This window comes from Pseudoduganella violacea (assembly GCF_014191875.1).
GTDB classification, from domain to species: Bacteria; Pseudomonadota; Gammaproteobacteria; order Burkholderiales; family Burkholderiaceae_D; genus Rugamonas; species Rugamonas violacea_A.
Genome location: NZ_JACHXD010000006.1, coordinates 1 through 53,688 on the forward strand (window position 1 = coordinate 1; position 53,688 = coordinate 53,688).

Annotated in this window: 60 protein-coding genes and 1 pseudogene (1 of these 61 only partly in view); 20 read left to right on the forward strand and 41 right to left on the reverse strand. The window is 63.2% G+C overall.

Annotation, left to right across the window (positions count from 1 at the left end; translation table 11 throughout):
• Positions 1 to 2 precede the first annotated feature (2 nt).
• The 9 genes from FHS03_RS11900 to FHS03_RS11940 all read right to left on the reverse strand — a co-directional run bounded on the left by FHS03_RS11900 (position 3) and on the right by FHS03_RS11940 (position 6,030).
• Positions 3 to 527, reverse strand: a complete 525-nt coding sequence (locus FHS03_RS11900) for a penicillin-insensitive murein endopeptidase (protein ID WP_183441199.1) — start codon at positions 525 to 527, stop codon at positions 3 to 5.
• A 459-nt stretch (positions 528 to 986) separates the two neighbouring features.
• Positions 987 to 1,406: a type II toxin-antitoxin system HicB family antitoxin gene (locus tag FHS03_RS11905; RefSeq protein ID WP_183441200.1), complete on the reverse strand. Its 420-nt coding sequence runs from the start codon at positions 1,404 to 1,406 to the stop codon at positions 987 to 989.
• A 47-nt stretch (positions 1,407 to 1,453) separates the two neighbouring features.
• A complete protein-coding gene (locus FHS03_RS11910; protein WP_183441201.1) occupies positions 1,454 to 1,630 on the reverse strand; it encodes a type II toxin-antitoxin system HicA family toxin in 177 nt (58 codons plus the stop codon).
• A gap of 89 nt (positions 1,631 to 1,719) precedes the next feature.
• Positions 1,720 to 1,920, reverse strand: coding sequence for a DUF3079 domain-containing protein (locus tag FHS03_RS11915; RefSeq protein ID WP_183441202.1), 201 nt, complete (start codon positions 1,918 to 1,920; stop codon positions 1,720 to 1,722).
• A gap of 240 nt (positions 1,921 to 2,160) precedes the next feature.
• Positions 2,161 to 2,940, reverse strand: a complete 780-nt coding sequence (locus FHS03_RS11920; RefSeq protein WP_183441203.1) for a trypsin-like serine peptidase — start codon at positions 2,938 to 2,940, stop codon at positions 2,161 to 2,163.
• Positions 2,941 to 2,961: 21 nt separating this feature from the next.
• Positions 2,962 to 3,309 carry a hypothetical protein gene (locus FHS03_RS11925; protein WP_183441204.1) on the reverse strand — a complete coding sequence of 116 codons (348 nt, stop codon included), beginning with the start codon at positions 3,307 to 3,309 and terminating at the stop codon, positions 2,962 to 2,964.
• Between the two features lie 127 nt (positions 3,310 to 3,436).
• A complete protein-coding gene (locus tag FHS03_RS11930) occupies positions 3,437 to 4,306 on the reverse strand; it encodes an AraC family transcriptional regulator (RefSeq protein WP_183441205.1) in 870 nt (289 codons plus the stop codon).
• A 16-nt stretch (positions 4,307 to 4,322) separates the two neighbouring features.
• Complete coding sequence (locus FHS03_RS11935) at positions 4,323 to 5,330, reverse strand: NAD(P)H-quinone oxidoreductase (RefSeq protein ID WP_183441206.1); 1,008 nt, start codon at positions 5,328 to 5,330, stop codon at positions 4,323 to 4,325.
• Between the two features lie 13 nt (positions 5,331 to 5,343).
• The gene (locus tag FHS03_RS11940; protein WP_183441207.1) at positions 5,344 to 6,030 is read right to left on the reverse strand and encodes a type 1 glutamine amidotransferase domain-containing protein; all 687 of its coding nucleotides are present in this window, start codon (positions 6,028 to 6,030) and stop codon (positions 5,344 to 5,346) included.
• A 214-nt stretch (positions 6,031 to 6,244) separates the two neighbouring features.
• On the opposite strand from FHS03_RS11940, the gene FHS03_RS11945 reads away from it, so the two are divergent.
• Both FHS03_RS11945 and FHS03_RS11950 read left to right on the forward strand, forming a co-directional pair.
• The gene (locus FHS03_RS11945; protein WP_183441208.1) at positions 6,245 to 7,078 is read left to right on the forward strand and encodes a transporter substrate-binding domain-containing protein; all 834 of its coding nucleotides are present in this window, start codon (positions 6,245 to 6,247) and stop codon (positions 7,076 to 7,078) included.
• Positions 7,079 to 7,171: 93 nt separating this feature from the next.
• A complete protein-coding gene (locus FHS03_RS11950) occupies positions 7,172 to 7,591 on the forward strand; it encodes a DUF4019 domain-containing protein (protein WP_183441209.1) in 420 nt (139 codons plus the stop codon).
• A gap of 1 nt (position 7,592) precedes the next feature.
• Here FHS03_RS11950 and FHS03_RS11955 read toward each other — a convergent pair whose 3' ends face one another.
• The 7 genes from FHS03_RS11955 to FHS03_RS11985 form a co-directional block, all read right to left on the reverse strand.
• The gene (locus tag FHS03_RS11955; protein ID WP_050409099.1) at positions 7,593 to 7,925 is read right to left on the reverse strand and encodes an SMR family transporter; all 333 of its coding nucleotides are present in this window, start codon (positions 7,923 to 7,925) and stop codon (positions 7,593 to 7,595) included.
• A 2-nt stretch (positions 7,926 to 7,927) separates the two neighbouring features.
• Entirely contained in the window at positions 7,928 to 9,172 is a 1,245-nt protein-coding gene (locus FHS03_RS11960; protein WP_183441210.1) for a PQQ-dependent sugar dehydrogenase, read from the reverse strand.
• A gap of 62 nt (positions 9,173 to 9,234) precedes the next feature.
• Positions 9,235 to 9,681 (reverse strand): hypothetical protein, encoded by a 447-nt coding sequence (locus FHS03_RS11965; RefSeq protein WP_183441211.1) that lies wholly within the window; start codon positions 9,679 to 9,681, stop codon positions 9,235 to 9,237.
• Positions 9,682 to 9,731: 50 nt separating this feature from the next.
• Positions 9,732 to 11,075 (reverse strand): esterase/lipase family protein, encoded by a 1,344-nt coding sequence (locus FHS03_RS11970; RefSeq protein WP_183441212.1) that lies wholly within the window; start codon positions 11,073 to 11,075, stop codon positions 9,732 to 9,734.
• 154 nt (positions 11,076 to 11,229) lie between these two features.
• Positions 11,230 to 12,027 carry an alpha/beta fold hydrolase gene (locus FHS03_RS11975; RefSeq protein WP_183441213.1) on the reverse strand — a complete coding sequence of 266 codons (798 nt, stop codon included), beginning with the start codon at positions 12,025 to 12,027 and terminating at the stop codon, positions 11,230 to 11,232.
• Between the two features lie 57 nt (positions 12,028 to 12,084).
• Positions 12,085 to 13,128 carry a DUF418 domain-containing protein gene (locus tag FHS03_RS11980; RefSeq protein ID WP_221208127.1) on the reverse strand — a complete coding sequence of 348 codons (1,044 nt, stop codon included), beginning with the start codon at positions 13,126 to 13,128 and terminating at the stop codon, positions 12,085 to 12,087.
• Positions 13,125 to 13,703, reverse strand: a complete 579-nt coding sequence (locus tag FHS03_RS11985; RefSeq protein ID WP_183441214.1) for a TetR/AcrR family transcriptional regulator — start codon at positions 13,701 to 13,703, stop codon at positions 13,125 to 13,127. Before FHS03_RS11985 ends, FHS03_RS11980 begins: the two co-directional genes overlap by 4 nt.
• 209 nt (positions 13,704 to 13,912) lie before the next feature.
• Here FHS03_RS11985 and FHS03_RS11990 point away from each other — a divergent pair, with 209 nt between their 5' ends.
• Positions 13,913 to 14,251 (forward strand): hypothetical protein, encoded by a 339-nt coding sequence (locus FHS03_RS11990; RefSeq protein WP_183441215.1) that lies wholly within the window; start codon positions 13,913 to 13,915, stop codon positions 14,249 to 14,251.
• A gap of 4 nt (positions 14,252 to 14,255) precedes the next feature.
• Here the strand turns inward: FHS03_RS11990 and gluQRS are convergent, their stop codons facing one another.
• Positions 14,256 to 15,194 (reverse strand): tRNA glutamyl-Q(34) synthetase GluQRS, encoded by a 939-nt coding sequence (gluQRS, locus tag FHS03_RS11995; RefSeq protein WP_183441216.1) that lies wholly within the window; start codon positions 15,192 to 15,194, stop codon positions 14,256 to 14,258.
• Positions 15,195 to 15,358: 164 nt separating this feature from the next.
• Here gluQRS and FHS03_RS12000 point away from each other — a divergent pair, with 164 nt between their 5' ends.
• Entirely contained in the window at positions 15,359 to 16,990 is a 1,632-nt protein-coding gene (locus FHS03_RS12000) for a M28 family peptidase (RefSeq protein ID WP_183441217.1), read from the forward strand.
• Between the two features lie 66 nt (positions 16,991 to 17,056).
• Here FHS03_RS12000 and FHS03_RS12005 read toward each other — a convergent pair whose 3' ends face one another.
• The 6 genes from FHS03_RS12005 to FHS03_RS12030 all read right to left on the reverse strand — a co-directional run bounded on the left by FHS03_RS12005 (position 17,057) and on the right by FHS03_RS12030 (position 22,725).
• Positions 17,057 to 17,755, reverse strand: a complete 699-nt coding sequence (locus tag FHS03_RS12005; protein WP_183441218.1) for a cyclic di-GMP-binding domain-containing protein, MshE-related — start codon at positions 17,753 to 17,755, stop codon at positions 17,057 to 17,059.
• Complete coding sequence (locus tag FHS03_RS12010; protein WP_183441219.1) at positions 17,752 to 18,693, reverse strand: AraC family transcriptional regulator; 942 nt, start codon at positions 18,691 to 18,693, stop codon at positions 17,752 to 17,754. The genes FHS03_RS12005 and FHS03_RS12010 overlap by 4 nt, the downstream gene beginning before the upstream one ends.
• A gap of 14 nt (positions 18,694 to 18,707) precedes the next feature.
• Complete coding sequence (locus tag FHS03_RS12015; RefSeq protein ID WP_183441220.1) at positions 18,708 to 19,244, reverse strand: DUF2059 domain-containing protein; 537 nt, start codon at positions 19,242 to 19,244, stop codon at positions 18,708 to 18,710.
• 12 nt (positions 19,245 to 19,256) lie between these two features.
• A complete protein-coding gene (locus tag FHS03_RS12020) occupies positions 19,257 to 20,858 on the reverse strand; it encodes an OmpP1/FadL family transporter (protein ID WP_183441221.1) in 1,602 nt (533 codons plus the stop codon).
• 15 nt (positions 20,859 to 20,873) lie between these two features.
• Complete coding sequence (locus FHS03_RS12025) at positions 20,874 to 21,884, reverse strand: transporter (RefSeq protein WP_183441222.1); 1,011 nt, start codon at positions 21,882 to 21,884, stop codon at positions 20,874 to 20,876.
• Between the two features lie 73 nt (positions 21,885 to 21,957).
• Entirely contained in the window at positions 21,958 to 22,725 is a 768-nt protein-coding gene (locus tag FHS03_RS12030) for a C39 family peptidase (RefSeq protein WP_183441223.1), read from the reverse strand.
• A 483-nt stretch (positions 22,726 to 23,208) separates the two neighbouring features.
• Here FHS03_RS12030 and FHS03_RS12035 point away from each other — a divergent pair, with 483 nt between their 5' ends.
• From FHS03_RS12035 to FHS03_RS12050, 4 genes are read left to right on the forward strand one after another with little or no spacing between them, the layout of a single operon-like run.
• Positions 23,209 to 23,721 carry a DUF6160 family protein gene (locus FHS03_RS12035; protein ID WP_183441224.1) on the forward strand — a complete coding sequence of 171 codons (513 nt, stop codon included), beginning with the start codon at positions 23,209 to 23,211 and terminating at the stop codon, positions 23,719 to 23,721.
• A gap of 46 nt (positions 23,722 to 23,767) precedes the next feature.
• Positions 23,768 to 24,559, forward strand: a complete 792-nt coding sequence (locus tag FHS03_RS12040) for a hypothetical protein (protein ID WP_183441225.1) — start codon at positions 23,768 to 23,770, stop codon at positions 24,557 to 24,559.
• The gene (locus tag FHS03_RS12045; RefSeq protein ID WP_229426183.1) at positions 24,559 to 25,641 is read left to right on the forward strand and encodes a hypothetical protein; all 1,083 of its coding nucleotides are present in this window, start codon (positions 24,559 to 24,561) and stop codon (positions 25,639 to 25,641) included. The genes FHS03_RS12040 and FHS03_RS12045 overlap by 1 nt, the downstream gene beginning before the upstream one ends.
• A complete protein-coding gene (locus tag FHS03_RS12050) occupies positions 25,638 to 26,123 on the forward strand; it encodes a hypothetical protein (protein WP_229426184.1) in 486 nt (161 codons plus the stop codon). Before FHS03_RS12045 ends, FHS03_RS12050 begins: the two co-directional genes overlap by 4 nt.
• A gap of 142 nt (positions 26,124 to 26,265) precedes the next feature.
• On the opposite strand, the gene FHS03_RS12055 is transcribed toward FHS03_RS12050, so the two are convergent.
• A complete protein-coding gene (locus tag FHS03_RS12055) occupies positions 26,266 to 27,438 on the reverse strand; it encodes an MFS transporter (protein ID WP_176349596.1) in 1,173 nt (390 codons plus the stop codon).
• A 59-nt stretch (positions 27,439 to 27,497) separates the two neighbouring features.
• Entirely contained in the window at positions 27,498 to 28,490 is a 993-nt protein-coding gene (locus tag FHS03_RS12060; RefSeq protein ID WP_183441226.1) for an LLM class flavin-dependent oxidoreductase, read from the reverse strand.
• Between the two features lie 146 nt (positions 28,491 to 28,636).
• Here FHS03_RS12060 and FHS03_RS12065 point away from each other — a divergent pair, with 146 nt between their 5' ends.
• The 4 genes from FHS03_RS12065 (at position 28,637) to FHS03_RS12080 (ending at position 32,364) form a co-directional block, all read left to right on the forward strand.
• Positions 28,637 to 29,374, forward strand: coding sequence for a substrate-binding periplasmic protein (locus FHS03_RS12065; RefSeq protein ID WP_183441227.1), 738 nt, complete (start codon positions 28,637 to 28,639; stop codon positions 29,372 to 29,374).
• 11 nt (positions 29,375 to 29,385) lie between these two features.
• Entirely contained in the window at positions 29,386 to 30,882 is a 1,497-nt protein-coding gene (locus FHS03_RS12070; protein WP_183441228.1) for a dipeptidase, read from the forward strand.
• A 221-nt stretch (positions 30,883 to 31,103) separates the two neighbouring features.
• Positions 31,104 to 31,973 carry a TraB/GumN family protein gene (locus tag FHS03_RS12075; RefSeq protein ID WP_183441229.1) on the forward strand — a complete coding sequence of 290 codons (870 nt, stop codon included), beginning with the start codon at positions 31,104 to 31,106 and terminating at the stop codon, positions 31,971 to 31,973.
• Positions 31,974 to 32,064: 91 nt separating this feature from the next.
• A complete protein-coding gene (locus FHS03_RS12080) occupies positions 32,065 to 32,364 on the forward strand; it encodes a hypothetical protein (RefSeq protein ID WP_183441230.1) in 300 nt (99 codons plus the stop codon).
• Here the strand turns inward: FHS03_RS12080 and FHS03_RS12085 are convergent.
• Entirely contained in the window at positions 32,361 to 33,119 is a 759-nt protein-coding gene (locus FHS03_RS12085; RefSeq protein ID WP_183441231.1) for an AAA family ATPase, read from the reverse strand. The two genes, FHS03_RS12080 and FHS03_RS12085, sit on opposite strands and share 4 nt — an antisense overlap.
• Positions 33,120 to 33,488: a VanZ family protein gene (locus FHS03_RS12090; protein ID WP_229426185.1), complete on the reverse strand. Its 369-nt coding sequence runs from the start codon at positions 33,486 to 33,488 to the stop codon at positions 33,120 to 33,122.
• A 327-nt stretch (positions 33,489 to 33,815) separates the two neighbouring features.
• Between FHS03_RS12090 and FHS03_RS12095 the strand changes: the two genes are divergently transcribed.
• Together FHS03_RS12095 and FHS03_RS12100 are read left to right on the forward strand one after the other, a co-directional pair.
• The gene (locus FHS03_RS12095; RefSeq protein ID WP_183441233.1) at positions 33,816 to 34,070 is read left to right on the forward strand and encodes a type II toxin-antitoxin system prevent-host-death family antitoxin; all 255 of its coding nucleotides are present in this window, start codon (positions 33,816 to 33,818) and stop codon (positions 34,068 to 34,070) included.
• A pseudogene (locus FHS03_RS12100) lies at positions 34,067 to 34,479 on the forward strand (type II toxin-antitoxin system VapC family toxin). The gene FHS03_RS12095 and the pseudogene FHS03_RS12100 overlap by 4 nt, the downstream one beginning before the upstream one ends.
• A gap of 134 nt (positions 34,480 to 34,613) precedes the next feature.
• On the opposite strand, the gene FHS03_RS12105 reads toward FHS03_RS12100, so the two are convergent.
• Genes FHS03_RS12105 through FHS03_RS12120 form a run of 4 tightly spaced genes read right to left on the reverse strand, consistent with a single transcriptional unit; the run spans position 34,614 to position 37,383 of the window.
• A complete protein-coding gene (locus FHS03_RS12105; RefSeq protein ID WP_183441234.1) occupies positions 34,614 to 35,378 on the reverse strand; it encodes an SDR family NAD(P)-dependent oxidoreductase in 765 nt (254 codons plus the stop codon).
• Positions 35,379 to 35,419: 41 nt separating this feature from the next.
• A complete protein-coding gene (locus tag FHS03_RS12110; protein WP_183441235.1) occupies positions 35,420 to 35,944 on the reverse strand; it encodes a TPM domain-containing protein in 525 nt (174 codons plus the stop codon).
• Entirely contained in the window at positions 35,944 to 36,768 is an 825-nt protein-coding gene (locus FHS03_RS12115; protein WP_183441236.1) for a TPM domain-containing protein, read from the reverse strand. Before FHS03_RS12115 ends, FHS03_RS12110 begins: the two co-directional genes overlap by 1 nt.
• A gap of 12 nt (positions 36,769 to 36,780) precedes the next feature.
• Complete coding sequence (locus FHS03_RS12120) at positions 36,781 to 37,383, reverse strand: LemA family protein (protein ID WP_183441237.1); 603 nt, start codon at positions 37,381 to 37,383, stop codon at positions 36,781 to 36,783.
• 107 nt (positions 37,384 to 37,490) lie between these two features.
• On the opposite strand from FHS03_RS12120, the gene pyrF reads away from it, so the two are divergent.
• On the forward strand, positions 37,491 to 38,309 hold the full coding sequence (gene pyrF, locus FHS03_RS12125; protein WP_183441238.1) for an orotidine-5'-phosphate decarboxylase: 819 nt from the start codon (positions 37,491 to 37,493) through the stop codon (positions 38,307 to 38,309).
• A gap of 151 nt (positions 38,310 to 38,460) precedes the next feature.
• On the opposite strand, the gene sbcB is transcribed toward pyrF, so the two are convergent.
• Positions 38,461 to 39,906 carry an exodeoxyribonuclease I gene (gene sbcB, locus FHS03_RS12130; protein ID WP_183441239.1) on the reverse strand — a complete coding sequence of 482 codons (1,446 nt, stop codon included), beginning with the start codon at positions 39,904 to 39,906 and terminating at the stop codon, positions 38,461 to 38,463.
• A gap of 50 nt (positions 39,907 to 39,956) precedes the next feature.
• Here sbcB and FHS03_RS12135 point away from each other — a divergent pair, with 50 nt between their 5' ends.
• A complete protein-coding gene (locus FHS03_RS12135; RefSeq protein WP_371871658.1) occupies positions 39,957 to 40,583 on the forward strand; it encodes a DUF5610 domain-containing protein in 627 nt (208 codons plus the stop codon).
• A gap of 4 nt (positions 40,584 to 40,587) precedes the next feature.
• Here the strand turns inward: FHS03_RS12135 and FHS03_RS12140 are convergent, their stop codons facing one another.
• Positions 40,588 to 41,562, reverse strand: coding sequence for a GGDEF domain-containing protein (locus FHS03_RS12140; RefSeq protein WP_183441240.1), 975 nt, complete (start codon positions 41,560 to 41,562; stop codon positions 40,588 to 40,590).
• A 98-nt stretch (positions 41,563 to 41,660) separates the two neighbouring features.
• Here FHS03_RS12140 and FHS03_RS12145 point away from each other — a divergent pair, with 98 nt between their 5' ends.
• On the forward strand, positions 41,661 to 42,437 hold the full coding sequence (locus FHS03_RS12145; protein ID WP_183441241.1) for a helical backbone metal receptor: 777 nt from the start codon (positions 41,661 to 41,663) through the stop codon (positions 42,435 to 42,437).
• A gap of 77 nt (positions 42,438 to 42,514) precedes the next feature.
• On the opposite strand, the gene FHS03_RS12150 is transcribed toward FHS03_RS12145, so the two are convergent.
• From FHS03_RS12150 to FHS03_RS12165, 4 genes are all read right to left on the reverse strand, one after another.
• Complete coding sequence (locus tag FHS03_RS12150) at positions 42,515 to 42,865, reverse strand: HPF/RaiA family ribosome-associated protein (RefSeq protein ID WP_183441242.1); 351 nt, start codon at positions 42,863 to 42,865, stop codon at positions 42,515 to 42,517.
• Positions 42,866 to 42,956: 91 nt separating this feature from the next.
• On the reverse strand, positions 42,957 to 43,616 hold the full coding sequence (locus tag FHS03_RS12155; protein WP_183441243.1) for a DUF1345 domain-containing protein: 660 nt from the start codon (positions 43,614 to 43,616) through the stop codon (positions 42,957 to 42,959).
• Positions 43,617 to 43,628: 12 nt separating this feature from the next.
• Positions 43,629 to 44,864, reverse strand: coding sequence for an MFS transporter (locus tag FHS03_RS12160; RefSeq protein WP_183441244.1), 1,236 nt, complete (start codon positions 44,862 to 44,864; stop codon positions 43,629 to 43,631).
• Positions 44,865 to 44,967: 103 nt separating this feature from the next.
• The gene (locus tag FHS03_RS12165; RefSeq protein WP_183441245.1) at positions 44,968 to 45,993 is read right to left on the reverse strand and encodes a CDP-6-deoxy-delta-3,4-glucoseen reductase; all 1,026 of its coding nucleotides are present in this window, start codon (positions 45,991 to 45,993) and stop codon (positions 44,968 to 44,970) included.
• A 145-nt stretch (positions 45,994 to 46,138) separates the two neighbouring features.
• Between FHS03_RS12165 and FHS03_RS12170 the strand changes: the two genes are divergently transcribed.
• The 3 genes from FHS03_RS12170 to FHS03_RS12180 all read left to right on the forward strand — a co-directional run bounded on the left by FHS03_RS12170 (position 46,139) and on the right by FHS03_RS12180 (position 47,870).
• The gene (locus FHS03_RS12170; RefSeq protein WP_183441246.1) at positions 46,139 to 47,029 is read left to right on the forward strand and encodes an SDR family oxidoreductase; all 891 of its coding nucleotides are present in this window, start codon (positions 46,139 to 46,141) and stop codon (positions 47,027 to 47,029) included.
• 102 nt (positions 47,030 to 47,131) lie between these two features.
• Positions 47,132 to 47,380, forward strand: coding sequence for a hypothetical protein (locus FHS03_RS12175; RefSeq protein ID WP_183441247.1), 249 nt, complete (start codon positions 47,132 to 47,134; stop codon positions 47,378 to 47,380).
• 247 nt (positions 47,381 to 47,627) lie between these two features.
• Positions 47,628 to 47,870, forward strand: a complete 243-nt coding sequence (locus FHS03_RS12180; protein WP_223306070.1) for a hypothetical protein — start codon at positions 47,628 to 47,630, stop codon at positions 47,868 to 47,870.
• Between the two features lie 78 nt (positions 47,871 to 47,948).
• On the opposite strand, the gene FHS03_RS12185 is transcribed toward FHS03_RS12180, so the two are convergent.
• From FHS03_RS12185 to FHS03_RS12200, 4 genes are all read right to left on the reverse strand, one after another.
• Positions 47,949 to 48,728 carry a UCP032817 domain-containing protein gene (locus FHS03_RS12185; protein ID WP_183441248.1) on the reverse strand — a complete coding sequence of 260 codons (780 nt, stop codon included), beginning with the start codon at positions 48,726 to 48,728 and terminating at the stop codon, positions 47,949 to 47,951.
• A 264-nt stretch (positions 48,729 to 48,992) separates the two neighbouring features.
• Positions 48,993 to 49,853: a UCP032817 domain-containing protein gene (locus FHS03_RS12190; protein WP_183441249.1), complete on the reverse strand. Its 861-nt coding sequence runs from the start codon at positions 49,851 to 49,853 to the stop codon at positions 48,993 to 48,995.
• A gap of 153 nt (positions 49,854 to 50,006) precedes the next feature.
• Positions 50,007 to 51,806, reverse strand: a complete 1,800-nt coding sequence (locus tag FHS03_RS12195) for a CHASE domain-containing protein (protein ID WP_183441250.1) — start codon at positions 51,804 to 51,806, stop codon at positions 50,007 to 50,009.
• Positions 51,807 to 51,979: 173 nt separating this feature from the next.
• A protein-coding gene (locus FHS03_RS12200) for a glutamine--tRNA ligase/YqeY domain fusion protein (RefSeq protein ID WP_183441252.1) crosses the window boundary here: on the reverse strand, positions 51,980 to 53,688 show its 3' portion. 58 nt of this gene lie beyond the right edge of the window; the window shows 1,709 of its 1,767 coding nt (coding positions 59-1,767); its start codon lies beyond the right edge, outside the window — the gene reads right to left on this strand; the stop codon is at positions 51,980 to 51,982.

A 53,688-nucleotide genomic window follows, 5' to 3' on the forward strand; every position in this document is an offset into this window, starting at 1 on the left:
ATTCAGCATTGGGCAATCTGTCGCCCGCCGTCTATGAACGGAAAATGGCAGTGCGTGAACCTATTGTTGTGTCCGAAATTTCTTGACCACCGCAGCTGGCTCGTAGCGGCACGATCATATTGAGAATCAGTGTAGTTGATCGGTATTTGTTTGCCGTCTTTGCGCAGCGGACGTACGTCGACCTCCAATCCCTTCATATGGGACTCGTGGCCGAACGGCAGACCGTTAGCGATGCTGATGTTCCCGATGCCGAACTTGCGACTGTCTATCGCCTGCCATTCCCGTTCGACGACGAGAATCAGGCTCAGTAACTTAGGATGCGAAAAATGGGCGGCACCGCCCCCCGGTGTGCCATAGACATAATAACCGGCCTCTTCGGGGGCTTGCGGAAGCATGAAGAATCCCCGTCCATCTTGGGGCTGGAAGATATTTGTCATAGTTGTACCGTCAGGCAATGCGATTGGTTGATAAGTTCCAACCGCCTGAGGTGTTTCCTCCGGCGCCGCCTGCAATCCGCTGTTGTGCATATGTATGCCCCCGAATATTGATGGTCGGAACCAGTATTACCCCTGAAGAGGGAGGCTGGCTTGAGCAGCGTCAAGATCATTGCACAGCGGAAAATTATAAGTTTGCTTGCTTCCTCAAGGCAGCCGAGGTCAAAGGCAGACAGGCGAGGGTACTTTGCCAATCAGCGCAGATGAATTACCGTAGCTTTTCACAGTAGTTGGTAGTAATGACGCGCTTGTTCAATGCATGCGCATTTACCTGCGCATGATGCTCCCGACCTTCGTGCGTACCAGCGAATTGATCCAGAAGCCAGGAGCGCCGCGCCGTTCTTCACTTTCGCAGCCTTAAAATGAGGCATGCCTTTCAAAGGGGTTCTACGCTGTCTTAGAGCGCAAAGCAGGGATTGCTAGTGAAGGTGTTTTTGGTGATCCATGAAAACAGGGATTGCGATTGGCAACGGCATTGGCGCATTTATCAGTTTAGACGATGCTTAGCTCTAAATGTTTTCCTAGAGCGCTCACCGCCAGCTCAATGCTTTCCAGCTTCGACGTATGGCGCACATCGATAAGCCGATTGACGTTCTGCGGAATGGTCCCCATCTTGCGAGCCAGTTCCGAAGGTCCGATACCCTGCGCAATCATCTCATTGAGCAGCAAGACTTTTGCCGCAGTGATGGCCGGGATCGGCACCAGACGTTCGCCCGATAAGGGCGTGGATGGTGCAGGGATCTGCCGCTTTTGCTCCAGATAGAACTCGATGGAAGAGATCAGCGCATCCTCCGCCATCTCCATCGCTTCGGCATCGTCATCCCCTTGTGTAACCGCCTCTGGAATGTCTCGGAAAGTGATGACGAAGCCGCCTGCCTTCGGGTCGGGTTCAAATCGCGCCGGGTATTTCATAACTGCTCCTGCAAAATTTTTTCTGACGTTGGCTGAGCTTTACGAGCTTACTTCAGATCGAGTTGTTTCTTAACCGCCTCAACTAAGCCCGTTTTGAGTTCTTTGGCAGGATGCCTAGGCAGGTGACTCATTCGTCCGTTACAAAAGACTCGCAAATGGTTTGATCTATCCTCGAAGGTCGCACCATGTTGCTTGAGCCATTTCACAAACTCGCTCTGCTTCATCGTAGCTCCGATGGTAGCGATTTGAGAAAGATTAAGCAAGCGTGCTTAATTGCGGGGACTTGGCGGTATCGGCGCTTGCCGAGGGTAGTCTAAGCGGCAGCGGTGTCGGACTGCTCGTCGGCATCGAAGGGCAGCAGCGGGTCCATCCAATCATCGCCAAACAATTCGATTGGATGCTGGGTGCGCTCCGACCCATTGCCGCAGGCCAGCGCATCGACCGGGCAGTACTTGTCGCAGCCCCAGCAAATGCGCTCGGGGTGAAGGGGTTTAATCGGGAATTTTTTGGCCATTTTGCATCACTCCTCTAGGCTCCCTGGCAGCGGGCGCCTGTCATCCACCATGCTACGTTTCCGCCGGGCATGGAGGACATGATCTAGATCAATTTTTTGCTAGATGGCCGGGGTAATGCAGGACAACACTGTTGCGCTGTATTTGAATTCAGCGACACCAATCAGCGGACCTCCGGAATTGCGTGGTGATTGACTGCCTTTGAAAGCGGCGGCACGGGGCCGCCGCTACATTCAGTGCTTTCAGCAACCCTGTGCGTTGCATAGCGCAACGATGTTACTGGTCGTGAAGCGCGCGCCGTTGAAAGTCTGGCCGAAGGCGCCGGTGCAGGTGGTGCTGTCATAGCCATGCACCACCGAATCGACGTGATTGCCTGTGCGGTAGTCGCGTATCCACGGCCCGCCGCTGGAGCCATACGTCATCGAACAGCCGGTGTTGAGGATGGCCGCGCCACCGCAGGCGGCGCTGGGGCTGAAGCTCTCCGACGCGCACAGCTGCAAGGTATTGCCGCCGCCCAGATTGCCCGGATAGCCAAGCGCATGCTGGCTTAACACGCTGCCGTAATTCCACGAGCGGCCCAGCCATCCCGTGTAGTAGGTCACGCCGCGCCCCGCCGCATCGTTCTGCAGGGCGATCAGGCAGACGTCGGACGCCACGTCGCCGTTGTCGATCCAGCTGTTCAGCACCCGCGCCTGCGACCAGGTGAAGGTGCCATAGGGCGCGCTGCCGCTGTTGTAGGCCGGGGCGAAGGACCAGCCGCCGATCCAGCTCTTGGTGGAGCGGTTCCAGCAGCAGTGGGCGGCGGTCACGATGATGTTGTTGCCGCTGATGACGGAGGCGCTGCACGAACCGCTGTTGGTGAACAGCTTGCCGATGGCGCGGGGGGTATTCGAGTTATTCGTTTCCTGATACTGGGTAAAGACATTGGCGGTGCCTGCCCAGCCTTGGCCCGACAGGCTGAGACCAAGAAGAGCGACGATCAGACGGGAATGCGGGCAACCGGGAATCGCTTGCGTATCCATTTCAGACCTCCCTTGATGTTGTTATTTCTGGTCCTTCCACTCTTCCGGGTGCATCTTGCGCGCCTCTTCATCGGCCTTGGCATTGGGCTGCCCGCCCTCATGCGACTCGGGCTTGGCCGCCTCCAGCGCCTTTCTTTCGGCCGCCGTCATGGCTTTGCGCTTTGGTTTGCCGATGGTGGTGTTCCAGTCGAGCGGTTTGGATTTCAGGCGTTCCTCGCGCGTTTGAAAGGATGGCTCATCGAGCCGCTTGGCAGCCTCGGAATCGCGTTTGATAGTGGCCGTGGCATCCTGCGCCGCTACGCTGACGGCGCCTTGCGCCAGCGCGAAGCCGGATGCCAGCAGGACCGCCCGTTTGACTAGCTTTGACATACTCGCCTCCTGATCGATTGAGTGAACAATATGCCGATTGTGCTGAGGTCAAGATTGGAGGCCGCGCCGGCGTGGCGCTTCCTCTGGTTTCAGCGTAGGGCCTGGGCGCGGCAATTTCAAATCCTCTTTAGCTAGCCTCGGCGGGCGAATAACCGAACAGCCTCTTGAATTCGCGGCTGAACTGCGATGCGCTGGCGTAGCCGACCGCGAAGGCCGCCTGCGCCACCGGGCTGTCCTGCCTGGCAATCAGTTCATGGGCCTTATGCAGGCGCACGGCCTTTAGGTATTGAATGGGCGAGTGTCCGGTCAGTGCCTTGAACGCCTTGTGAAAACTGGACGTGCTCATCGCCGCTTCTTTCGCCAGCGCGTCGACGCTAAGCGGCTCCGCATAGCGTGTACGCAAGTGTTCGCAGGCGAGGAAGATGGGCCCGCGTCGCCCATGCCAGCTGGCGAGCGAGCGCAGGCAGTCCCCTCCCGCCCCCTGCAGCACGCGGTAGTGCAGCTCGCGCAGCAGTTGTGGCCCCAGTACGGCCAGCTCTTCGTTCGACCCCAGGCTGGCCAGCAGCCGTTCCAGGACGTCGCGCAACGTTTCATCCAGGTCGACCACGGCCATGCCGCGGGATGGCAGTTCAACCGAGGGGGCAAGCGTGGCCTGCATTTTGGCGAGCAGGTCGAATACCAGTCCCATATCGATTTCGACGGCGAGGGCCAGCATGGGTTCCCCTTCCGTCACGATGGTGTCGCAATAAAAGGGCAGGGGCACCGAGACGATCAGATATTGCCCGGGTTGATAGTGGAAGACTTCGCTGCCGAGAAAGCCGCGCTTCAAGCCCTGGGCCATGAGCACAATGGTGGGGCTTTGCAGCACCGCGCTGGGCGGCCGCGTGCTGTTGGCGCGCATCAGCGTTACGCCGGGCAGGCGCGTGCCGGTATCTCCCTCCTGCGGCGCCAGGGCCAGCAGACGCCGTACAATTGCCTGATCGCTTGCCGATGTCATCTCTGCGTTTCCCCCTTTATGCGGCGCTGGCCGTCATCGTCAGCACGATCTTACCAATATGCTGGCCGGAATCCATCAACGCATGCGCTTGCCCGGCCTCGGCCAGCGGGAAGCGGCGATAAACCAGCGGCTTGAGCGCGCCTGCTTTGAGCAAGGGCCAGACATTGCGGCGCAACTCGTCCAGCAGCGCCGCCTTCTCATTGGCCGTGCGCGAGCGCAGCGTGGAGCCGATGTGCGTCAGGCGCTTGCTCAGCATGGGAAACAGGTCCAGTTCCCTTGCCGGTCCCGCGATCACGCCGATCTGCACAATGCGGCCATTCATCGCAGCGGCGGCGTAGTTGCGCGCCACATAGTCGCCGGCGATGATGTCGAGGATGATATCCACGCCCCGGCCATCCGTCGCATCCCGGCTGGCCGCCACAAAATCCTCGTCGCGGTATAGCACGGCCACGTCCGCGCCCAGCGCCAGACTGGCTTCGCGCTGCTCGGGCGTGCTGACGGTGGTGATGATTTTCGCCGCGCCGAAAGCCTTGGCCAGCATGGTGGCCGTGGTGCCGATGCCCGATGCGCCGCCGTGAATCAGGATGTTGTCGCCGCGCCGGAATTGGCCGCGTTGGAACATATTGGTCCATACGGTCATAAAGGTTTCCAGCAGCGCGGCGCCTTCGCTTGGCGTCAACCCTTCCGGCAGCGGCGTGACGGTGCGCGCATCGGCCACGCTGTATTCGGCATAGCCGCCGCCCGGAATCAGGGCCACCACCTGGTCGCCCGGCTGGATATGTTCCACCTGCGCGCCCACGGCCGCCACGACACCTGCCACTTCGAGGCCCGGGATATCGGAAGCGCCAGGCGGCGGATCGTATAAACCTTTGCGTTGCATCACGTCCGGCCCATTGATGCCGGCCGCCAGGTGGCGGATCAGGACTTCGTTTGCGCTTGGCCGCGGCACAGGGCGCTGCACCACCCGCAGCACTTCAGGGCCGCCGGCGCCGGCGAATTCGATGGCGTTCATCGTGGTTTGCATAAGCCATCCTCCTTTAGCGCGCGGCCAGTTCCTGTACCAGCAACCGGGCGACGGCCGCGCCGGATGCCGGATTCTGCCCGGTGATGAGGCGCTGGTCGGAAACCGCGAAGGGCTGCCATGGCTGCTGCGCTTTCTGGAAGTGGGCGCGGCGGCGCACCAGCTCGTCCTCGGTCAGGAAAGGCACGAACTTATCCAGCTCGGCCTGGCGCTCTTCCTCGTTGGTGAAAGCGGTGACTTGCTTGCCTTCGACCAGCAGCGAACCATCGGAGAGTTTGATGTTCAGCAGTCCCGCCGCGCCATGGCAGACGGAGGCGATATAGCCGCCCGCCTCATAGATTTCGCGGCTCAAGCGCTGGAAATCCTGATTGTCCGGGAAGTCCCACATCACGCCATGGCCGCCGACGAAGTAAATGGCCGCGTAGTCGGTGGTGTTCACGTCGGCCGGCTTCAAGGTGGCGCCCAGGCGGTTCATGAAATCGCGCTTGCCATACCATTCCCAATCGATAGGCTCGGCCAGTGCCAGGCTGTGGGGATCGATGGGCGTGTAGCCGCCGTGCGGGGTCAGGTAATCGACCTCGTAGCCGGCCTGCTGCACCACATCGACGAAGTGAACCGCTTCGCCCAGCCATATGCCGGTGGCGCGCTGCAGGTTCGGATATTTTTCGGTGGCCGTCAGGACCACGAGGATTTTCTTGGGCATGATCACATTCCTTTGCTGGAGAGCGGCGTTGTTTGCCGCACCTGAATTAGACCGCGTCCGGCCTCCCAGGGTAAATGCCTGAAAGTCGAATTGACATGCCTAAAACTGTCATCCCATGGCCGGATCGGGCAAGGCTCTGGGTGGAGGCGGTGAACATGACCGCCCCATGGTAAAGTAGACTTCGTTTCTGCATTCCGGCCAGGTGACTTTTGTGTTGAAACATACGATTGCCCTGCTGATGGTGGCATCCTGCGCTTGGGCTGGCGCGCAGGAAGCGGCGCGTCCCATCCCGGCTTATAACACCTATCTGGTGGCGCCATACTCCATCGATGCGGCGCGCGGCTTGGCGCGCGCGCTGGCCACGCGCCTGAATGCCGAGCTGCCGCCGGAATATCAGCTGGAATACCGGCCGATACCGCGTACCCGGCTGCACGCCGCCGAGTTGAGCAAGGATGAACGTTTCGAAGGCGTGGTCCTGTTCATCGCCCCGCGTTTTGTCGGCGACCCGTATATGACGCGTTATCTCTGGTCCAAACCCCTTTTTGTCGACTGCAATCTGCTGATCTCGGGGCGCATGCAGCCGATCGAGTATGAGGGCGCGGCTTCGCTGGTGGGGCGCCGCTTTGCCGGCGTGCGCGGCTACCGCTATGAGCTGATCGACCAGATGGCGGTGACGCGCCGCCTGCAGCGCGAGGATAGCCAGGATGAGTTGAGCGGCTTGCAGAAAGTGGGTCTGGGGCGGGCCGATTTCACCGTCGTGCCATATACGATCTATGCCCATGCCGCGGCCGACAAGGAGCTGGGCAGCCTGCTGCACGTGGCCAGCAGGGCGCACCAGTGCTTCACGCGCCGCATCCTGATCGGCAAGGCCACTCCTCCCGGCCTGCTGAAGGCGATCAACCAGGCCATCGATACCATGGCGGCGGACGAGCATTGGCGCGCGCTGCTTGGCAGCTATCATCTTGATCTGGACGTGCTGGCGCAATGGACGGCGCATCCGCCGGCCGATGGCCAGGTGGTCGAGGTGCGCGGCAACGCGGTGCGCTAGCCGGGCCAGACCAGCGCTTCTTAATGATTCCTTTAGAAACGGCGCGCCAGCAGGCGTACCATCGCGTCATCCAAATGACAACGGAGGTATGCGGTGAAAGCTCTATCAAGTCTGATTTTATCGGCGGCCTGTCTGTTCAGCACCGCCGCCGGCGCCGCCAACGCGCCTGAAGTCGATGACGCGCAGAAGGCGGCCCAGAGCTGGCTGGCGGTGGCCGATCCCGGCAACTACGCCAGCACCTGGGACGGAGCGGCCAAGCTGTTCCAGCATGGCGTATCGAAGGAAGAGTGGGTCAAGGCGCTGTCTTCCCTGCGCCCCACCCTGGGCCACGTGAATTCGCGCAAGCTCAAGTCGGGCCAGTATTCCAAGTCCCTGCCTGGTCTGCCTGACGGCGATTATGTGATCGTGCAGTACGACACCGAGTTCGAGAAGAAAGCCAAGTCCATCGAAACCGTGACCCTGCTGCGCGAAGCCGACGGCGCATGGCGCGTGGCCGGCTATTTTATCAACTGAGTCAGTGGCTGGCCGTTTTCGAAAACAGGTTGATGACGGCCACGCCCGCGACAATCAGGGCCATGCCCAGCAAGGCCGGCAAGTCCAGGCGCTGGCCGTGCACCAGCCACGCCACCAGGCCAATCAGCACCGTGCCGACGCCGGACCAGATGGCGTAGGCGATACCCACCGGCATGCTGTTCAATGTCAGCGAGAGGAAGTAGAAGGCGGTGGCGTAACCCGCCACCACCAGCGCCGTGGGCCAGGGATTGCTGAAGCCCGCGCTGCTCTTCAAGGCGGAGGTGGCGATCACTTCGGCCACGATCGCGAGCGCAAGATACAACCATTTCTGCATGCTTACTTCCCTTCCGCCGCCTTGGTCTCGCCTTCGTAGCGCAGGCTGACGATGCGGCCGGTGCGGTCTTCCGCGATATAGATATTGCCGTCCGCGCCTTGCTTGACGTCGACCGGCGCGCCCATGCCTTGGTGCGGCTTGGAAGTCCAGCCGCTGATCAGGTCCACCGATTTGCCGAGCGGCGCGCCAGCTTTGTCCGGCAACAGGGCCACGAGACGATGGCCGTGCTGGCGGTAGCCATGGTAGCCCACGATCAGGCTGTTTTTATACACTTCAGGGAAGCGGCCGGCGGTGTAGAACAGCATGCCGAGCGGCGCGGCGTGCGCGGGCAGCAGGCGCTCCGGCTTGCGGTACTTGCTGCAATCGGCTTGCGGATATTCGGGGCTGGGCTGCCGATCGTCGTAGCAGTAGGGCCAGCCGTAGTTGGCGCCGCGCTGGACCAGGTTCAATTCATCGTGCGGCAGGTTGTTGTCGTTGGCCAGCTTGGGCATGGCGGCCTGGATGAAGTCGCGCGAATTCTCGCCCTGCCATAGCGCGTTGCTGACCGGATGGAAGGCCAGCGCCATCGAGTTGCGCAGGCCGCGCGCATACACCTCGCTGCTCTCCACCGTGCCGGCCGGCCACTTCATGCCGTAACGGCGGATCGAGCCGAGCGGGCTCTCGCCTTCGGCTTCGGCGCAGGCCTTGTCCGGCGCCGGGGCGGCGCCGTCCGCGTTCTCGCAATGGTCGGTGGCCGAACCGACGTTCACATACAGATCGCCCTTGCGGTCGAAGCGCATGGCGGTCAGCAGATGGCGGCCCAGGCCGGGTAGGGGCGCTGTCTTCGACGCGCCGCCCACCACGTCAGACATGGTGCCGGCGGGATCGCGCAGGTCGAAGCGTACGATGCGCTTGACCAGGCCCACATAGATCAGGCCATCGGGGCCGAGCACGATGCCGTTGGGACGATCGAGATGGTTCAGCAGCTGCTTGCGCTCATAGCCTTGCGCGCCGCGGGTCAGCAGCCATATGCTGCCGCGGCCTTCTTCCCAGCCGCCCATGTCGGTGACGAGCAGATCGCCATTTGCCAGCGGCTGCAGGCCGCGCGGGAACTTGAAGCCATCGGCCAGTTGGGCGACGCAGAAGCCAGGTGGGGTGGTGACATCGAGGCGGGGCAGGCCACCGCATTCGGGCGTTGCGGCGTGGGCGGTGCTGGCGGCGAAGGCCAGGCAGGCCACGGCCACGTGGTAAGGAGCAGGAATCTTCATAGGGTGAGCAGGATGGAACATAGCAGGACTATACCCGCTCTTCCCGATATCTGCGCGTGGCCTTACTCCTGCCTGAGCGGCGGCGGCAGCGCGGCGGCGTTGCCGGCCGGGCGCATGCCTGCTTCGGCGTCCTCCCGCTGCATCAGCCCCGCCACCGTGGCGGCGGGCAGGGCGCCTGCGCGCAGCCGGTAGACTGCATTGGCGTCGCCGCCCTGGCGGCGCAGCGCCGCTACCTGGCGTTCGGTTTGAAGTACGGCGCGTTGCAGCGCCTGCGCTTGCGCCTCCGTAGAGAGCGCGGCAAGCGGGAGCGTGGTGTGCGAGGTGGCGTCGCCCGTCGCAGGTGCGATAATGGACAGCTGGGTAAATGCCGTTGCGGCGGCCTGCGCGCTCTTGTCCGTGGCGTCGTCGCCGCTTGCCGGCGCGTCGCTGTCGGTGAAAGCGATCAGCGCCACGGCGCCAAGAATGCCAGCGCCGATAAGGTGCCGTTTCAAGGAATGCTTGATCTGCATGCAGCCTCCTGAAAGAAGGCGGGCGCGGTGCTCCGCGTCCGCCCGGCTTGCTACAGGCCGTAGATGATGCCAGCCACCTTGTCGAAGACCGGATTGATGGCTGACGCGGGCTGCAGCCAGCCGATGACGTCGAAGTGGTCGAAGCCATCATAGTAGCCCAGATAGTTCCATTTGCCGCGTACCGACGTGCCATCATAGTTGCGCACCGGCTGTCCCGCCGGCGCCTTCATGCTGATGGTGTTGACCACGCCGTCGTTGGCGAACCAGCTGTTGTCGATCGCCACGCGGCCGGATGCGGACTGCGTGTACGACCCCATGCCGCGCTGCAGGATGGACGGCACCACCCATTCGCCCGCCGTGTTCTTCATGAAGATGATCATATCGTCGCGCGCATACTGGTAGCTGCTGCTCTGGATCGGCGCGATCACGCGGTCGGTGCCGTTGCAGCAAAAGCCGCCTTGCTCGGTGGCTTTGGTGCCGATCGAGTAGTAGTAGACGTTGGGTGAGGTCTTGACCCAGGCATTCAACTCACGCGCTCCGTCCGGCCCCAGCTCCCATTGCGCCGAATCGTGGTTCGACAGCGACCAGAAAGGCGCGCCCTTGATGCGTTCCAGGAAGTCGTCGAAGGATTCAGCCGGTCCCTGCGCCAGACCAAATTGCTCCAGGCGGAATTTGTAGACGGGATTGTTGCTGCCGCCCAGCCCCGCGACCTGGACGATGCTGCCGGCCAGTTCCGACACCTTGGGCACGAAGTCCACGATCACATCGCGCAGGGTGGTGCCGTTGTGCGGCGTGGCGAGCGTGGTGGCGCTTTTCACCCAGCCCACCTTGCCGCCTGCATACAGCTCGCCGCCGCCCTCGTTGCCGTTGGGCGAACCGTTTTCCAGCAGCTGGATCAGGGTGCGCACGGTCTGGCCGCCCTGGCTGTGGGCGATCAGGTGGATGGGATGGCTGGCGTCCCAAGCCGGATACAGGGCCAGCGGATAGTTGCGTGGATTATTGTTTGGGTCGGCGGCCCAGCATTTGCCGGCGGGCTTCTGGATTGCGCCGTAAGCCGCATGGGCCGCCGTATGCTTGGCGCCATAGTCGGCGCAGCCGCCCTTGATCTGGTAGTACAGCTCCACGGCGCGGTCCCAGTTCGAGCTGACCGGTCCCACGCCGGTGGCGAACACCTGCCGCTTGCCGCTGCGCAGATGCGCGGCGATGTCGTTGAAGCCGCCCCAGTAACTGAAGCCCGTGCCTTGCAGCTCGTTCGGCCCGAAGCCGAGGAAGCCATGCACCAGCACCACGGGATAATCGTTGGCGGCCTGCGCCTGGGCGCCGCCGAACAGGGTTGCCGCCGTCAGCAGCAGTTTGGCCGCCATGGCCTTGCGCTTGAAAGTCCATCCAATCATGCCTGTCTCCTATCGATATGGTATGCGTTCAGGAAGGAAGGCCGCGCTGGCGATGGCGGGCGCGGTTGGATGATTTCAACACGAAGCGAAACGGCTCACGAGGCGCGCACGTTGGCCCGGCAAGCCAAACGCATGGCTTGCCGGGCCAACGGTCTTAGTCGCTCAGGACAGCCGTGCCGGCGAGGAAGCCGGCCAGCAGGGGATTGACGGCGGCGGCGTGGGTGATGGGCGCCATATGGCCACCCTTGGTCTGGGTGAGGGCGGCGTTCGGCAGGGCTGCGGCCAATTCCTCGGCGACGCGGCGGGTGGAGGCGGGCGCGTGCTGGCCGTGCAGCACCAGGGCTGGCATATCCAGCGCCGCCATATCGCGCAAGCTGGCTGGTTCGCCCAGCAGGGCCTGGAAGTCCAGCTTGACCTTGGCGATCTGCGCGGTGAAACGGGCTTGCTGTTCCGGCGCCAGCGCATCGAAGGCGCCGGCGCGGTTCCAGTAGTCGATGAAGATGCGGGTGGCATCCTGCTCGCTGCCCGCAGCCAGGATCGCGGCCACCACGGCCTCGATTTCGACGCGCGCGGCATCGTCCTTGGCCAGCAAGTGGAAAGCCACCGGTTCGAACAGGACCAGCGAGAGCACGCGCTCCCGCATCTGGCGCGCCAGGCGCAGGGCGGTGGCGCCGCCGTAGGAGTGGCCAATCAGGTGGAAAGGCTCGCCCGCGTCCAGGTGAGCGGCCAGCGCCGCGCTCACCGCATCGGCTTCGTGCGCCAGCGAGAAGGCAGCGCCTTCCACATGGTCAGGGAAGGGAGATTTGCCGTAGCCAAGCAAATCAACGGCAATAAAACGGAAGTCCGATTCCTGCTGCTTCATCAACTCGGACCACTGGGAACGGGAACTCATGGAGCTATGCAGGAGAACGACGGCCGGCCGCGTTTCCTGCGGTGTTGCGTTGTTAATCATTTCAAGGCTGCTTCAAAAACGGCAAACCCAAGATTATATGCCAGTTCGTTCAGCGCCTTAGGCGATCAGGCGGTGCATCACCGTCTCCAGCGGTCCGCGCTTGATCCGCCGCGCCCACAGCCAGGCAAAGCCCAGCGCCGCCGCGCAATACACGGCCGACGCCAGGACCGCCTGCGGCATGCCGCGCCCCTGCAGCCAGCCGATCTGCTCCAGCACGCCCATGCCGAGCAGGATATGGGCAATATACAAAGTCAGCGTCATGCGCCCGGCCGGCAGCAAGGCTTGCAGCCAGCCGGCCTGGTGCCAGCGCTGCGCTGCCCACAGGCAGACGCCGATGACGGCGGTGGCGATGCCGCCGCCCGCCAGCAGGTACAGCGGCACGGGCGGCAGCGGCGTGACGCCGAACAGACCGCCGAGCGAGGGATGCCAGGCGTTGACGGCGGCCGACAGCGCATATGCCAGCATGGCCGCGCCGCTGCCGCCGGCGATCATGCAGCGCTGGATTCGCGGATCGTCCATGCGCAGCCGCGCCAGCGCCAGTCCCCATAGGAAGAAGGCGGTCCAGGGCAGTACCGGATGCCAGCCATTGAACAGCAGATTGCGCGCAAAGCCTTCCAGCGTCCAGAAATCGGGATAGCTCAAGTCATGCCAGTTCCAGCCATAGCCGTAATCGAGCACGAAGAGCAGGGCGGTGAACACGGCGGCGATGACGCCGATCAGCAGCAGAAGCCAGCGCGTTCCCAGCGGCAGGCAAAGCGCGCCGACGAGGAAATAGATGGCGTAGTAGTGGATGATATCGGCCGGGAAGACCATAAAGTTGACCAGCCCGACCACCATCAGGATCGCGGCGCGGCGCGCGGTCTGCGACAGCGCGTCGAAGTAAGCGAGTTTGCGCGAAGCCAGGGCCAGGCCGATGCCGGCCAGCGTGACGAAGGTGGCGGCGGAACGTCCTTCCAGCGCTTCGAGCAGGCGGCCCAGCCAGGGCGGGCCGCCCGTAGTGGCACCCATGGCCAGGCGGAAGTTCACCAGGACCATGCCGATCAAGGCCAGGCAGCGCGCCAAGTCCAATCCTTCCAGGCGTGGGGTATGAATGTTGTTCATGGCGTGAGTAGCTTGCGCAGGACGGGCAGCAGCGCCTTGGCGCCGCCGGCGGGAGGGGTGAACAGCATGGCGCGCAGGGCATGGCCTTCAATGGCGTCCAGCAGCACGTCGGCCAAGGCGGCGGACGGGATGGCGCCGTCCACCGTGCCGTCCTGCACGCCGCGGCGGATGGTGTCGGCCAGCGCCTTGCACAAGTGCTTGCGGTTGAGGGCGAACAGCTGGGCCAGATCGGGGCGGCGCGCCGCCTCGGCGATCACCTCGCTGGTGAGGACGGCGTTTTCCACGCTGCTGCACCAGTGCAGATAGCCGCGCGCGAAGCCGAGCAGGGCGTCCAGCGGCGCTTCCTGCTCCAGGGCGGCCAGCATGGGTTCCAGCTCGTCCGATTCCACCTGGGCAATTTCCATAATCAGCGCTTCCTTGCTGGGAAAGTGGTTATACAGATTGCCCAGGCTGACGCCGGCTGCGGCGGCGATGTCGCGCATGCTGGCTTGATGGAAACCTTGCTGTAAAAAGCAGCCCAAGGCGGCTTCGACGATGCCGGCACGGCGCACCGAGACTTTTTCTTCACGCTTCATGACTATCGTTCCTTAACTGAGCGTCGATGCTAACACTGAACGTTCGTTCGTTCAATGTAATTTGACTCATCTGTCGGAAAATTTTACAGATGCAAGAGATACCAACAGTGTTTGCGAGGGGGACCAGGTGTGGCACGCTACGTGCTTTAATTCCTATAGGCAAAAGATATTAAGGAGATAGTCATGCCAGGATCACAGAGGAGGACGAGGTGAACCGTTCCACCCTGCCTATCCTGCTGCTGGTATTGCTGCTCGGTCTGCTGATCCAGAGCATGCTGTTCGGCATCGCCTATGCGTCGCCACTGGAAGAGTGGGCATTGCGCGGCATGAATCTGCTGGCGCTGGTCCTGAATCTGGTGGCTGTGCGCCGCCTTGACCCGGCCACGCTGACCCGCACCTGGGCGGCATTGGCGCCGGTGGTCATCTCCGGTGTGCTGCACCGTATCAATATCGGCGGCGACAGCGAAATCATCGTTTTCCTGCTGCCGCTGCTGCATGGCGGGCTGTCCTGGCTGCTCTTGCGGCTGCCGGACGAGATGCCGCACTGAGGCTTCAAGCTCCTTCTTGCAGGCGTTCGCGCAGCAGCTGTTCCCAGGCCGGCACGGCGCGGCGCCAGAAATCGTCGATATCGTTGGCCGCCAGATGCAGGCCGAGAAAGCGCGCGGCCGGCAGCAGGGCGCTGTGCAAGAGCGCGGCGGCCGGAACGCCATCGTCGAAAGCCTGGGCGCCGGTCTGCTTCGACAGCTTCTCGCCCGATTCGGCCAGCACCACCGGCACATGCAGATAGCGCGGCTGCGGCAGGCCAAGCAAGGCTTGCAGATACAGTTGGCGCGGCGTGGAGTCAAGCAGGTCGGCGCCGCGCACGATATCGGTGATGCCCTGGGCGCCGTCATCGGCCACCACCGCCAATTGGTAAGCCCAAAAACCGTCGGCGCGGCGGATCACGAAATCGCCCACTTCGGCCGTGATGTCCTGGCTGACCTGGCCATGCCAGCGGTCCTGGAAGGCGATCACGCAATGCGGCTGCTGCGGCGTGCGCAGGCGCAGGGCGCGCGCCGTCTTGCCCGGCGCCAGGCCGTTGCGGCAGGTGCCGGGATAGACCAGGCCCGCGTGCGGCGCGGCGCCCGCCGCCTGCAGGCGCAGCTGGGAATCCTGGATTTCGCGGCGCGAACAGCCGCAGGGGTAGACATGCTGGCCCAATTGGGCCAGCACCGTTTCATAAAAAGCGTAGCGCTGCGTTTGCCACGTCACCTCGCCATCCCACTGCATGCCGCAGCGCTGCAGCGAAGCGAGGATATGGCGGTCGGCGCCGGCCACATTGCGGTCCTCGTCCACATCCTCGATGCGCACCAGCCACTGGCCGCCGTGCACCTTGGCGTCCAGATAACTGGCCATGGCCGCCACCAGCGAGCCCTGATGCAGGGGGCCGGTCGGGGAGGGCGCAAAGCGGCCGATATAGGGCAAGGGCGAAGGCAGGGGCGGGGTCGGCATGGCCGCAGTATCCCCGAGGCGGCGCCCCGGCGTCAACCGCGCCCGCCTATGCTGCGCTGCACAGCATATTTGGCGCGGCAATCGCATACAATGCACGGCGCGGCGCTGCTGCCGCACCGTCAGGCATTACCTCCTTCGACCTTATTCACAAAATACAGGACATCATGCAGAAAATGTTCCCATCCCTTGCCGCTGGCGCCATCGCCGCCAGCCTGGCCCTGGCCTTCCCTGCCTATGCGGCTGGCGCCAAAAGCGCGCCGGTAGTGCAGGAAGCACCGCTGCGCGCCCACCTCGCCTTCCTCGCCAGCGATCTGCTGGAAGGACGCGGCACCGGCCAGCGCGGCGGCGACCTGACCGTCGCTTATCTGGAAAACCAGGCGCTGGCCGTGGGCCTGAAGCCGGGCAACGGCAACAGCTTCCGCCAGCTGGTGAAAATCGCCGGCGTGAAAACCCAGCCGGAAGCCAGCACCCTGCGCCTGGAAGCGAACGGCGCCGCCCTGCCGTTCAGCTTCGGCAAGGACTGGGTCTTTGCGCCGGGCGACGCCAAGGCCGAACACAATCTGAACGCCGAGCTGGTCTTCGTCGGCTACGGCATCAGCGCCTCGGAAGAGGGCTGGGACGACTTCAAGGGCCAGAACCTGGAAGGCAAAGTGCTGGTCATGATGGTCAACGACCCGCAGCCGACCGCCGAGCAGCCCAACCGCTTCGGCGGCAAGGCGCTGACCTACTACGGCCGCTGGACCTATAAATTCGAAGAAGCCAAGCGCCGCGGCGCGGCCGGCGTGCTGCTGATCCACACTGACGCTTCCGCCTCCTATGGCTGGAGCGTGATCCAGAACAGCTGGAGCGGCGTGGAACGCTTCCAGCTGGCGCAAGGCACGCCCGGCACCCCGCTGCAAGGCTGGATGACCGAAGACACGGCGCGCGCCCTGTTCAAGTCCGGTGGCCAGGATCTGGACGCGCTGCGCGCCGCCGCCGAGCGCAAGGACTTCAAGCCGGTCGCCCTGCAAGCCAAGCTGGCCGGCGCGATGAAGGCCGAAGTGCGCCACGTCGAACAGTTCAACGTGGCCGGCGTGGTGCCGGGCACCGATCCCAAGCTGAAAGACGAAGTGGTGATCTACAGCGCGCACTGGGACCACCTGGGCAAGCAAGGCACGGGTGCCGACACCATCTACAACGGCGCGGTGGACAACGCTTCCGGCACCGCCGCCCTGCTGGCCATGGCCGCCGAAGCCGTGAAGTCGCCGGCCAAGCGCAGCCAGATGTTCCTGTGGGTCGCCGCCGAAGAGCAAGGCCTGCTGGGCAGCGCCGCCTACGCCAGCGCGCCGCTGTGGGCACTCGACAAGACCGCCGCCAACCTCAATCTGGACAGCTTGAACTGGGTCGGCACCACCAAGGACATCGGCACCCAGGGCAGCGAGCGCACTGAGCTGGGCAAGATGGCTGAAGCCACCGCCAAAGCCATGGGCATGCAAATCGCCAAGGCCGAACCCGACCTGGCCGGCGGCTACTTCCGCAGCGACCACTTCAGCTTTGCCAAAGCCGGCGTGCCCGCCTTCTCGATCGAAGCCGGCCGCGAGTTCAGCAAGGATCCCGAAGGCGCCGCGCTGAAGCGCAAAGCCTACGGCAAGAGCTACCACCAGGTCAGCGACGAATACGATCCGAGCTGGGACCTGTCCGGCATGACCCAGCAAGCCCAGTTCACGCTGAACCTGGGCCGCATGGTGGCCGACAGCCCGAAAATGCCGACCTGGAAAGCCGGCGACGCCTTCGGCAAAATCCGCCACGCCAAGTAAGCCGCACCATAGCCGAGCCCGTGTCCACCTTGGTGCCAGGCACCAAGGTGGACACGGGCTCGGCAGTTAATGCTTGACCATCAGCGTGATGGTGGTGCCGGTCAAGTCGATGCCTTTCATGCTGATGCTGCCGAAGCTGGGGCCGTCGGGGTTGCTGCCTTGCACGCGGATGTTGCGCAGGCTGATTTCGCCGATGGAGCTGGGCAGGCTGAGCGTCAGTGAGCCGTCGGCGTTGAGCGTGGTCAGCGCGCGCGAGTGGTCGTACACCACATTGTGCATGCTGACATCGGCGTCGAGAAAGCCCAGCACCGGATTGATCAGGCGCGCCATGTCGCCGATGATCTTCACATTGCGGTCCTTCATATGCCGCTCGATCTCATGCACCACATCGTCCTGCAGTCCCTGGGCCGTGACCGCATCCATCTCCGCTTCGCTCAGCGCCTGCATCGATTCCTGCCGGCCGGGCAGCAGCGGCTGGACCGCCACCGCCGTCGCCGGCAAGGCTTGCACCGCGAAACTTTCCAGCGGCGCGAACAGGGCCGCGATAAAGGCCGCCGCCATGCGCACCCGGCGCTGCCGGCGCAGGATATCGTGCACATGCTGCTGCGTGATCAGTTCCCACTCGGCGAAAATCTCGCCCAGGCGCTGGCCGGTGGCGCGCTGATGCTCGATCGCCTTTTGCAGCTGCTCTTCCGAGATCAGCTTGTGGCGCACCAGCAGCTGGCCAAATAGATGGTGGCTGCGATCCTTGCTCAACAAGCTCATGGCGTTCTCCCGCCGGCGATGGTGGACGGCGTCATGCCGAACCAGCGCTTGCAGGCGCGGTAGAAGGCGCTCGGCTCGGAAAAACCCAGTTGGAAGCTGAGCACCTTGAGCGACAAATCGCCCGCCGCCAGCGACTGGCGCGCCAGCTCGCGCCGCGTGTCGTCCACCAGCTGGCTGAAGCTCGTGCCTTCCTCGGCCAGTCGGCGCTGCAAGGTGCGCTCGCTGACCATCAATTGCACTGCCACCGAATCGCGGTGCGGCGGACCTTTGGGCAGCATGGTGGTCAGCAGTTCCTGCACGCGGCCGCGGAAGCCCTTCGGCTCGGCCGCCGCCAGCTTGGCCAGCATCTCGCCGCTGACCGGCATGCCGCCGTTCGGCAGGGCCGCCACCAGATCGGCGTCGGAAAATTCCATCACATTATTGGGCATGTCGAAACGCACCGGGCAGCCGAAGGTCTGTTCGTAGATATGCGCGTTGGCCGGCGGCGGAAACGTGTACTCCACCGCCACCGGATTGGCGTCGTCGCGGCCGGAAGCGCAGCGCAGGGTACGCAGCAGCACGCACCAGACGAAGTCATAGCGTTGTTGCGGCACCACGCGGTTCAGTCCCGGCAGCAGCAGGGCCACGCGGGTGTGGCCGTGACAGCGTTCGATGGTGCTTTGCACGGTGGGCGACACCAGCATGATGTGGCCCATCACGCCCAGCCAACCGAGGCGGTGCGGGGTGGAGATGCGCAAGCCGATCAGCGGGTCCTTGGAATGCTCGACCAGCAGTTCCCATAGATGGCTCAGGCGGTCGGACAGGGTGAGCGCGTCGCAGGCCAGGCCGTCGCCTTCGTTCAGGCCCGCCATCTCGAACAGCTGGTCGGCCGCCAGGCCGGAATGCGCCAGGCGCGATTTCACGCCGCGCACCAGATGCAGTGCTGAGGAATAAGTCATGATGGCCTCCCGGCTCAGGGTGCGATGGCGCTGCGCAGGCGCATGCCGATGCGTTGCTGCAGGTCCTGCAGCTTGGGCTCGATCACGCCGCGCGTGTCGGCCGCCACGCTGTCGCCCAGCGATTTTTGCAGCTCGGGCAGCATGTCCTCGAACTTCTTCTTCACCGGTGATTCGAGGATGGCGATCATCTGTTTCAGCTCGTCCTCGGTGAAGCGCTCGGCCAGCAGCGGCGCCACCTTGGCGCCGGCCATCTTCTGCGCGCTGGCGCGCGCGATCGGTGTATTGTCCTCCATAAACTTCTTCGCGTCCTGCACGATCTCGGTCATGGCGGCGTCGCGCTTCTCGACCGCGGCGCGCCCTTGCAGCATGGCGCGCGCCTGCTGCACCGCGTCGCTGACCGGCGCCTGCAGCATGGATTGGCCCACATTCTCCACATGCCATAGCTGTAATACCTTGTTGACCAGTTCCTGTTTCGAGGCCGGCACTGGCGCGGCCGCCTGCGCGGCGCTGCCCAGCAGCAGGAGGGCAAGGAGTAGGGATGGTTTTTTCATGGCAGATCGCTCCTAAAAACGATGGTTGTAACTGAACCCGACGTAGTGCACTTTGATATCGCCCGCTACATCGTGGCCCGCAAACGGGTTGTAGATCACGTTCAGGAAGGTGTTGCAGTTCATATTGCAGCTGCTGTTGGCCGGCGCATTGAAGTCGCCCTTCATATACGAGGCCGTCAAGCTGATATCGCTGCCGGACTTGAACTTGTAGTTCAGGCCCACGCTATACAGCTTGGTGTCCGGCAGCGGCGCGATCAGGTCGATCTTGTCGGCCGGGACTGAGCTCTTGCGCGGCTCATAGCCGAAACGCAGGGCCAGCGATTGGGTAGGAAACAGTTGCAGGCCATAGCCCATATTCACCACGCTCTTGTAGCCGCGCGGGATTTTCAATTTGCTCGAATCGGGAATGCCGTACAGGCGCGCCACTTCGAGCAGCCGTATGCTCTGGTCGAACTCGAAGGTGAGCGCGTTCCAGTCGCTCCAGCGCGCATAGCTGGCGTCCACATTCAGCTGCACATAGCGCACCGGGCGCAGCTTGATGCCCACTTGGAGGTGCGAGGGGAAGGGAATGGTGGCGCTCAGATTGCCGTGCTGGACTTCGGGGATCGAAGTCGGCAGGCCCAGCACCGCGCCGGCGATGGGGCCGAACAGGCTGGAATTCAGGCCCTTGACGAAGTTTCGCAGCATGGGATCGGCGCGGAACTCGTAGTTGCCACTGTAGCGCGTCTTCGAACCGCCCTGGTACACCGCGCCCAGCGCGAACCAGGGCTTGGGTTCCCACAGCACGCCGAGATTGATGGTGGGATCGAAAGGCGCCGTCATTTCCAGGCGCATCGAGGCCGCTTTCTTGAACGGCGAAACCATACCTTCGCGGCCGCCGCCGCACAGGCCGAAGCCGAAGACGTCGATCACATTGCCGCCGCTTTCCGGGCACCAGCCCTTTTGCAGGCTGCCGAACACGCCCAGCAGCTCATTGGGAAAACGCATATGCGTATCGACCACGAAGGCCGAGTGGGCGATCGGAATCGAAGCGCCGAAGCTCAGCGTGTCGGAGAAGCGGTAGCCCACCGACGGCGACAGGTACACCAGGCGCTGCAGCTGGACCTGGCGGCCCTGGAAGCGCGCCGGGTCGTTCGGGTCCGTGGTGCGGTCGATACTGATGGCCTGCGCCATATACGAGTTGGTGGCGAAGGTGAACGGCGAACCCTCTTTGTGGAACGCCATGCCCAGGCTGGGAATGAGCACGCCGGGCAGGCGCCACCCCGGCATGCCGTAGGTCGGCACATACATGGCCTGGCGCACCGGCCCGGCCTTGGTGCCGGACAGCGGATCGTCATACCAGCCGCCGATGCTGAAGCCGGGCGGCGTGCGGAAGCTGGCGTTGCTGCGGATCGAGGCGGCGAAGAAGGACTGGCTCTCCATATCGTACTGGATGCGCGCCAGGCCGGCCGGATTGAAGTGCACCGAATCGATGCCGGGCGGATCGGCCGTGACGGCATTTCCCAGCGCCATGGCGGTCACGCTGGTGGTCAGGTTTTCCACCAGCGCGGCATGGGCCGGCAGGGTACAGGCGACGGCGCAGGCCGCGGCCAGAAGGCGGCAGTGTGGTGCCATGGCTGCGTCTCAGGCTCAGAAGGCCAGCGGCAGGTTCAGGCCCACCGACAGATTCGGCGAGTCGCTGGTCAGGCCGATGCCGACCGACAGATTGACCGTGGTCTTGGGCGACATGCGGTAACCCAGGCCCAGGTTCAGCATGGCCGAGGTCTGCATATTGGTCTTCACTTTCAGGCCGTCGGCAAAGGTCAGCTTGGAGCCGGCCGCGATCGACTGCTGGAAGGACATGGTGGTGGAGATGCCATACGAGAGCGCATACGCGAAGCCCATGCCGAAACCGACCGAGGGGCCGGGCTGCACCTTGGTCAGCACGCGCGTGCCGTTCACCTGCCACAGATGCTTGGCCGGCAGACTGCCGGTCACGCTGAAGGAGCCGAACAGGGCGACCGGATCGACGATGCGATTGACGTTCAAGCCGGCCGAGAGCGAACCGACGCCGCTGCCGGTGGCTTGGCCGCTGCCGGCTACCACCTTGAAGGGGCTGCGGCCGGTGGGCAGGCGCACGGTGGTGGTGGCGGTCAGGTTGGGACGGTCGCGGCGCGCCTCCAAAGGCTGCCAGCGCGCGCCCAGGCTGATGTCGCCCAGGGTGTTGGACAGGCCGCTGTGGCCGCGCACATCGGAGTAGCGCGAGATCACGGGCAGCGTGACGTTGGCAGTCAGGTTGTTGCGCACGCCGTAGTCGGCCGACAGGGTGTTGGTGATAGTGTGAGAGCTGGTGTTCTCGATTTCGAACAGGGTCAGGCCGGCGATGGAGTAGTCGGTGACGATTTTTTCCTGGCCGATGTAGCTGTAGTTGAGGTCATAACTGACCTGGTACTGGCCCTGGCGGATCAGCGAATATTGTTTGTCGACGGCGGTCAGCGTTTCCTTCAGCAGGGCGCTCTGGTCGCCTTCACCTTCCTTCTTGGCCAGGGCGTCGCGCGCGGCATCGGCGCTGGCGGGCGCGGTCGTGCTCTGCTGGGCGTGGGCGGGCAGCTGGAGCAGCAGGGTGGAGGCAAGAAGGGCAGGCAGCATGCGTAATTTCATCTCGGTTTTTCCTTATGCTTGGGGTGCTTGAGGTACTTGAGGTGCTTGATTTGCGACAGACGACAGGCGGCGCTTACTGGCGCCGGGTCCAGGTGCCGGCGGCGCCCGAATTGACGGCGCGCTCCAGCAAGTGCGCCGCGTTATTGATCTGGCCCATCTGGCCGCGGTTGGTGATGCGGTCCATATCGACCACGCCCAGTTCCTGGTCGTTCAGCGCCAGTTGTGCCGGCACCTTGCTGCCAGGGGCGGCGGACAGGATGAACAGGGTGTTCTTGTCCCACAGCCGGGCAAACTCCTCGACCGAGAAGGCGAGGTTGCCGGCCGATGGGTCGGCAATGAACACGACGCCGTCGCGGATGCCGCGCAGCACCACGAAGTGCTTGGCGCCGGCGTAATCGATCGGCACGATGGCCGGTTCGGTCAGCGTCAGCAAATCCTTGACCTCGGCGCGGAAGCCGGCGCCCTGCACCTTCAGCGAGGCCGCGTAGCGCTTCATGTCCAGCAGCGAAAAGCCGCGCCGCTCGATGATCTTGTCCTTCTCGCCTTTGTCCAGCATGCCTTCCATGGCCTGCTGTTCCGTGACCTGGAGGCCGAGGTGGAAGCGCAGGATGGTCACCAGCGCCGCCGAGCCGCAGCTGTAGTCGTAAGCCTGGCGCACGATGTGGCGGTATTTGAGCTCGCTGAACGGCTCCATCGTCACGGCCTGGTTGTAGCTGCCGCCGCCCAGCAGGTTTTGCGGCATTTCGAACTGGCCTTGGGGCCGGTCCTTGACTTCGTGGCGCTCCAGGGCGCCGGCGCCGCCGATCAGCACGGCCAGTACCCCCATCAGCAGCATCAGCATGGCCGCCCCCCTGGAATGGACAAAGTTTCAGGGTGAGCGCTGCCCTTGGCCGTCGCGCGGCCTTTTTGTGTGACTCCCATGTTTTGTCTCCTATTTATTAGAACGACCGTGCTTTATTTTGCGTACAGTCGTTCTTGATATTTTTGTAATTTATTAACGCATAAAGTGCTCTTGCTTCGCAGCCAAAAAATTAGAACGGTGACTCTAGCCCTTTTGTTGCGAACTTATGCTAACGCAGTTGACGCGCATACAACACAGCGCTCCCTCTGAATGGCTTGCAGGGACAAGCGTTTGGCTTTTCCGGTCAGCGCAAGAACGTAGACCGCGGTCGGCGGCAACTCCTATCATAAATTTAATTAATATTGAAATAATATTAAGAGCAGTGCTTCGGCCGTTGCGCCCCATCAGGGCAAGCCGGCCAAGGAAGTGCAGGAAAACAGGTAGTCCCACATACACAAACACATACACAACGGAGATAAAACGATGAAACTGATCACCACCCTGGTAGCTGCCGCACTGTCCTCCCTGGCCCTGTCCGCATCGGCCATGACCCCGATCCAGGACACCGAACTGAGTGCTGTCACCGGCCAGGACGGCGTGTCGATCTTCGCCAACCTGAACGTCAAAATGGATTCCTTCGTCTACACCGATACGGATCCACTGGACGCCAACGGCCTGGGCGGCGGCTCGATTAGCTTCAACGGCATCAAGGCCACCGGTCTGATTGCCGCCAGCATCGACATCCTGTCGAAAAACTCCTTCCTGCAAGCTGCTGGCGCAGTCGGCGTGACCAATCCTGGCACCTTCTACAACCCGCAAACCGGCGGCGACGTGGTGCAGATCGCCATCCCGGCCGACGTGCAAGTGGCAGCCGGCAAGCTGCTGAACATCAGCGTCGACGCCGTCAAGATGGGCAACAACGCTGCTTCCTTCGGCTCGTTCGCCATGAACCAGCTCGACCTGCGCGGCACCCAAGTCTGGATCTGGGCTCACTAATCCAGACCGGGGCGGCCGTCTTCCGGGCGGCCGCCTCTTTTCTCTCATGAATGCCTCCATTTTGATGGCCGCCTTCGCGGCGGCCCTTTTTGCTGCCGGCGCGGCGCAAGCCCAGTTGCACCCGATGAGCGACGAGGAACTGTCGCACACGCGGGGCCAGGGCTTGATCGCGCTCAGCAACACGCGCCTGGGCGGTTTCGATTTCACCCGCATCGCTCTCGATGCGGACGTGACGCTGAACGCCAATCTGCGCAGCATGCGCCTGGGCGATTACCGCTACGCGGCGCGCGAGGGCATGGGCGCCGACATCGATATCGCCCATCTGCAGTTCGGCCGCAGCGACGGCAGCGCCGCGCAGCGCCTGGTCCAGATCGGCAATCCCTATTTCGAGTTCGTCTACCGCGACAGCGGCAACGCCGCCGCGCCGCGCGAAGCGGTCGGCATGCGCTTCGGCTTCGACAGCATCAGCGGCGATATCGGCATGAAGATCAATACGCTCTCCGGTTCGCTGCGGGTGGAAGGCAAGGCCGCCGACGGCAGCGCCATCGCGCTCGATTCGCGCAGCGATGCGCTGGGCGGCAAGCGCTGGGACGGCAGCTGCAGCGGGGCTTGCATGAATTTCTCCCAGCTGGGCGCGGTGCGCGCCGGCGATGCCTCCGGCCCGAGCCGCGACTTCTGGGTTTCCATGCTGAAGACGGGTGTGCAATTTCCCGCGCCGCCCGGCACCAGCCAGCTGCCCGATATGGCGCAAGCGGGCATGTGGATGAATTGGCGCGACAAGCTCAGCGCCATCAACGCCACGGGCGCATTGCCGCCCAATCTGCCGCCGGGACGCTGATGAAACGCCATCCGCACCTGCCCGACGGCAGCGCGCGCCGCCACGAGTGGCGCGCCGAATACCGCCCGGAATGCCGCGAAGCGCTGCGTCCGGAGCTGCATGGCTTGCGTCGCGCCGCGTATCGCCTGCGCCTGCGCTTGGGCCGGCGCGGCGCGTCCGCAGAGACGTATGCCGCGCCGCCTCCCGAGCACGCCGACCACCATGCCGACTACCTGCCGGCGCGCCTGCTGCCGGTGATGGCGCTGTGCGCCCTGGTGCTGGCGGCGCTGGTGGCTTTCGATGTCGCGGCCATGGAGCCGATGAACGACAAGGCCTTGTCGGCCGTGCGTGGCGGCGACGGCGTCAGCTTCGACTTGTCCGGCTTTCGCATGGACGGCGATGCGCGCCTCACTTACACGGCGCAGCCGGGCCGCAGCATATACAGCGAATACCTGAGCGCCTCGCGCAGCGACAGCGCCCAGCCGTTTGCCGATCCCTACCGCATCGACATCGTCAACGGCGCGCCGGGACTGGCCGACGTGATCCGCCTCGACATGCCGCGCAATGCGGATGGCGCGCAGAAGTGGCAGTTCGCCTACGACTGGGGCGTGAGCGCGGACGGCATCGACAGCTATGGCGGCGCCGTGCTGTTCAAGGATCTGGTCCTGTACGGCGGCGGCTGGCAATTCTCCACGCCGCGCACGCGCGACGGCGTTGCCTTCGGCGCGGCGGTGCGCATGGAGATCGGCCAGCTGGCCTTGCGCGCCAATGGCCGCAACGAAGTCCAGGGCCAGATGGCGATGGACGGCATCCGCCTCGGCGCGGTGGACAGTGCCGGCAATTTTACCGGCCAGCCCTGGGTCATCGCCGATGTGGCGGCGCAGCCGGGCAGCATCGACGCCGTGGCGCAGAACGGCGGTCCGCGCCTGCATATCGGCATCGCCTGGCCGGACGCGCAGTATGGCAGTGGGCAGGCGCCGCAAGGCGGCATCCAGATCGACAAAATCTCCTTCACCAATCCCGGCGGCGGCGTCACCGATTTCGGTTCCTCGCGCATCGGGTCGGTGCAGATCCAATACCTCGACATCAAATTCCGGCCATGACGATCACCTTCCTGCTGTTGGCGCGCGGCCTGCTGCTGAGCGCTCTGCTGTGCTGCTGCCTGCCGCTGCGCGCCGATCCGCTGCGCGCGCTCGATGATGCGGAACTGGAACAGGTGACGGGGCGCGACGGCATCAGCATCGCCACCCATCTGGTGATCAACGATCCTACGCTGCCCGGCGCGGTGAACGACAGCCGCATCGCCGTCGGCTTTCAGGGCGAGGGCGACGCGCGCTATCTGGTGATCCGCAATCTGCGCGGCGTGGTCGATATGTTTGCGCTCGGCCTCGATGTGCGCAAGCGTCCTGATGGCGGGCAGTATGTGGCGGTGAGCCTGCCGGGCAAGGTGAAATATACGAACTTCGGCTACGAATCGCTGAGCGTGCAGAACGATCCGCTGGCGCCGGTGACGAACAGCCTGGGGAGTTTGAACATCAACGGCAGCATGTCGATGCAGGGCGAGTTGCGCATCTGGGCGCATTGATAGGCCGCTTCAAAATGGCCGTGGCGTCGTTGCAGCTCCTTGCCGTGCAAGGTGCACTGTCTTCGTCGCTGCGCCTAGCCACGGCCATTTTTGAAGCGGCCTCCGGGGGCAGGCGGCGCAAGGCGCGCCGCCTGGAAGGGATTTAAGCCGGCGCGCCCAGGCCGCGCGGCGGACGCGGTTCGGTGGCGAAGGCCAGCAGGGCCACCAGCGGGAAGCCCAGGCCGGCCAGCAGCACGCCGTTCCAGCCGTGATGCGCGTACATCCAGCCGCCCAGCGAAGAGCCGATGGCGCCGCCGAAGAAGAAGATGGCGATGAACAGGCCGTTCAGGCGGCTGCGCACCTCGGCGCCGAGCGAGAAGATGGCGCGCTGTCCCACCACCAGGCTGCCCGACACGCCCATATCCACCACGATGGAAGCCATGACCAGCAAGGCCAGATCCAGATAGTGTCCGCCATGCAGCACCAGCGGCAGGCCGAAGGCCAGCACCGGCGCGCACAGCGAGATCAGCGTGGTCGAATGGCCCTTGCCCTGGTCGGCGCGGCGGCCGGCAATCGGCGAGACCACGGCGCCGCCCACGCCGACCAGGGCGAAGATGGCGATGCCGGTTTGCGACATCTGGAAGTGGGGGCCGGCCAGCACCAGCGGCACCGTGGTCCAGAACAGGCTGAAGGCGCCGAACATGCAGGCCTGGTACAGGGCGCGGCGGCGCAGCACCGGCGTGTCGCGCAGCAGATGCCAGAGCGACGCCAGCAGGGCTGGATAGCTGATCGCATTTTGCGGCTGGCGCTGCGGCAGCTTGCTGCGCAGGACGAAGGCCAAGGCCGCCGTGCCGAAAGCGGAAATGAAGAAGATGGCGTGCCAGCCCAGCAGGTCCGCCACCACGCTCGATACCGGACGCGCCAGCATGATGCCCATCAGCAGGCCGCTCATCACCGAGCCCACGGTCTGGCCGCGCTTCTCGGGCGAGGACAGGTGGGCCGCGAACGGCACCAGCACCTGGGCCGCCACGCAGCTGATGCCGATGCACAGCGCCGCCAGCAGGAACAGCGTGGCATTGCTGGTGCTGGCCGCGCCGAGCAGGGACAGCGCCGCCACCAGCAGCGCGATGAAGACCAGGCGGCGGTTTTCCACCAGGTCGCCCAGCGGCACGATGAACAGCAGGCCGACGCAGTAACCCAATTGGGTCAGGGTGACGATCAGGCCGGCCGCGCCGGGATCGAGGCCGGTGGCCTGGCTGATCGGTCCCACCAGCGGTTGGGCGTAATACAGATTGGCCACAATCAGGCCGCTGGCGATGGCCAGCAGCCAAACCATGGCCGGTGAAATTTCGTGGTGGTGCTCAGGCTGCGTCAATCGCGGCTCCTATGGTTTACTCAGCCAAGGCGCGCGTGGATCTCTGACGTTAAAGCGTAGGAATGCAGGCGAGCCTTATGCTCGAAGATTTGCGAAGTAATCATCAATTCGTCCGGCCGGGTGCTGGCGATGAAGGCGCGCAACTGGGCCTCGACCGTGTGCGGCGAACCGACGGCCGAGCAGGATAACACCGAATCGAGCATCGCGCTTTCAGCGGCCCCGATCTGCTGGCGGTAGCCGGCTTTGGGCGGGGGCAGGCGCGTGGGATGGCCGGAACGAAGATTGACAAAGGCTTGCTGCATCGACGTGGACAGCAACTGGGCTTCCTCGTCGCTGTCGGCAGCGAACACATTATAGCCCAGCATGACATATGGTTTTTGCAACTGCGCCGACGGCTGGAAATTGGCGCGGTAGAGTGCGAGCGCCTGCATCATCATCTGCGGCGCGAAATGCGAGGCGAAAGCGAAGGGCAGACCGAAATGGGCCGCGAGCTGAGCGCCATATGTGCTGGAGCCCAGTATCCATAACGGCACGTTCGAACCCTGGCCCGGTACCGCCTTGATCTGCTGGCGCGGTTCGTCGGACAGATAGTCCTGCAGATCGAGCACGTCCTGCGGGAATTCGTCCACGCTGGCGTCCATGCGGCGGCGCAGGGCGCGCATGGTGGCCTGGTCGGAGCCGGGCGCGCGCCCCAGTCCCAGGTCGATGCGGCCCGGATGCAGGGCGGCCAGGGTGCCGAACTGCTCGGCGATCACCAGCGGCGAGTGGTTCGGCAGCATCACGCCGCCCGCGCCGACGCGGATGGTGGACGTGCCGCCCGCGACGTGAGCCATCACGACCGCCGTGGCGGCGCTGGCGATGCCCGGCATGCCGTGGTGCTCGGCCAGCCAGTAGCGTTGAAAACCCCAGCGCTCCGCATGCTGCGCCAGGTCCAGCGTATTGCGCAGCGAGGTGGCGGCATTGCTGCCTTCGGCGATGGGGGAGAGGTCGAGTACGGAGAATGGGATAGTCATGGCGTCGATATTGGGCTGTGGCGCGGGCTTTCAAGCAAGGCCCTGACACGCGCGTGGGTATGACTTGCATCCAGCATGTCTTTTTGGGAAGCGGCGGCGAAAGACGGTAAACTGGTAACCATTCTCTTAGTATGGGTTTCTGTTTCATGACATTTCGACATCTGCGGCGGACCGCATGCAGCCTGCTGGCGGCCTTGCTGCTGGCGGCGCCGGCCCTGGCCGATCCGGGGCGCCTGATCGTGCTGGTGGCCACCGGCACCGAAATGCCGATTTCCGAATTCCGCGCGGGGGAGCTGGTGGGCGGCATCCATAAGGACTTGGGTGAAGCCTTGGCGCAGCAGCTGGGACGGCGCGCGCAGTTTCTCGCCATGCCGCGCAAGCGCATCGCCCAGACCCTGGAGGTGGGCCGCGCCGACGTGCTGTGCATGTATATGCCGGAATGGCTGCCGGGCAGCTTTTACTGGAGCTCCCCGTTCTTCCCCGTCACCGAGCTGCTGGTCTCGGACCGGCGCTGGCCGCGTCCCCTGACCGTGGCCGATGTGGGCGGCCAGCAGATTGCTACCGTCCTGGGCTATCATTACCCGGAGTTGGAGCATGCCCTGGGCGCGGAGTTCGTGCGCGCCGACGGCCCGTCCAACGAGATCAACCTGCGCAAGCTGGGTTTGGGACGGGTAAGGCATGCGGCCACCTTGAAGGCCTTGCTCGACTACCGGCTGAAACTGGGCGATCGCCTTGAGATCCATCCACCGCTTCACGTCAAAACCTATCTGACACGCTGCGCCGTGTCGGAGAAGTCCGGCGTGACGCTGGCGGACGTGAATGCGGCCATCGCGGGCATGCACCGCGACGGCGTCATTCACAGGATCGTGTCCAACTACCAATAACGACGAGACATATGCTGAAAAAGATTGCCCTTCTTGGCCTGCTGCTGCAAGCCCCGCTGCATGCCGCTCCCCTGAGCGACGCCGCCACCAGCACCGCCCGCCATGCCCGTAGCACCTACGAAAAGCCGATGATCAAGAGCCTGGCCACCATGGTCGGCTTCAATACCGTAGCAGACAAGAAGATCGCATTCGAAAACAATCCCGAGCATGCGGGCTTCAAGAAATTCCTGCGCCAGGAGGCGGAACGCCTGGGCTTCGATTTCAAGGACCACGGCTATGTGGTGGTGATCGGCATGGGCCAGGGCAAGGAGCGCGTCGGCGTGATCACGCATGGCGACGTGCAGCCTGTCGATCCCGCCAAATGGAAGCAGTCGCCCTTCAAGCTCGATTCCACCAGCGAGCCGGGACGCCTGGTCGGCCGCGGCACCGAGGACGATAAAGGCCCGATCGCCACCGCCCTGTACGCGATGAAGGCAATCAAGGACCGCAAGCTGGCGCTGAGCAAGCGCATCGAGCTGTATGTGTATATGGCCGAAGAATCCGACTGGGCGCCGCTGGAAGCCTTCCTCAAAAACCATGAGCCGCCCCAGGTCAATATCACGCTCGATGCCGAATACCCGGTGGTGACGGCGGAGAAGGGCTATGGCTCGCTGACGGTCAAGCTGCCGCACTGGGTGCAGGTGGAAAATGTCGCCGGCCCGGTGCTGGCCAGCTTTGCCGGCGGTTTCTTCGGCAGCCAGATTCCGGAAGATGCCAGCGCCGTCATCGACCAGGCTACGCCGGAGCTGGAAGCGCAGATCCGCGCCCGCGCCGTGGCGCAGAAAGGCATGCGCTACCAATACGACTGGCAGGGCAGCACCTTGAAGATCAAGGCGCTGGGCGTATCGGCCCACTCGTCCAAGCCGGAAGACGGCGTGAACGCGATCAGCATGCTGGCCGATGCGCTCAATGTGCGCCCATGGCAGGGCACCTCGGCGGCGAATATGGTGTCCTTCCTGAACGAGATGATCGGCACCGGCATCCATGGCGAGAAGTTCGGCAAGGCCGCTTACCGCGACAGCTTCATGGGACCGATGACGGTGGCGCCCACGGTGCTCAAGCAGTCGAATGAAGGCCTGGAGCTGAACATCAATCTGCGCCGCCCGCGCGGCAAGACGGCCGATGAGTTGAAGGCGGAATTCCAGCAGGCTTTCGACGGCTGGAACGCGGCGCGCGGCGCCAAGGCTGGCATCAATATGTATGTCGGCGATCCCTGGATCCAGGAGAAGGCGCCGCAGATTCCGACCTTGCTGAATGTGTTCGCGCACTATACCGGCATCAAGGATGCGCAGCCGGTGTCGATCGGCGGCGGCACCAATTCGCGCCTGTTCCCGAACGCGGTCAGCTTCGGTCCCGGCATGCCGGGCCAGGTCTATACCGGCCACTCCGAGCACGAGTTCATCACTCACAAGCAGCCGATGCTGAATCTGGAAATGTACACGGCGGTGCTGGTGGAGTTGGCGCGTTGAGTGGTCTGTTTGACCACTAGCTGACGAAGCGTTAATCCTTCTGTTGTTTTCTCCCGGCGCGGGCAAAAAAGCGCCGGGATTTCATCTTCCTTCGCGAAAAACTGCTTTACCATGGGCAACATATCCGCCAGCCGGGCGGAGCTGTCGCGGGGTCTGGCATGGTTCGCAAGTTATTGATTCTTCTTCTATTTTTGTTTTCAGGCATGGTGCATGGCGTGGAAATGAGCATACCTTCCACTTTGTCCCAGGCGCAGGACGGCGACGCCGTGCCGCGTCGCGGCGTGCTGTATCGCGTGCGGCACCATGGCGTCAGCAGTTATCTCTTCGGCACCATCCACGTCGGCAAGCAGAACTTCTATCCGCTGGAGCCGGAAGTGAGCCGCGCCCTGGCCGAAGCGCGCACCCTGGTGTTGGAACTGGACGTGCGCGCCAATGACGATTTCCAGCTGGCGCTGGGCAAATACGGCGGTTATCCGGCCGGCCAAAGCTTGCGCGACCATCTGTCGCCGGCCGCCATGGCGCGTTTGCAGGCGGCGCTGGACAAGAACGGCATGCCGCTCGCCAGCGTGGAAGGTTTCCGCCCCTGGCTGGTGGCGAATATCCTGGTCGGCATGGAGATGGAAAAGCTGGGCTACCAGCGCAGCAAGGGCGTGGAAGGCTTTCTGCTGGAAGCGGCGCTGCGGCAGCAAAAGCCCTTGCGCGAGCTGGAGACGGCCGAATATCAGCTCAGCCTTTTCGATGGCTTGAGCGCGGCCCAGCAGGAGCGCTATCTGCTGGAGAATCTGGACGATATCGACAGCGGCGCCGCGCTGAAAAAATCGGCGGGCCTGATCGATGCGTGGAGCGCCTCCGACCGCGTGCGCATGGCCGAGCTGTCGCGCGAGCTGACCACGGGCGACAGCGTGTCGGCGCGCTTCATGGAGCAGACCTTGCTGGGCAAGCGCAATCCCGAAATGGCGGCGAATATCGAAACCATCATGGCGCGCGAACACAGCGCCTTTGTCGGCATCGGCCTGCTGCATCTGCTGGGCGAAAACAGCGTGCCGCAATTGCTGAAGCGGCGCGGTTACGAAGTCGAGCAGGTTTATTAAATCCGCTTGCCGCCGGATTGACGCATATCAAAGGGTGCGAGAACGCCCGCGCAATAATTGATCATCCGCAAAGCACTGATAAAGGATGCTCATGCAACAGTACGGTACGGATTGGATCGTGGAAGAGCTGGTGGCAGCCGCCTGCGGCGACGAGCGCGATGCGCGCACCCGCTACCTTTTCACGCAAGCCTTGTATGGGCTGGTGCGGCAGGCCCAGTCCGAACAGCTGCTGGCTTTGCGCGCCGATGCGGAGAAAGCCATCGGCGCCCTGGCTGCCGCCACCCAGCGCCGCCAAACCCGCGTCATGCTGCGCCGTATCGCCAGGGATGCCAGCAGCGGCCAGCGCAGCCTGCCGTTCGAACGCGATGAGAAGAAAGGGCGGGGCGCCTAATTTTCGTCGGAACGGTCGAGCAGCACGTCGAGCATGCGCTGCGGGTTCACCAGAAAATCGTGCATCACCTGGTAGTGTTCCGTTTCCTCGTAGCGGATGGGGTGGATGCCTTCGGCCGAGCAGGAATAAATCCGCGCCTCGGGATAGGCGAGCAGGATGGGCGAATGCGTGGCGATGATGAACTGCGAATTGCGCCGCACCAGATCGTGCATGCGGCTCAGCATCGCCAACTGGCGCTGGGGCGACAGCGCCGCCTCCGGTTCGTCGAGGATGTACAGGCCCTGGCCGCCGAAGCGCTCCATCATCAGTGCCAGGAAGGACTCGCCATGCGACATCTCGTGCAGCGAACGGCCGCCATAAGAATTGATGATGGGCGGACCACCGGGACCTTTATCCAGTTCCTCGATTTCCGACGCCACATTAAAGAAGCTTTCCGCGCGCAGGAAGAAGCCGTCGCGCGGCTTATGGATGCTTTGCGCGATGCGTAGATACTGGTGCAGCGCCGAATGCGAGGCACGCGTCGAAAAACGGAAATTCTTGGTGCCGCCTTCGGCATTGAAACCCAGCGCCACCGCCACCGCTTCCAGCAAAGTCGATTTGCCCGAACCATTCTCACCCACCAGAAGCGTTACCTTCGGATGCAGGTCGATGCTGGTGAAATTACGGATAGCAGGCAGCGCGAAAGGGTAGGCGCCGAAATCCGGTACGGCGCTGCGCTGCAGGGTAATGCGCGAGACGTACTGGCGGCCGATCAACTAAGCCGCCACCTTGCGATGCGACCACAGTGCCCACATGAAGGTGGCGCACACGATGGCGGCGCTGCAATCCACGCACCAGTCCTGGATCGAACCATGACGGTAGGGGAAGAAGCTCTGCACGAATTCGTCGAACGCGCCCATCACGGCCACCGTCAGCACCGCTTTCAGCGCGCGCTGGGCAGGGTTGCCGCTGCCGCCGGTGAACAGCAGGAACGCCAGCGTCGCATATGCGCAGGAATGCAGCACGATGCCGGAAGCGACTTCGCCCATATCGGCGCGCGCGCCGGGGATCGAACCGAGAATCAGGATCAGCGCATAAGCCGCCATCCCGCCCCAATAACGCAAGCGGGCGTGGGAGGAAGTCAAAAACAGTTGTTGGATCAAATTAAGCATGGGCCGAACGATACCACGCTAGAAGAAAAAACGCCCGCTACAAGAGCGGGCGAAAAACCCATTCGGGCCAAGAGAACATCAAGAAACAAAGTACAAACTCAATTCGGTGCGGTGCACCGGATTCCTCCGGCACACCTTCCCTGCCGCCACGCATATCGGTTGCATGTGCGGCAGATGTGATCAGTATAGGGGGGGATTATTACGCTGTTATGACACTGAGCAACATTTTCAGATATGCCAGCACGCTAGGGGGGGGGCTGGACGGAGTAGTATTTTCATGTGCGGCATTTGGAGTCAATCATGAAAACCTTGATCATCAGTAGCCGTGAGCTTGGCCGTAATGTCGGCGAGGCAAAGAAGGCATCCCAGGATCGACCGGTCGTCATCACTGAGCGAGGTAAGCCATCGCATGTATTGATGAGCATAAGCCAGTATCGCGAACTTGCCCTGAAATCACTTAGCCTTGCTACCGCCCTTGCGCAGGATGGGAATGCAGACGTAGAACTCGAGATACCTGAACTGAGAGGGCTTTACCGCGTTGCGGAACTAGATTGATGTTTGTTCTTGACACCAACGTGTTGTCTGAATTGCGCCGACCAGATCGTGCCGACCCTAAGGTACTGGCTTGGGCGGCCTCCCAGCCTTTGAGTAGACAGTATATTTCTGTTATTACTATTCTCGAACTGGAATTAGGGGGCTTCTGAAGGAGCGGAAGGATGCGAAACAGGGAGCTGTACTAAGGGCGTGGTTGGATTCACAGGTCTTAACGCATTTTATTGGCCGAGTCTTGATCTTCGATCAGGCGGTTGCCTTGCGGTGCGCCGATTTACATGTACCTCATCCACGGCCGGAGCGCGATGCAATCATTGCAGCAACCGCTCTGGTGCATGGGATGACGCTGGTAACCCGCAATGAGGTCCATTTCCAGAATTTAAGCCTGCCTTTGTTGAATCCCTGGAAATAAAAAAAAGCCCGCTCGAGGCGGGCTTAAAACTATTTTCTTGGAGGAGAATAGTGGAGACAGGAGAGATTATGCTGCGTCGCGGCATATATGTCTAATTTTTGTTTCCGATACCTGTCATAGATTATCTGTATATCTCAATTCTTGACCGGCACGGTGTAATTCAAGGCCAGGCGGCCGCCGTCGGCATACAGGGTCTGGCCCGTCATATAGCTGGCGTCGTCGCTGGCGAGGAAGGCGGCGATGGCGGCCACTTCCTCCGGTTCGCCGCAGCGTCCCAGCGGGGTGCGCGAGAGAATGGTGTGGCGCGCCTCGGGGCTGCCCAGCACCGCTTTCTTGGCCAGCTCCGTCAAAATTGTGCCCGGCCCGATGCCGTTGACGCGGATGCCATGCGGCGCCAGATTCAGCGCCATCACCTTGGTCAGCTGATTGACCCCGCCTTTCGACACCACATACGGCACCTGGTTCGGAATCGCCAGCTCGGAATTCACGCTCGACATATTGATGATGCAGCCACTTTGCTGTTTCACCATCGCGCGCGCCACGGCTTGGCTGCACAGGAACATCGATTTCAGGTTCACGCGCAGCACGCGGTCGAAATCCTCTTCCGTCAGGTCGAGGAAATCGGCGGCATGGGTGACGCCGGCGTTATTGATCAGGATATCGATGCGGCCGAAAGCGGCGAGGGTGGCCGCCACCAGCGCATCGACGTCGGCCTTCTGGCTGACGTCGGCCGCGAAGAAGCGCGCTTGGTCGCCCAGCGCCTCGGCGGCCTGCTGGCCCTCGGGCTTGATATCGACCAGCATGACTTGCGCGCCTTCAGCCACCAGGCGCTGAGCGCAGGCGAGGCCGATGCCTTGGGTGGCGCCGGTGACGATGGCGACTTTTTGGGTAAGTTTCATGAGCGTCTATTCTGTCTGTTCAGGATGTGGCGGATTGTAGCCTAGAGAATCAGCGCATCATTGGGCAGCTGATTGGGCCGCGCACCGTCAGCCGGAAACAGCTTGTGCAGGATGTCGTTGAGCTGCCGCAGGGCGGCCAGCGTGCTGTGATGGAAGTCGCCTTGGGCGAAGCCTTGCGTCATGGTGGCGCAGATGGCTTGCCAGTCCTGCTCCGGCACCTGCCGCCCCACATTGCGGTCGGCCACGATGTCGACTGCATGCTCGGCCAGGTTCACGTAAATCAGCACGCCGCAGTTTTCTTCGGTATCCCAGATGCCGTATTGCGCGAACAGGGCGCGCGCCCGTTCGCGGTTGCTGATATTGCGGAAGGCCGCGCCGGCGTCCAGCGCCGCTTCCACGATCAGGCGCACCTCGGCGCGGTGCAGCTTCTCGCCTTCGCCGATGGCCTGCTCAATGGCAGCCAGCGTGGCGGGTGGGAAGCAGCGTTTGCCTGAGGCGGAACCGCTCAGCAGATGGCGCAATGCGCGCCGGCAGCGTCCCGCAAAGCTGGTCGGTAGAGCGCTCATCACCAATCCCCCGATGCGCCGCCGCCGTCGAAGCTGCCGCCGCCACCACCGCCGAAGCCGCCGCCATCGCCGAAGCCGCCACCGCTGCCACTACCGCCGCGCGAGGCATTGCCCAAGGCATTGCCGATGACGCTGCCCAACATCACGCCGGCGGCATCCGAACCCCATCCATCACGCCGCAAGCCGCGCCGCGCACCGCCGCGCATCAACGGCAGCAGAACGAAGGCGCCGAACAGCAGCAGCGGCAACAGCCAGCCGATGCCTGGTCCATCATCGCCGGCGTGGGCTGGCGCTTGCTGCGGCGGCGCGGGGAAGTGCTCCTTATCCAGCAAGGTGGCGAGGGCGCCGACACCCGCCACCAAGCCGCCATAGAAGTCGTTCTGGCGGAAGTGGGGCGCGATCACGTCCTGCAGCACGCGCTTGGACTGGGCGTCGGTCAGCACGCCCTGCACGCCGCGTCCCGCTTCGATGCGCAGGCGGCGCAGGGAGGAGGGATTGTCCTTTGCCACCAGCAGCAGCACGCCATCGTCCACGCCCTTGCGCCCCAGTTTCCAGGCATCCGTGACGCGGATGCTGTACTGCTCGATGGCTTCGGGCGCGGTGCTGGCAACGATCAGGATGGCGATCTGGCTGCCGCTCTTGGCCTCGTAATCGGCCAGTACGTTTTCCAGCGCGGTGCGCTGCTGATCGTTCAGCATATGCACCTGGTCCGTCACGCGCGCCTTCAACTGCGGCACCGCGACGAAAGACTGAGCCTGCGCCGCCGCCATCATCCAGGCAAGGAGGAAGGCCAGCAGGGCAGGCAGGAGAGGGTGCCGGCGCATCGCGGCAAGTCCTTATTTTTTGCCGAAATCGACGGCGGGCGCGGTCGAAATGGCCTTCTCGTTTTCGACCTGGAAGGTCGGCTTGACCTCGTAGCTGAAGATCATCGCCGTCAGATTGGTGGGGAAGCGCCGCGCCAGCACATTGTATTCCTGCACCGAAGCGATATAGCGCTGGCGTGCCACGGTGATGCGGTTCTCCGTGCCTTCGAGCTGCGACTGCAGGTCGCGGAAACTGGTGTCGGCCTTCAGGTCGGGATATTTTTCCGACACCGCCATCAGCCGCGAAAGCGCCGAAGACAGCTCGCCCTGCGCCTGCTGGAACTTCTGGAAGGCCGCCGGATTATTCAGAACCTCCGGTGTAACCTGGATGCTGGTCGCCGTGGCGCGGGCGCGCGTCACCGATTCCAGCGTCTCCTTCTCATGCGAGGCATAACCCTTTACCGTGTTCACCAGATTCGGAATCAGGTCGGCCCGCCGCTGGTACTGGTTGACCACTTCGCCCCAGGCGGCCTTGATCGCTTCATCCTTGCTTTGGAATTCGTTATAGCCGCAGCCCGAGAGCAGGACGGCGAGAAAACCGAGTATGAACCAGCGTGAAAACGGGTGTCTGCGCATGATTTTCCTCCTGTATATGGACAAATATACACGTTTTGCAAAATCCGGGGCGTTCGCCGGGCAAGTTATAATGTAGGGTTTGCAACGACGAATAAAAAGGGCCTGCCATGACTTTTATGAATAAACTGAACGCCGCGTGGGCTGCCAATAACTCCCTGCTGTGCGTTGGTCTCGACCCCGACATGGCGCGCCTGCCGGCCCAGTTCCAGCAAGATCCAAACGGCATCTACCAATTCTGCACGGCCATCATCGACGCCACCGCCGATCTGGCCTGCGCCTTCAAGCCGCAGATCGCCTACTTCGCCGCCCTGGGCGCCGAACGCCAGCTGGAAGACATCTGCGCCTATGCCCGCGAAAAATATCCGCACATCCCGCTGATCCTCGACTCCAAGCGCGGCGACATCGGCGCCACCGCCAAGCAGTACGCGCGCGAAGCCTACGACCGCTACGGCGCCGACGCTGTCACCGTCAGCCCGTACATGGGTTCCGACTCGGTTGAACCGTATATGGAATGGACCGACCGCGGCGTGATCGTCCTGTGCCGCACCTCGAATCCAGGCGGCTCCGACCTGCAATTCCTGCAAGTGGACGGCAAGCCCCTGTACCAGCACGTAGCGCGCCTGGTTGCCGAAAAATGGAACGCCAACGGCCAATGCGCGCTGGTGGTCGGCGCCACCTACCCCGAAGAACTGGCCCAGGTCCGCGCCATTGTCGGCGACATGCCCCTGCTCGTTCCCGGCGTCGGCGCCCAAGGCGGCGACATCGAAGCCACGGTGAAGTCAGGCCGCAGCAAGGCTGGCACCGGCATGATGATCAACTCCTCCCGCGCGATTTTGTACGCGACGCCGCAAGCCGGCGAAGACTTCGCCGCCGCCGCCCGCCGCGTCGCCCTCGAAACCCGCGACGCCATCAACCAGCACCGCTAAAACCCTCCAGCGTTTGCGCCAAATCAAACAATGTCCCACCCTGGTGTCAGGCACCAGAACCGGACATTCTTTGATCTAGATCAGCAAATGTCCCACCCCGGTGCCTGACACCACGGTGGGACATTGTTTGCGGTAGATCAAACGCGGGGGCTTAGTAGCGCTGGGGGGCGATCATTTCGGCGTAGTCGTAGAGGGCGCCGAGGATTTCTTCGCCGCGTTCGTCGACGGTCTCCGAGAGCTGGTCGACTTCCATGAAGAGCTGCTCGACCGTGCGGGCGCCGGCTTCGCCTTCGAACAGGCGGGCGGCGCGGTGCTGTTCCCAGTGTTCCTGCTCTTCTTCGCTCAGGGTGTCGGGGAAGTTGCGAGCGCGGTAGCGGAACAGCAGCTCGCCCAGGCGGTCGTCCTGGAAGTGGGCGGTGGCGGTGGCCAGCTGCTCGGGCTTTTGTTTGCGCAGCGTTTCGAGCAGGCGGCGGTCGTTGTTGCCGACGAAGCCACCGTACAGGTCTTCGTCGACGTCGGCCGCTTCGGGCGCGGCGCGCTGGAAGACTTCGGCCCACAGCGCCGATAAATCCGGGCCTGCCGCGGCCAACTGGGCGTGGGCGCGGCCTTGTTCCAGGTCGAGGCCCCAGCGCGCGGCCATCTGCGGCGTCAAGGTTTTCAAATTACTAACGAGCATGGGCGATTTGTTCAGGTGTACGCTCTTGATCGGCAGGCGGCTCATGCCTTCAGGCAGGTCGGCGCTGCGGCTGAACAGGCGCAAACGGACGGTTTCGGCATCCAGATTGAACAATTCGCCCGGATCGAAGCTACAATCCCATACAAGGACTTCGTTTTTGTTGCTGGGGTGGGGCGCCAGCGGCCAGACCAGGGCCAGGCAGCCGCGCTCGGCCGGGAACATGCCCGAGACGTGCAGGAAGGGCTGGCGCTGGGCCGGCGGCAGGTGCATGCCGATTTCCTCGGCCACGCGATCCTTCTTGTGCAGGGCCAGGCAGAAGTCGAAGAGTTTGGGCTGCTGTTGGCGGATCAGGCGGGCCAGGGCGATGGTGGCGCGCACGTCGGACAGCGCATCGTGCGCCGCTTCGTGCGCCAGGCCGTTAGCCTTGCTCAGATGTTCGAGTTTGAAGCTGGGACGGCCATCCTCGTGCTTCGGCCATTCGATGCCGTCCGGACGCAGCGCGTAGCACATGCGCACCACGTCCAGCAGGTCCCAGCGGCCGCACTGGTTCTGCCATTCGCGGGCGTAAGGATCGATGAGGTTGCGCCAGAACAGGAAGCGCGTCACTTCGTCGTCGAAGCGGATGGTGTTGTAGCCGACGCCGATGGTGCCGGGCTGGGAAAACGCCTCTTCGATGACGGCGGCGAAACGATGCTCCGGCACGCCCTGTTCCAGGCATTGCTGGGGCGTGATGCCGGTGATCAGGCAGGATTGCGGATCCGGCAGGTAGTCGTTCGCGGGTTGGCAGAACAGCATGATCGGCTCGCCGATTTCATTGAGTTCGGCGTCGGTGCGGATGGCGGCGAATTGGGCGGGACGGTCACGGCGCGGCACGACGCCAAAGGTTTCGTAATCGTGCCAGAGGAAGGTGTGGTTGCTCATATTGTGCAAAGTGGTTCTTGTTGTCGCATGCTGAAGCAAGGAGGTCTATTGTGTCAAATCCTGTTTCCCTGAATACCCGCAGCAATACGGTGGCGGGCACCGGCTCCGATGCTTCGGTCACGCCGGCCAATAAGGCGAAATTGCAGATGAATGCGAATATTCTGCAAGCCTCGCTGTCGGTCTCCATCGGTTCGCAGAACGATCCGCTGGCCCTGGTTTATAAATCGGCGCTAACCAGCATCAACGAGGCGCTGAAGGCCGATTACGGCGAGAACGCGGTGCAGAACGCGGTTTCGCAGGACAATACGCCGGAAGGCACGGCGGGCCGCATCGTTTCGCTCTCTACCGGTTTCTTCGACTTGTACAAGAAGCAGAATCCCAGCCTGAGCGAGGACGAGGCGCTGGACAAGTTCATGGACACCATCAAGGGCGGCTTCGAAAAAGGCTTCAAGGAAGCGCGCGATATTCTACAGGGCTTGAAAGTGCTGAGCGGCGATATCGCCGCGAACATCGACAAGACCTATGAGCTGGTGCAGAAGGGCTATGCCGATTTCGTCTCCAGCCGCCGCGCCGCCAATGCCGAGAAACCGGAGCAGACGCCGCCCACCAAGCCCGCTACGTCCACCACGCAGACCGCAGCAACGCAGGACGGCAGCAAGGCCGCCAAGGCCGCGTAAGGACTCAGACGGCGGCCACCGCCACCCGGTTGCGCCCCGTTTCCTTGGCGCGGTACAGGGCCGCGTCGGCGGCGGCGATCAAGGCCTGTTCGTCCTGGCCCGGCTGCAGGGCCGCTACGCCGAACGACGCCGTGATATGCGGCAGCGGCAGGCGCATATCGCCAAACACCACCGCCTGGCGCATGCGCTCGCACAGGCGCTCGGCCACCGATTGCGCCAGGCCGATGCTGGTATTCGGCAGGATCACCATCATCTCTTCGCCGCCATAGCGCACCGCGCAGTCGGATGGACGCAGCGCGCCGCTCAGCACCTGGGCCGCCGTGCGCAGCGCCTGGTCGCCCTGCAGATGGCCGTGGCTATCGTTGAATTTCTTGAAGTGGTCGATATCGATCATCACCAGCGACAGCGGCGCCTGCGTATCGTGGGCCGAGGCCACCATGGTCGGCAGCAGGTCGTTGAGCCAGGCGCGGTTATACAGGCTGGTGAGGCCGTCGACCATCGACAGCTGGCGATAGAATTCGCCCAGCTTCTGGCGCCGCCGCAGCTGGGCATTGGCGGCGCGGATGCGGAAGGACAGCAGGCGCAGAAGATTGCGCGCCACGCCGTTCGATTCGTCGATCAGGCGCCAGACGGTCGCCGCTTCGATCTGCAGCAACTCGCTCTGTTCCATGGCTACGATGGGATTCAGATTGGCTTCCTCGTCGAGCACGGACTGCTCGCCCACGCTCTCGCCGGGCAGCACCTTGCTGATAGTGCCGTCGGCCATGCCGGTGCGGGTGTCGGCGCCCACGGCCAATGCACCGCGCAGCACGATGTAGAGGCGGGCGCAATGCAGGTCCGACACCGTTTCGCCTTGCTCCACCTGCACCACGGGACAGGCGGCCAGCAGCGGGGCGAGTTGCTTTGGATCGGAGTCGCGGAACAAATGGAGTTCGCCGATCTGCCAGGCAGAAGCGCCGAAGGTACTGATCTGTTTCAAGTTAGGCTTTCGATGTGCGGAATGCTCACAGGCAATCATAGCGCAATCGCCGCCGGGTGTGTTTCAATACCGCACCAACATTCGATACCGCGCGACAGATGACTTTCACCGATGCCCTGGGCCGCGAACACGCCCCCGCCCCCGATGCCCGCATTGTTTCACTTGTGCCATCGATCACCGAGCTGCTGTGCGATCTGGGACTGAGCCAGAAGTTAGTGGGCCGCACCGGTTTCTGTATCCATCCGGCCGAGGTGGTGCAGGCCATTCCCAAAATCGGCGGCACCAAGGATGTCAACTTCGACAAGATCCGCAAGCTCGCGCCCAGCCACCTGGTGGTGAATATCGACGAGAACGAAAAGCCGACGGTGGAAAAGCTGGCCGAATTCGTGCCGCACATCGTGGTCACGCATCCCGTGACACCGCTGGATAATCTGGAATTGGCGCGCCTGATGGGCGGCGTGTTCTGCGCGCAGCAGGCGGCCGAGGATTGGTGCGCGGCTTTCGCGGCCGAATACGCTGCCTTGCAGGCCGCGCCCAAAGGCCCGCCGCAGCGCGTGTTGTACTGCATCTGGCAAGACCCGTGGATGAGTGTTTCGGGCGATACCTACATCGCCCGCATGCTGGCGCAGATCGGCTGGAGCATCCCGAACCTGGGCGCGGCGCGCTATCCGCGTTTCGACTGGACGCCGGAGCTGCTGGCGCAGATCGACCAGGTGCTGCTGTCGTCCGAGCCTTACCGCTTTACCGAGGCGCATGCGGATGCGCTGGAAAAACAGATCGGCAAACCGGTGCAGCTGGTCGATGGGGAAATGATGTCCTGGTATGGCAGCCGCGCCTTGCAGGGACTACGCTATCTGCGCGGCTTGAGCGCATAGAGCCAGAGGGGGGCATACGCCGCGGCCCACAAAAACAAAAGGCGCCGTTGCCGGCGCCTGCTTTCTGATCTACCTGATTACTCAGCCTGTTCCTCGAAGTCCGGCGTCGCGTGACGCTTATCGTACAGGCGCCCCAGGGTGCTGTCGACCGAGCGTTTCAGCTTTTCCACCGCGCCGCTGATGGACTGGTGCAGGGTGGCGTCATGATCGCTGACGGCAATCGGCTGGTAGCCATTGAGGCGCGCTTCGATCGTGCAGCGGATTTCGCCATCGGCCGATTTTTGCGCATGGTTATTACTGAGGTGAACTTCGACACGGCTAATGTGTTCGCCGAACCGGTTGAGCGCAGTGCTGACGACATTGTGTACATGGTCGTCCAGGCCTGCATGACGTTCGATGGTTTTATCGGTGTTCACATGGATTTGCATTTGCTGCTCCCGTTTGTTCATCAAGTCGCGTATCAACGCGATTCCATCTTACTCCTTTTGGCGGAACTTGCAGGGTAGCGCAGCGGAATACTCAACTATTCAACATTGAGGCTGCAATATTCACGGACAGCCCCAATATAACCAGATTAAAGAAGAAACTGAGCACCGACTGCCCCAGCACCAGCTTGCGCAGCGACTGCGATTGCACGCATACGTCCGAGGTCTGCGCCGCCACCGCGATGGTGAAAGAGAAGTAGAGGAAGTCCCAGTAATTGGGCTGGCAATCGCGGTCGGGAAATTGCAGCGGACGCCGCGTCGGCGCGGCGTTGTAATAGAGGTGGGCGTAATGGCTGCAGAACAGCATGCCGACCAGGAACCAGGAGCCGAGCAGGGTCAGGACCGCAAAGGCGTAGTGCGGCGGCCGGTCGCCTGGCGGCAGGTCTTTCACGGCCGCCAGCTCCGAGCTGATGGCGGCAAGACTCATGCAGGCGGCCACGCAGAGCGTCAGCAGTATCACGGCCGCATTCTCGTCCTGGGCGGCCGCGATGCGGCGCACCTTGCGGTAGTCGGCGCGCGCCATCATCCACATCATGCTCAGCAGATAGGCCCACACCGCCACATTCCAGGCGGTGAGCAGGCGTGTCAGCAGCGTCCACGCGGAAGGCAGCAGCAGGCCCGCCACCGCGCCAAGCGCAATGGCCAGGCTAAGGTGCGGGCGGCTGCGGATGAATTGATGGGCTGGTGAGCGCATAGCGTGCCAATCTTACACTTTATGGTGGGGGAAGCGGTCCATGCGTGACAGGACGGGAAAACGCCAGGCCCACAAGCCCGTCACCAGCAAGGTGGCGGCGCCGCCGAAGATGACGGCGCGCGTCAGCCCGAACCAGCCGGCAGTCAGTCCCGACTCGAACTCGCCCAGCTCATTGGAGGCGCCGATGAAGACGGCGTTGACGGCGCTGACCCGGCCCCGGATCGCATCCGGCGTTTCGAACTGCACCAGCAGGTGCCGCACATAGACGCTGATCATGTCGCCCGCGCCCATCAGCAGCAGGGCGCCCAGCGCGACGGCGAAACTGGTGGTCGCGCCGAGCACGATGGTGCCGGCGCCGAACACCGCCACGCCGCCGAACATCCAGACGCCGACGCGGCGCGTGATGGGAATGAAGGCCAGCGTCACCGAGCACAGCGCCGCGCCGATCGCCGGCGCGGTGCGCAGCAGGCCAAGGCCACTGGGGCCGGTATGCAGCACGTCATGCGCCAGCGCCGGCAGCAGGGCGGTGGCGCCGCCGAACAGCACGGCGAACAGGTCGAGCGAGATGGCGCCCAGCATCACGGGACGCGAGAAGACGAAACGCAAGCCTTCCAGCACGCTGTGCCAGCTGGCCGGCTCCTTGCTGCGCACCTGCGGCGCGGGACGGGTGGCGGCCATCAGCAGCACGGCCGCCACCAGCAGCAATGCGGCGCTCAGGTACACCGCGCCCGGGCCGGCGATGTACAGCAGGCCGCCCAGCGTGGGGCCGAGGATCACCGCCACGTGGAAGCTGGAGCTGCTCAGCGCCACGGCCTTGCTGAACGATTCCTGCGGCACCATATTCACCAGCACCGCCTGCGTGGCGGGACTCATGAAGGCGCGCGCGCTGCCGAACAGCAGCAGCACGGCGAACACCGGCCACACGGCGCGCATGCCGCTGTAGGTAAAGGCCAGCAGCAGCAAGCCGCACAGCAGTTGCGCGCCCATGCAGCAGATGATGATGTTGCGGCGGTTGTGGCGGTCGGCCGCGTGGCCGGCGTAAAGGATCAGCAGCAGGAAGGGCGCGAACTGCGCCAGGCCGATCAGGCCCAGATAGAACAGATTGTGCGTCATCGCATACATCTGCCAGCCGATGGCGACGCTTTGCATTTGCACGGCCAGCGTGCCGAGGATGCGGGCGGAAAGATAGAAAGCGAAGTTGCGGTGCTTAAGGACGCTGAAGCCGTTCGATTCGGAGAGCAGGGACATGGGACGGACGTTGTGGCGGCATGCGGGTGCGGCCGGCATGCGGTGAAACATGTCCCGTCCGCCGCCGCCCGCCAGCGGACGATGGCGGACGGGGGCGGGGTGCTTAGGGCTTGGCCAGGTCGGCTTCGCTGGTGAAGGCGTCGGCGTAGAACTCTTCGTCCGGCAACTGGCACTGGGCGACGAAATCGCGTTTGGCGCTATCGACCACGATCGGCGCGCCGCAGGCATATACCTGATGGCCGGACATATCGGGCAGGTCGGCCATCACCGCCTGGTGCACGAAGCCGGTGCGGCCGCTCCAGCCGTCTTCGGGCAGCGCGTTCGATACCACCGGCACATAGGTGAAGTTGGGCATGTCGCTGGCCCATTGGCGGCACAGGGCGTCCATATACAAATCCTGCGGACGGCGCCCGCCCCAGTACAAGCGCATAGGACGCGTGGATTTGGCGCGCTGCATTTCCTCGACGATGGCCTTGATCGGCGCGAAGCCGGTGCCGGAAGCGAGGAAGACCATGGGCTTGTCCGATTCTTCGCGCACGAAGAAGGTGCCGAGCGGGCCTTCGAAGCGCAGGATGTCGCGCTCCTTCATGGTGGTGAAGACCTGGTCGGTGAACAGGCCGCCCGGCATATGGCGGATGTGCAGGGTGATCGGGCCGTTGTCGGGCGCGGTCGCCATGCTGTAGCTGCGGCGTTTGCCGTCGCGCAGCATGAATTCGATGTACTGGCCGGCGCGGTATTTGAGCGCCTCGTTGGCCGGCAGCTGCAGCGAGATCACGATCACGTCCGGCGCCACTTTCTCCAGCGTCGCCACACGCGATGGCATTTTCTTGATCGGATAGTCGCTGCTGCCCGCGACTTCGCGCGCTTCCAGCACCAGGTCGGAATGTGGCACGGCGCAGCAGAACAGCGAAAAGCCTTTTTCTTCTTCCTCCGGCGGCAGGGCGCGCTGCTGGTGCGGCTTGTGGCTCACGGCGCCGGACAAGACCTTGCCCTTGCAGGAGCTGCAGGCGCCGTTTTTGCAGCCATACGGCAGGCCGACGCCGGCGCGCATGGCGGCGGCCAGCACGGTTTCGTCTTCGTCACAGGGGAATTGATGGCCGCTGGGCTGAACGGTAATCTGAAAAGTCATATTGGTCGGGGTGGATTTGGTAGGGTAAGCTTTTGATTCTTATGGTGTTTTCAAGCGAACGGTCGGGGTATTCTACACTACCCCTTTACTGCGGCCTAGCGGGCTGCGCCAGCGCGTTTTCGGCGCTCGCCCTACAATCGCGGCTATGAAAACCAGAAAACCATCTTTCAAGCTGCCGCGCCTGCTGATTCTGGGCTGCGGCGACGTCGGCATGCGCCTGCTGCCGCTGCTGTGCCAGCGCTACCGCGTGTTTGCCGTGACCAGCCAGCCGGAGCGCCGCGCCGAATTGCGCGCCGCCGGCGCGGTGCCCATCGTCGCCGATCTCGACCAGCCGGCCACGCTGCGCCGCCTGGCGGGGCTGGCGCGGCGCATCGTGCACCTGGCGCCGCCGCAGACCGAGGGCCATCGCGATCGCCGCACGCGCCGCCTGGCGGCCGTATTGCCGGCGGCCCAGCTGGTGTATATCAGCACCACCGGCGTGTACGGCGATTGCGGCGGCGCGCTGTTTGACGAAACGCGCCCGGTGGCGCCGCGCAATGCGCGCGCGCTGCGCCGCGTCGATGCCGAGCAGGTGCTGCGCGCCTGGGCCCGGCGGCGTGGCGGCCGCGTCAGCATCCTGCGCGTGCCGGGCATTTATGCGGCCGACCGGCTGCCGCTCAAGCGGCTGCGCGACGGCACGCCGGCCTTGCTGGCGGAGCAGGATGTGTATACCAACCACGTGCATGCCGATGATCTGGCGCAAATTGTTGTACGCGCGCTGCAACATGGCCAGCCGGGCCGGGTTTATCACGCCGTGGATGACAGTTGCATGAAGATGGGGGAGTATTTTGATGCAGTAGCGGATGTGTTCGGTTTGCCACGCCCGCCGCGGCTGGCACGCGCGGCGCTGACGGCGGCGGTGTCGCCGGCCTTGCTGTCTTTCATGTCGGAGTCGCGGCGTTTGAGCAACAAGCGGCTAAAGACGGAACTCGGCGTGCGCCTGGGGTACACTGACGTTACTGAAGGATTGCAAGCCGCGCGTGCAAGCGCGGTGTAAGTTTTCTGCGCGATCCTGTCGGACCGCCTGCCTCGTTTGCGCTGTATCAAGCAAGGCATCGGCTGCTGCACTAAGGTGAAGTCATGGTGTGAAGGAGGGCATATGCAGATCATCCAGCATCCCAGCAAGGAACAAGTCCGTGCTTACCTGGCGCAGCGTATTGCCCAGCGGCGACAGGAAGATTTGCCCCCTCCCACGCCCGCTGAAATCCGCCGCCAGCTAGGCTGGTCGCTCTGTCCCCACTCCGGCTATGCCGGCGCCTTGACCTTCCCCTCCACCGTCGCCCGCCTCTCGGCCCTGCTCTGCCTGGCATGGTTTTGCAGCGCCTTCTTGCCAAACAATTCTCGCTAATCCTGTTGTATTTTCGAGCAGGAAATTTCCTAGCATAGGAAATGGCGCTACAATCTATCAAATTCTCACAAATTTAAGTGAGAGTTAAGCTATCAGCAACAAAACCGTGTATCATATCGTCCGTGTGCTGAAAAACGCGTCATTCGAGGCCTTTTCGAGCGCCAAATCGGTATAGCTTCGTTTTTTATTTTTTCAAAGTGTCGTGTTTTTGCAAAAATTCGGCCGATTCGATCCAAGAAAAGAGTTAATGATGTCCCTCAAAGAAATTACGGCTTCGCCCACTTACAATCCCAATCGCGTTCTGGATGCGATTATCGAGAAACTGCAGCTCAAAAATGACGCGGCCCTGTCGCGCGCGCTGGAAGTGGCGCCGCCGGTCATCAGCAAAATCCGTCACAACACGCTGCCCATCGGTGCGACCATCCTGATCCGCATGCACGAGATCAGCGATTTCAGCATCCGCGAACTGCGCGAGATGATGGCCCACTAAGCTGCGCCAGTCTCATGCAAAACGGCCGCTCCTGGCAACAGGAGGCGGCCGTTGTTTTTTGTTCCCTGCGTTTAGGGTTTAAGCCAGGCGCGGGCGCTGCGCGTAGAAGGCATCGGTTTTCACGGCAGGCACGCCCGAATACGCTTGCTTGGCCTGGCTGCTGGGCACGCCGGAGTAGGCCACCGAAGGCACGCCGGAATACGCCGTCTTGGCCTGTGCCGCCGGTACACCGGAGTAAGCCGTCTGCATCTGGGCTGCCGGCACGCCGGAGTAAGCCGTTTCAGCACGTTGGGCCGGCACCCCCGAGTAAGCCGTTTGCGCCTGCGCCGCCGGCACGCCGGAATAGGCTACCGAGGGAACGCCCGAGTACGCGGTTTTCGCGGCGGCGGCGGGGACCCCGGAGTAAGCCACAGTCGGCACGCCGGAATAGGCCGAGGCTTGCTGGGACGGCACACCGGAATACGCCTGTTCTGCCCGCAGATAGCTTTCGCCGAAAGTGCTTTCATACAATTCCTTCATGCGCTCGCCGACGCGGTGGTGGGCTTCCAGGTCGTCTTCGCCGCGCAGGCCGATATACGGGAAGTGGTGCAGGAAGTAACCAAATACGGCGTCGCAATCGATGGCGTATTTCATGGTGTCGAGAATATGGTAATGCCAGAAGGTATCGACATCCTTGAGCGGCGCGGTCTGCTCATGCGGGAAGGTTTTCATCAGGTACAAGAAGCGGCGGTATTCGAACTCCACGGCATTGGCTTGCTGCAGCGACCAGCCTTCGCCCGATTCCTCGTGCATGATTTTTACTTTGATAGGTTCGAGGTCGAGGTCGGCGATGGCTTTGAAGCTTTCTGCTGAAATCATGATAAATCCCTTTGTATGAATGGAGGAGAAAGGGACGCCGTCCGTGGCCTGCTGTTATCTGGCTGGGCGTCGAGCACGTTCGGGATATTGGGAACGATGAATTGATGCGGGGCAACAAAAACGTCATCAACGAAGCTCAGTATAAGCAGGATGTTGCGGAATACAAGCCGGGATTTCGAAAAATCTGATGCTGTAGCGCAACTGCGACACGCGCCTCCGGCGCCTGTTTTTTGGCGCCGGAGGCGGGAGGGGACTCAAGCCGGATCAGGCTTGCTGGGGCAGGGCAGGGCGGCTGGTGTAGAAGCTGGTGGGCTGGCTCACGGCCGCACCCGACCAGGCGGTCTGGGCCGGGGCTGCGCCCTGTTGCACTGCCGCACCCGACCAGGCGGTTTGGGCTTCGGCCGCGCCCGCCTGCACGGCGGCGCCGGACCAAGCCGTTTGCGCCTGTACCGCTGCACCGGACCAGGCGGTCTGCGCCTGCACCGCCGCACCGGACCAGGCCGTTTGTGCTTGCGGCGTTGCTTTCTGCACCGTCGCGCCCGACCAGGCCGTCTGTGCTGGTTGCGTCTCTTTTTGCACGGCGGCGCCGGACCAGGCGGTCTGTGCTTGCACCGCTGCACCGGACCAGGCCGTTTGCGCCTGCACCGCGGCGCCGGACCAGGCGGTTTTCGCTTCCACCGCGGCGCCGGACCAGGCGGTCTGCTCGCCCTGCTGCACGGCGGCGCCCGACCAGGCGGCCTGGCTGCGCGCATACGGTTCGTTGAAGGTTTCTTCGTACAGCTCTTTCATGCGCTGGCCGACGCGGGCGTGGGCCACTTCATCGTCCTCGCCACGCAGGCCGATGTAAGGGAAATGGTGCAGGAAGTAACCGAACACGGCCTGGCAATCGACGGCGTATTTCATGGTGTCGAGAATATGGTAGTGCCAGAAAATATCCACATCCATCAGCGGCGCGGTTTGTTCTTGGGGAAACTTCTTCATCAGGTACAGAAAACGGCGGTATTCGAATTCCACCGCATTGGCGCGCTCCAGGCTCCAGCCCTCCCCGGATTCGACGTGCATCAGCTTGACCTTGATCGGGTCCAGATCCAGTTCAGCGATAGCCTTGAAGTCGGTTGCGTTCATTGGTAGTTCCTTTCAGTGATAGTGGCTGGTGAGAAAGAAAAAACTGCGTGGTGCAAGCACATTCTTGCCGACGTGATGTCCGGCAATCTTGATTTTCATCAAGCTTTTTTGAAGCAAATTCCTAAAATCGCACGTGAATTTTCCGGTCATGGCCTAGGCTGGAAGCGTGGCGGCGGCATGCGCGGCGGCGATGGACGCGTGCAAGGGCACCATCACGGTCACGGTCGTGCCCGCATCGGGAATGCCGATGATGGAACATTGCCCCCCGAGCAGATTGACGCGCTCCTCGATGCCCACCAGGCCGAAGGAGCCCGATTTGTTGCGGCTGCTGGCGCGGATGCCCACGCCGTTGTCGCTGATGGTCATGCGCAGCATGCCGCTTTGGTGGCGCAGCTCGACGCGCACCTGGCTGGCCTTGGCGTGCTGGCTGATATTGCTGAGCGATTCCTGCAGAATCCGGAAATACGCGGTGGCGCAATGGTCGTCGATGTCCTTGTCGCTGCCGTCTTCCACCAGCTCGCAGCCGATGCCGGAGCGCTGGCGGAACTGGCCGATCTGCCATTCCACGGCCGCGCTCAAACCAAGGTCCAGCACATGCGGGCGCAGGTCGTTGATGATGTGGCGCACGCTGCCGATGGTGTTGTCGATCTGGCGCAGGGTGGCGCTGGCGCGCGCGTGCAGGCGCGGATGGCGTCCCTGCGTGCGCGAAGCCAGCATATCGGCTTCGATGCGCAGCACCAGCAGATTCTGGCCCAGATCGTCGTGGATCTCGCGCGCGATGCGCTTGCGCTCTTCCTCCTTGATCTTGTCGGAGTGGGCCGCCAGACGGCGCAGCTTCTGGTGCGACAGCTGCAGCTTGGCCTGCGAGTCGCGCAGCTCGCGCGTCATGGCGCGCGCCATCTTGATCGCGCGCTGGCGCGAAGAACTCAAGGTATGGAACAAGGCATACAGCAGCAGGCAGGCGGTGCCGCTCAGCGCGCCCGCCAGCCAAGGCAGATACACGTCGAAGCGCGAGTACAGCGCGCGTTCCGGCATGCTGAAATGCGCGTTCCACAAATGGCCGTTGAAGTTCACCGGCAAGTCCAGTTCGAAGCTCGCTTCCTTCGGTCCCTGCGCCATGCCGGACTCGCTGTCGAACAGCAGCAGCGGCGGCGGCGCGCCCGGCTTGGCGATGCCGTTGTACAGGGTCACGCGCATCTGCTGCAGCGACGTGTCGGCCAGCGCGCCCTGCATCAGGCGCTGGATGCTGAAGCCGATGCCGACCGAACCCATATACGCGGCCCGCCTTTCCGCCACGCTGAAAGCGGGCAGGCCCTTGCGGTATACCGGCAGGCGCAGCCCCATGCCCGACTGGCCGGGTTCGGTCAGGCCCACCGGCTGGCCGGAGCTGCTCAATTCACCGCTGTCGCGCGACTGCGCCAGGGCCTGCGCCACCTGCGGCCGGATGGCGATATCCATGCCGTACTTGGTGTGGTTGTCGGTCATCGGTTCGAGCAGGGTCAGCACCGCGTATTCCGAGCGCAGTCCCGGCGGTTGCAGGCGGAAGTTGGGATAGCCTTCGCCTTGCCCCCAATGCCGCATGCTCTGTTCAAAGAGCGGACGCTGTTCGGCCTTCAGATGGCGGGCGAAATTGATGCTGGCAATGGCGGGGAAGTGTTCAGCCAGGTCCAGGCCGGACACATAGCGGCGGAAGTTTTCCGGCGAGACTTCGTCCACGGCCTGGAAGAAGCTGGCGGCGCTGCGCAGCACATCGGTATAAGCCTTGATGCCGGCCACGATATTGTATTGGGTATTGCCGGCCTGGATGGCAAAGCGTTCCCGCGCCTCGCTCTCGGTGGAGGTGTAGGCGACGAAGTACAGCAGGGCGCCGACACCCAGGGACAACAGGACGCCGCCCCAGGCTTTTGGATTGCGCAGGGTAGAGGGTTGTCGCTGTTTTTGGAAAAGACGCATACCGTGGGCGCGGCAACTTTCAAGCGAAAATGTTTAATAATTTCGAATATTTCAAATAAGGCAACGCCCTATAGGATGTAGTGTATTTGTTCTCTTGATAAACCTCAAACATTAGATTTGTTTTTGATGAAAAAAAACCGCCCGAAGGCGGTTTCATTTGAAAAGGCAATACTTTATTTGGCCGAACCCCAGCTGTCCTTCAGCGTGACGATGCGGTTGAATACCGGCTTGCCTGGCTGGGAATCGATGCGGTCGGCCACGAAGTAGCCATGGCGTTCGAACTGGAAGCGCTGGTCGGCCACGGCGTCCTTCATGCCCGGTTCCAAATAAGCCGTCACGGTTTCCAGCGCATTCGGATTGAGCGCCGCCATGAAGTCCTTGCCGCCGGCATCGGGCTGCGCTTCGGTGAACAGGCGGTCGTACAGGCGCACTTCGGCCTGCAGCGCGGCAGCCACGCTGACCCAGTGGATATTGCCTTTCACCTTGTAGTTATTGGCGCCGTCCGTGCCCGATTTGGAATCCGGGAAGTAGTTGCAGTGCACCGCGACGACCTTGCCGTTTGCGTCCTTGTCGAAACCGGTGCACTCCACCACATAGCCGTACTTCAGGCGCACCTTGCTGCCCGGCTGTTCGCCCTGCGGCGGGTACAGGCGGAAGAAGCCCTTGCTCGGCACTTCCATGAAATCCTCTTCCTCGATCCACACTTCGCGCGTGATCGGGAACGTGCGGTTGCCCAGTTCCGGATGGTGCGGGTGCACGGGCGAGGAGCATTCCACGCTGGCGCTGGCGTCGAAGTTGTCGATGATGAGCTTGAGCGGACGCAGCACGGCGATGCCGCGCGGCGCTTTCGGATCGAGGTCTTCGCGCACCGCGCCTTCCAGCACGCCGTAATCGATCCAGCCGTCGGACTTGCTGACGCCGATGCGCTCGCAGAACAGCTGGATCGCTTCCGGCGTGTAACCGCGGCGGCGCAGGCCGACGATGGTCGGCATGCGCGGATCGTCCCAGCCGGTCACGATCTTCTCGTCCACCAGCTGGCGCAGCTTGCGCTTGGAGGTGACGACATAGGTCAGGTTCAGGCGCGCGAATTCATACTGCTTCGGCACCGGTTGCTTGAAGAAGCCGCCGGCCGACAGCGTTTCCAGCAGCCAGTCGTAGAAGGGGCGGTGGTCCTGGAATTCCAGGGTGCAGATGGAGTGCGAGATGTTTTCCAGCGCGTCCGAAATCGGGTGCGTGTAGTCGTACATCGGATAGATGCACCAGGCGTCGCCCGTACGGTGGTGGTGCGCGTGGCGGATGCGGTAGATGGCCGGATCACGCATATTCATATTCGGCGAAGCCATGGCGTCTTCGCTGATCTTGGCGCGCAGGATATGTTCGCCGTCCTTGTACTTGCCGGCCTTCATGTCGCGGAACATCTGCAGCGATTCCTCGCGCGGACGGTTGCGGAAGGGCGAATTCTTGCCGACGGCGCCGAAGTTGCCGCGGTTGGCCGCCATCTCTTCTGGACTTTGGCTGTCCACATAGGCGTAACCAGCCGTGATCAGATACTCGGCCATCGCATACAGCTGGTCGAAGTAGTCGCTGGCGTAGTGCAGGTATTCCTGGTCGCCCTGGTCGCCCGGCTGCGTCCAGCTGAAGCCCAGCCATTGCACGCTGTCGATGATGGTGTCGACGTATTCCTGTTCTTCCTTGGTCGGATTGGTGTCGTCGAAACGCAGGTGGCAGCGGCCCTGGTAATCGCGCGCTATGCCGAAGTTGACGCAGATGGATTTGGCGTGGCCGATGTGCAGGTAGCCGTTGGGCTCGGGCGGGAAGCGGGTGATGACCGGCGGCAGGCCATCGCGCTGATGGGTGCCGGCGGCCAGGTCGGCCTCCACGA

Bases quoted from the DNA above. Each gene is read 5' to 3' on its own strand.
- FHS03_RS11900 (WP_183441199.1), bottom strand. From the start codon at position 527: ATGCACAACAGCGGATTGCAGGCGGCGCCGGAGGAAACACCTCAGGCG.
- FHS03_RS11905 (WP_183441200.1), bottom strand. From the start codon at position 1,406: ATGAAATACCCGGCGCGATTTGAACCCGACCCGAAGGCAGGCGGCTTC.
- FHS03_RS11910 (WP_183441201.1), bottom strand. From the start codon at position 1,630: ATGAAGCAGAGCGAGTTTGTGAAATGGCTCAAGCAACATGGTGCGACC.
- FHS03_RS11915 (WP_183441202.1), bottom strand. From the start codon at position 1,920: ATGGCCAAAAAATTCCCGATTAAACCCCTTCACCCCGAGCGCATTTGC.
- FHS03_RS11920 (WP_183441203.1), bottom strand. From the start codon at position 2,940: ATGGATACGCAAGCGATTCCCGGTTGCCCGCATTCCCGTCTGATCGTC.
- FHS03_RS11925 (WP_183441204.1), bottom strand. From the start codon at position 3,309: ATGTCAAAGCTAGTCAAACGGGCGGTCCTGCTGGCATCCGGCTTCGCG.
- FHS03_RS11930 (WP_183441205.1), bottom strand. From the start codon at position 4,306: ATGACATCGGCAAGCGATCAGGCAATTGTACGGCGTCTGCTGGCCCTG.
- FHS03_RS11935 (WP_183441206.1), bottom strand. From the start codon at position 5,330: ATGCAAACCACGATGAACGCCATCGAATTCGCCGGCGCCGGCGGCCCT.
- FHS03_RS11940 (WP_183441207.1), bottom strand. From the start codon at position 6,030: ATGCCCAAGAAAATCCTCGTGGTCCTGACGGCCACCGAAAAATATCCG.
- FHS03_RS11955 (WP_050409099.1), bottom strand. From the start codon at position 7,925: ATGCAGAAATGGTTGTATCTTGCGCTCGCGATCGTGGCCGAAGTGATC.
- FHS03_RS11960 (WP_183441210.1), bottom strand. From the start codon at position 9,172: ATGAAGATTCCTGCTCCTTACCACGTGGCCGTGGCCTGCCTGGCCTTC.
- FHS03_RS11965 (WP_183441211.1), bottom strand. From the start codon at position 9,681: ATGCAGATCAAGCATTCCTTGAAACGGCACCTTATCGGCGCTGGCATT.
- FHS03_RS11970 (WP_183441212.1), bottom strand. From the start codon at position 11,075: ATGATTGGATGGACTTTCAAGCGCAAGGCCATGGCGGCCAAACTGCTG.
- FHS03_RS11975 (WP_183441213.1), bottom strand. From the start codon at position 12,027: ATGATTAACAACGCAACACCGCAGGAAACGCGGCCGGCCGTCGTTCTC.
- FHS03_RS11980 (WP_221208127.1), bottom strand. From the start codon at position 13,128: ATGAACAACATTCATACCCCACGCCTGGAAGGATTGGACTTGGCGCGC.
- FHS03_RS11985 (WP_183441214.1), bottom strand. From the start codon at position 13,703: ATGAAGCGTGAAGAAAAAGTCTCGGTGCGCCGTGCCGGCATCGTCGAA.
- gluQRS (WP_183441216.1), bottom strand. From the start codon at position 15,194: ATGCCGACCCCGCCCCTGCCTTCGCCCTTGCCCTATATCGGCCGCTTT.
- FHS03_RS12000 (WP_183441217.1), top strand. From the start codon at position 15,359: ATGCAGAAAATGTTCCCATCCCTTGCCGCTGGCGCCATCGCCGCCAGC.
- FHS03_RS12005 (WP_183441218.1), bottom strand. From the start codon at position 17,755: ATGAGCTTGTTGAGCAAGGATCGCAGCCACCATCTATTTGGCCAGCTG.
- FHS03_RS12010 (WP_183441219.1), bottom strand. From the start codon at position 18,693: ATGACTTATTCCTCAGCACTGCATCTGGTGCGCGGCGTGAAATCGCGC.
- FHS03_RS12015 (WP_183441220.1), bottom strand. From the start codon at position 19,244: ATGAAAAAACCATCCCTACTCCTTGCCCTCCTGCTGCTGGGCAGCGCC.
- FHS03_RS12020 (WP_183441221.1), bottom strand. From the start codon at position 20,858: ATGGCACCACACTGCCGCCTTCTGGCCGCGGCCTGCGCCGTCGCCTGT.
- FHS03_RS12025 (WP_183441222.1), bottom strand. From the start codon at position 21,884: ATGAAATTACGCATGCTGCCTGCCCTTCTTGCCTCCACCCTGCTGCTC.
- FHS03_RS12030 (WP_183441223.1), bottom strand. From the start codon at position 22,725: ATGCTGATGCTGCTGATGGGGGTACTGGCCGTGCTGATCGGCGGCGCC.
- FHS03_RS12035 (WP_183441224.1), top strand. From the start codon at position 23,209: ATGAAACTGATCACCACCCTGGTAGCTGCCGCACTGTCCTCCCTGGCC.
- FHS03_RS12040 (WP_183441225.1), top strand. From the start codon at position 23,768: ATGAATGCCTCCATTTTGATGGCCGCCTTCGCGGCGGCCCTTTTTGCT.
- FHS03_RS12045 (WP_229426183.1), top strand. From the start codon at position 24,559: ATGAAACGCCATCCGCACCTGCCCGACGGCAGCGCGCGCCGCCACGAG.
- FHS03_RS12050 (WP_229426184.1), top strand. From the start codon at position 25,638: ATGACGATCACCTTCCTGCTGTTGGCGCGCGGCCTGCTGCTGAGCGCT.
- FHS03_RS12055 (WP_176349596.1), bottom strand. From the start codon at position 27,438: ATGGTTTGGCTGCTGGCCATCGCCAGCGGCCTGATTGTGGCCAATCTG.
- FHS03_RS12060 (WP_183441226.1), bottom strand. From the start codon at position 28,490: ATGACTATCCCATTCTCCGTACTCGACCTCTCCCCCATCGCCGAAGGC.
- FHS03_RS12065 (WP_183441227.1), top strand. From the start codon at position 28,637: ATGACATTTCGACATCTGCGGCGGACCGCATGCAGCCTGCTGGCGGCC.
- FHS03_RS12070 (WP_183441228.1), top strand. From the start codon at position 29,386: ATGCTGAAAAAGATTGCCCTTCTTGGCCTGCTGCTGCAAGCCCCGCTG.
- FHS03_RS12075 (WP_183441229.1), top strand. From the start codon at position 31,104: ATGAGCATACCTTCCACTTTGTCCCAGGCGCAGGACGGCGACGCCGTG.
- FHS03_RS12080 (WP_183441230.1), top strand. From the start codon at position 32,065: ATGCAACAGTACGGTACGGATTGGATCGTGGAAGAGCTGGTGGCAGCC.
- FHS03_RS12095 (WP_183441233.1), top strand. From the start codon at position 33,816: ATGAAAACCTTGATCATCAGTAGCCGTGAGCTTGGCCGTAATGTCGGC.
- FHS03_RS12105 (WP_183441234.1), bottom strand. From the start codon at position 35,378: ATGAAACTTACCCAAAAAGTCGCCATCGTCACCGGCGCCACCCAAGGC.
- FHS03_RS12110 (WP_183441235.1), bottom strand. From the start codon at position 35,944: ATGAGCGCTCTACCGACCAGCTTTGCGGGACGCTGCCGGCGCGCATTG.
- FHS03_RS12115 (WP_183441236.1), bottom strand. From the start codon at position 36,768: ATGCGCCGGCACCCTCTCCTGCCTGCCCTGCTGGCCTTCCTCCTTGCC.
- FHS03_RS12120 (WP_183441237.1), bottom strand. From the start codon at position 37,383: ATGCGCAGACACCCGTTTTCACGCTGGTTCATACTCGGTTTTCTCGCC.
- pyrF (WP_183441238.1), top strand. From the start codon at position 37,491: ATGACTTTTATGAATAAACTGAACGCCGCGTGGGCTGCCAATAACTCC.
- sbcB (WP_183441239.1), bottom strand. From the start codon at position 39,906: ATGAGCAACCACACCTTCCTCTGGCACGATTACGAAACCTTTGGCGTC.
- FHS03_RS12145 (WP_183441241.1), top strand. From the start codon at position 41,661: ATGACTTTCACCGATGCCCTGGGCCGCGAACACGCCCCCGCCCCCGAT.
- FHS03_RS12150 (WP_183441242.1), bottom strand. From the start codon at position 42,865: ATGCAAATCCATGTGAACACCGATAAAACCATCGAACGTCATGCAGGC.
- FHS03_RS12155 (WP_183441243.1), bottom strand. From the start codon at position 43,616: ATGCGCTCACCAGCCCATCAATTCATCCGCAGCCGCCCGCACCTTAGC.
- FHS03_RS12160 (WP_183441244.1), bottom strand. From the start codon at position 44,864: ATGTCCCTGCTCTCCGAATCGAACGGCTTCAGCGTCCTTAAGCACCGC.
- FHS03_RS12165 (WP_183441245.1), bottom strand. From the start codon at position 45,993: ATGACTTTTCAGATTACCGTTCAGCCCAGCGGCCATCAATTCCCCTGT.
- FHS03_RS12170 (WP_183441246.1), top strand. From the start codon at position 46,139: ATGAAAACCAGAAAACCATCTTTCAAGCTGCCGCGCCTGCTGATTCTG.
- FHS03_RS12175 (WP_183441247.1), top strand. From the start codon at position 47,132: ATGCAGATCATCCAGCATCCCAGCAAGGAACAAGTCCGTGCTTACCTG.
- FHS03_RS12180 (WP_223306070.1), top strand. From the start codon at position 47,628: ATGATGTCCCTCAAAGAAATTACGGCTTCGCCCACTTACAATCCCAAT.
- FHS03_RS12185 (WP_183441248.1), bottom strand. From the start codon at position 48,728: ATGATTTCAGCAGAAAGCTTCAAAGCCATCGCCGACCTCGACCTCGAA.
- FHS03_RS12190 (WP_183441249.1), bottom strand. From the start codon at position 49,853: ATGAACGCAACCGACTTCAAGGCTATCGCTGAACTGGATCTGGACCCG.
- FHS03_RS12195 (WP_183441250.1), bottom strand. From the start codon at position 51,806: ATGCGTCTTTTCCAAAAACAGCGACAACCCTCTACCCTGCGCAATCCA.